55 protein-coding genes and 1 other RNA gene (2 of these 56 cut by a window edge) are annotated in these 55,585 nt (G+C 54.9%); 27 read left to right on the forward strand and 29 right to left on the reverse strand.

Annotated features, from left to right (window positions below; all coding sequences use genetic code 11):
* The 5 genes from acrB to ACOTZD_RS17145 form a co-directional block, all read left to right on the forward strand.
* Positions 1-634, forward strand: partial view of a multidrug efflux RND transporter permease subunit AcrB gene (acrB, locus tag ACOTZD_RS17125; protein WP_022650497.1) — the 3' portion only. It extends 2,513 nt beyond the left edge of the window; the window shows 634 of its 3,147 coding nt (coding positions 2,514-3,147); its start codon lies beyond the left edge, outside the window; it ends in the stop codon at positions 632-634.
* Between the two features lie 510 nt (positions 635-1,144).
* Positions 1,145-1,519: an Hha toxicity modulator TomB gene (gene tomB, locus ACOTZD_RS17130; RefSeq protein WP_006809850.1), complete on the forward strand. Its 375-nt coding sequence runs from the start codon at positions 1,145-1,147 to the stop codon at positions 1,517-1,519.
* 27 nt (positions 1,520-1,546) lie between these two features.
* A complete protein-coding gene (locus ACOTZD_RS17135; RefSeq protein ID WP_015571250.1) occupies positions 1,547-1,765 on the forward strand; it encodes an HHA domain-containing protein in 219 nt (72 codons plus the stop codon).
* A 208-nt stretch (positions 1,766-1,973) separates the two neighbouring features.
* Positions 1,974-2,525, forward strand: a complete 552-nt coding sequence (gene maa / locus ACOTZD_RS17140; RefSeq protein ID WP_022650496.1) for a maltose O-acetyltransferase — start codon at positions 1,974-1,976, stop codon at positions 2,523-2,525.
* Positions 2,526-2,641: 116 nt separating this feature from the next.
* On the forward strand, positions 2,642-3,109 hold the full coding sequence (locus ACOTZD_RS17145) for a YlaC family protein (RefSeq protein WP_022650495.1): 468 nt from the start codon (positions 2,642-2,644) through the stop codon (positions 3,107-3,109).
* On the opposite strand, the gene ACOTZD_RS17150 is transcribed toward ACOTZD_RS17145, so the two are convergent.
* Entirely contained in the window at positions 3,081-4,541 is a 1,461-nt protein-coding gene (locus ACOTZD_RS17150; RefSeq protein ID WP_116290499.1) for a PLP-dependent aminotransferase family protein, read from the reverse strand. The genes ACOTZD_RS17145 and ACOTZD_RS17150 overlap by 29 nt on opposite strands.
* 101 nt (positions 4,542-4,642) lie before the next feature.
* On the opposite strand from ACOTZD_RS17150, the gene ACOTZD_RS17155 reads away from it, so the two are divergent.
* Positions 4,643-5,353, forward strand: coding sequence for a GNAT family N-acetyltransferase (locus ACOTZD_RS17155; protein WP_022650493.1), 711 nt, complete (start codon positions 4,643-4,645; stop codon positions 5,351-5,353).
* Here ACOTZD_RS17155 and ykgO read toward each other — a convergent pair.
* Positions 5,350-5,490, reverse strand: coding sequence for a type B 50S ribosomal protein L36 (ykgO, locus tag ACOTZD_RS17160; protein WP_032608666.1), 141 nt, complete (start codon positions 5,488-5,490; stop codon positions 5,350-5,352). The two genes, ACOTZD_RS17155 and ykgO, sit on opposite strands and share 4 nt — an antisense overlap.
* Before the next feature lie 2 nt (positions 5,491-5,492).
* On the reverse strand, positions 5,493-5,753 hold the full coding sequence (locus ACOTZD_RS17165; protein ID WP_015571255.1) for a type B 50S ribosomal protein L31: 261 nt from the start codon (positions 5,751-5,753) through the stop codon (positions 5,493-5,495).
* A gap of 216 nt (positions 5,754-5,969) precedes the next feature.
* On the opposite strand from ACOTZD_RS17165, the gene ACOTZD_RS17170 reads away from it, so the two are divergent.
* Positions 5,970-7,529, forward strand: coding sequence for an EAL domain-containing protein (locus ACOTZD_RS17170; protein ID WP_174402108.1), 1,560 nt, complete (start codon positions 5,970-5,972; stop codon positions 7,527-7,529).
* 51 nt (positions 7,530-7,580) lie between these two features.
* On the opposite strand, the gene ACOTZD_RS17175 is transcribed toward ACOTZD_RS17170, so the two are convergent.
* From ACOTZD_RS17175 to ACOTZD_RS17185, 3 genes are all read right to left on the reverse strand, one after another.
* Positions 7,581-10,670: a beta-galactosidase gene (locus ACOTZD_RS17175; protein ID WP_058652689.1), complete on the reverse strand. Its 3,090-nt coding sequence runs from the start codon at positions 10,668-10,670 to the stop codon at positions 7,581-7,583.
* Between the two features lie 103 nt (positions 10,671-10,773).
* Positions 10,774-11,844 (reverse strand): LacI family DNA-binding transcriptional regulator, encoded by a 1,071-nt coding sequence (locus ACOTZD_RS17180; protein ID WP_032608661.1) that lies wholly within the window; start codon positions 11,842-11,844, stop codon positions 10,774-10,776.
* A 77-nt stretch (positions 11,845-11,921) separates the two neighbouring features.
* A complete protein-coding gene (locus tag ACOTZD_RS17185) occupies positions 11,922-12,533 on the reverse strand; it encodes a YczE/YyaS/YitT family protein (RefSeq protein ID WP_023324239.1) in 612 nt (203 codons plus the stop codon).
* A gap of 84 nt (positions 12,534-12,617) precedes the next feature.
* Here ACOTZD_RS17185 and ACOTZD_RS17190 point away from each other — a divergent pair, with 84 nt between their 5' ends.
* Positions 12,618-14,039: a PLP-dependent aminotransferase family protein gene (locus ACOTZD_RS17190; protein WP_022650488.1), complete on the forward strand. Its 1,422-nt coding sequence runs from the start codon at positions 12,618-12,620 to the stop codon at positions 14,037-14,039.
* A 70-nt stretch (positions 14,040-14,109) separates the two neighbouring features.
* On the opposite strand, the gene ACOTZD_RS17195 is transcribed toward ACOTZD_RS17190, so the two are convergent.
* The 3 genes from ACOTZD_RS17195 to ffs form a co-directional block, all read right to left on the reverse strand.
* Positions 14,110-14,325 carry a hypothetical protein gene (locus tag ACOTZD_RS17195; protein WP_015571263.1) on the reverse strand — a complete coding sequence of 72 codons (216 nt, stop codon included), beginning with the start codon at positions 14,323-14,325 and terminating at the stop codon, positions 14,110-14,112.
* Positions 14,322-14,573, reverse strand: a complete 252-nt coding sequence (locus ACOTZD_RS17200; RefSeq protein WP_006809862.1) for a hypothetical protein — start codon at positions 14,571-14,573, stop codon at positions 14,322-14,324. The genes ACOTZD_RS17195 and ACOTZD_RS17200 overlap by 4 nt, the downstream gene beginning before the upstream one ends.
* Before the next feature lie 246 nt (positions 14,574-14,819).
* Positions 14,820-14,916: signal recognition particle sRNA small type (gene ffs / locus ACOTZD_RS17205), an RNA gene on the reverse strand.
* Positions 14,917-15,086: 170 nt separating this feature from the next.
* Here ffs and ACOTZD_RS17210 point away from each other — a divergent pair.
* Positions 15,087-15,398 carry an MGMT family protein gene (locus ACOTZD_RS17210; RefSeq protein ID WP_003859016.1) on the forward strand — a complete coding sequence of 104 codons (312 nt, stop codon included), beginning with the start codon at positions 15,087-15,089 and terminating at the stop codon, positions 15,396-15,398.
* 37 nt (positions 15,399-15,435) lie between these two features.
* Here ACOTZD_RS17210 and ACOTZD_RS17215 read toward each other — a convergent pair whose 3' ends face one another.
* Positions 15,436-15,963: a YbaY family lipoprotein gene (locus ACOTZD_RS17215; RefSeq protein ID WP_003859018.1), complete on the reverse strand. Its 528-nt coding sequence runs from the start codon at positions 15,961-15,963 to the stop codon at positions 15,436-15,438.
* Positions 15,964-16,166: 203 nt separating this feature from the next.
* Between ACOTZD_RS17215 and tesB the strand changes: the two genes are divergently transcribed.
* Positions 16,167-17,027 carry an acyl-CoA thioesterase II gene (tesB, locus tag ACOTZD_RS17220; RefSeq protein ID WP_022650486.1) on the forward strand — a complete coding sequence of 287 codons (861 nt, stop codon included), beginning with the start codon at positions 16,167-16,169 and terminating at the stop codon, positions 17,025-17,027.
* Positions 17,028-17,120: 93 nt separating this feature from the next.
* On the opposite strand, the gene amtB is transcribed toward tesB, so the two are convergent.
* The 5 genes from amtB to ACOTZD_RS17245 all read right to left on the reverse strand — a co-directional run bounded on the left by amtB (position 17,121) and on the right by ACOTZD_RS17245 (position 23,011).
* Complete coding sequence (amtB, locus tag ACOTZD_RS17225; RefSeq protein WP_022650485.1) at positions 17,121-18,407, reverse strand: ammonium transporter AmtB; 1,287 nt, start codon at positions 18,405-18,407, stop codon at positions 17,121-17,123.
* Positions 18,408-18,442: 35 nt separating this feature from the next.
* Positions 18,443-18,781: a P-II family nitrogen regulator gene (glnK, locus tag ACOTZD_RS17230; protein ID WP_006809867.1), complete on the reverse strand. Its 339-nt coding sequence runs from the start codon at positions 18,779-18,781 to the stop codon at positions 18,443-18,445.
* A gap of 212 nt (positions 18,782-18,993) precedes the next feature.
* Positions 18,994-20,775: a SmdB family multidrug efflux ABC transporter permease/ATP-binding protein gene (locus ACOTZD_RS17235; RefSeq protein WP_150325091.1), complete on the reverse strand. Its 1,782-nt coding sequence runs from the start codon at positions 20,773-20,775 to the stop codon at positions 18,994-18,996.
* Complete coding sequence (locus ACOTZD_RS17240; protein WP_023315528.1) at positions 20,768-22,522, reverse strand: SmdA family multidrug ABC transporter permease/ATP-binding protein; 1,755 nt, start codon at positions 22,520-22,522, stop codon at positions 20,768-20,770. Before ACOTZD_RS17240 ends, ACOTZD_RS17235 begins: the two co-directional genes overlap by 8 nt.
* Positions 22,523-22,552: 30 nt before the next feature.
* The gene (locus ACOTZD_RS17245; RefSeq protein WP_015571267.1) at positions 22,553-23,011 is read right to left on the reverse strand and encodes an Lrp/AsnC family transcriptional regulator; all 459 of its coding nucleotides are present in this window, start codon (positions 23,009-23,011) and stop codon (positions 22,553-22,555) included.
* Positions 23,012-23,126: 115 nt separating this feature from the next.
* Between ACOTZD_RS17245 and ACOTZD_RS17250 the strand changes: the two genes are divergently transcribed.
* Positions 23,127-24,173, forward strand: coding sequence for a PLP-dependent cysteine synthase family protein (locus ACOTZD_RS17250; protein ID WP_003859036.1), 1,047 nt, complete (start codon positions 23,127-23,129; stop codon positions 24,171-24,173).
* Positions 24,174-24,212: 39 nt separating this feature from the next.
* Here the strand turns inward: ACOTZD_RS17250 and cof are convergent, their stop codons facing one another.
* The gene (gene cof / locus ACOTZD_RS17255) at positions 24,213-25,031 is read right to left on the reverse strand and encodes an HMP-PP phosphatase (RefSeq protein WP_003859037.1); all 819 of its coding nucleotides are present in this window, start codon (positions 25,029-25,031) and stop codon (positions 24,213-24,215) included.
* Positions 25,032-25,132: 101 nt separating this feature from the next.
* On the opposite strand from cof, the gene ACOTZD_RS17260 reads away from it, so the two are divergent.
* The gene (locus ACOTZD_RS17260) at positions 25,133-26,833 is read left to right on the forward strand and encodes an SgrR family transcriptional regulator (RefSeq protein ID WP_003859038.1); all 1,701 of its coding nucleotides are present in this window, start codon (positions 25,133-25,135) and stop codon (positions 26,831-26,833) included.
* A gap of 66 nt (positions 26,834-26,899) precedes the next feature.
* A complete protein-coding gene (queC, locus tag ACOTZD_RS17265) occupies positions 26,900-27,595 on the forward strand; it encodes a 7-cyano-7-deazaguanine synthase QueC (protein WP_015571271.1) in 696 nt (231 codons plus the stop codon).
* 3 nt (positions 27,596-27,598) lie between these two features.
* On the opposite strand, the gene ACOTZD_RS17270 is transcribed toward queC, so the two are convergent.
* The 11 genes from ACOTZD_RS17270 to bolA all read right to left on the reverse strand — a co-directional run bounded on the left by ACOTZD_RS17270 (position 27,599) and on the right by bolA (position 38,677).
* The gene (locus ACOTZD_RS17270; RefSeq protein ID WP_022650480.1) at positions 27,599-27,928 is read right to left on the reverse strand and encodes a DNA-binding protein; all 330 of its coding nucleotides are present in this window, start codon (positions 27,926-27,928) and stop codon (positions 27,599-27,601) included.
* Positions 27,915-28,265, reverse strand: a complete 351-nt coding sequence (locus ACOTZD_RS17275) for a type II toxin-antitoxin system RelE/ParE family toxin (protein ID WP_045346366.1) — start codon at positions 28,263-28,265, stop codon at positions 27,915-27,917. The genes ACOTZD_RS17270 and ACOTZD_RS17275 overlap by 14 nt, the downstream gene beginning before the upstream one ends.
* A 47-nt stretch (positions 28,266-28,312) precedes the next feature.
* Complete coding sequence (locus tag ACOTZD_RS17280; RefSeq protein WP_003859042.1) at positions 28,313-28,711, reverse strand: YbgC/FadM family acyl-CoA thioesterase; 399 nt, start codon at positions 28,709-28,711, stop codon at positions 28,313-28,315.
* Positions 28,712-28,808: 97 nt separating this feature from the next.
* Entirely contained in the window at positions 28,809-29,189 is a 381-nt protein-coding gene (locus tag ACOTZD_RS17285) for a helix-hairpin-helix domain-containing protein (protein WP_003859045.1), read from the reverse strand.
* A 148-nt stretch (positions 29,190-29,337) separates the two neighbouring features.
* Positions 29,338-31,209 carry a peptidylprolyl isomerase gene (gene ppiD / locus ACOTZD_RS17290; protein ID WP_045142051.1) on the reverse strand — a complete coding sequence of 624 codons (1,872 nt, stop codon included), beginning with the start codon at positions 31,207-31,209 and terminating at the stop codon, positions 29,338-29,340.
* A gap of 212 nt (positions 31,210-31,421) precedes the next feature.
* On the reverse strand, positions 31,422-31,694 hold the full coding sequence (hupB, locus tag ACOTZD_RS17295) for a nucleoid-associated protein HU-beta (protein ID WP_002444653.1): 273 nt from the start codon (positions 31,692-31,694) through the stop codon (positions 31,422-31,424).
* A gap of 210 nt (positions 31,695-31,904) precedes the next feature.
* Complete coding sequence (gene lon / locus ACOTZD_RS17300) at positions 31,905-34,259, reverse strand: endopeptidase La (RefSeq protein WP_006809878.1); 2,355 nt, start codon at positions 34,257-34,259, stop codon at positions 31,905-31,907.
* A gap of 184 nt (positions 34,260-34,443) precedes the next feature.
* Complete coding sequence (gene clpX / locus ACOTZD_RS17305) at positions 34,444-35,718, reverse strand: ATP-dependent protease ATP-binding subunit ClpX (RefSeq protein ID WP_006809879.1); 1,275 nt, start codon at positions 35,716-35,718, stop codon at positions 34,444-34,446.
* Positions 35,719-35,845: 127 nt separating this feature from the next.
* Positions 35,846-36,469 carry an ATP-dependent Clp endopeptidase proteolytic subunit ClpP gene (clpP, locus tag ACOTZD_RS17310; protein ID WP_006809880.1) on the reverse strand — a complete coding sequence of 208 codons (624 nt, stop codon included), beginning with the start codon at positions 36,467-36,469 and terminating at the stop codon, positions 35,846-35,848.
* 260 nt (positions 36,470-36,729) lie between these two features.
* On the reverse strand, positions 36,730-38,028 hold the full coding sequence (gene tig, locus ACOTZD_RS17315) for a trigger factor (RefSeq protein ID WP_015571277.1): 1,299 nt from the start codon (positions 38,026-38,028) through the stop codon (positions 36,730-36,732).
* 331 nt (positions 38,029-38,359) lie between these two features.
* Complete coding sequence (gene bolA / locus ACOTZD_RS17320) at positions 38,360-38,677, reverse strand: transcriptional regulator BolA (RefSeq protein WP_003859051.1); 318 nt, start codon at positions 38,675-38,677, stop codon at positions 38,360-38,362.
* Between the two features lie 303 nt (positions 38,678-38,980).
* Between bolA and ACOTZD_RS17325 the strand changes: the two genes are divergently transcribed.
* The 8 genes from ACOTZD_RS17325 to ACOTZD_RS17360 all read left to right on the forward strand — a co-directional run bounded on the left by ACOTZD_RS17325 (position 38,981) and on the right by ACOTZD_RS17360 (position 47,855).
* A complete protein-coding gene (locus ACOTZD_RS17325; protein WP_003859052.1) occupies positions 38,981-39,559 on the forward strand; it encodes a lipoprotein in 579 nt (192 codons plus the stop codon).
* Between the two features lie 45 nt (positions 39,560-39,604).
* Complete coding sequence (gene ampG / locus ACOTZD_RS17330; RefSeq protein ID WP_032665560.1) at positions 39,605-41,080, forward strand: muropeptide MFS transporter AmpG; 1,476 nt, start codon at positions 39,605-39,607, stop codon at positions 41,078-41,080.
* A 478-nt stretch (positions 41,081-41,558) separates the two neighbouring features.
* Positions 41,559-42,506, forward strand: a complete 948-nt coding sequence (cyoA, locus tag ACOTZD_RS17335; RefSeq protein WP_174402109.1) for a cytochrome o ubiquinol oxidase subunit II — start codon at positions 41,559-41,561, stop codon at positions 42,504-42,506.
* A gap of 16 nt (positions 42,507-42,522) precedes the next feature.
* Positions 42,523-44,514: a cytochrome o ubiquinol oxidase subunit I gene (gene cyoB / locus ACOTZD_RS17340; RefSeq protein ID WP_022650473.1), complete on the forward strand. Its 1,992-nt coding sequence runs from the start codon at positions 42,523-42,525 to the stop codon at positions 44,512-44,514.
* Complete coding sequence (locus tag ACOTZD_RS17345) at positions 44,504-45,118, forward strand: cytochrome o ubiquinol oxidase subunit III (RefSeq protein WP_003859057.1); 615 nt, start codon at positions 44,504-44,506, stop codon at positions 45,116-45,118. The genes cyoB and ACOTZD_RS17345 overlap by 11 nt, the downstream gene beginning before the upstream one ends.
* Positions 45,118-45,444 carry a cytochrome o ubiquinol oxidase subunit IV gene (locus ACOTZD_RS17350; protein ID WP_006809888.1) on the forward strand — a complete coding sequence of 109 codons (327 nt, stop codon included), beginning with the start codon at positions 45,118-45,120 and terminating at the stop codon, positions 45,442-45,444. The genes ACOTZD_RS17345 and ACOTZD_RS17350 overlap by 1 nt, the downstream gene beginning before the upstream one ends.
* Positions 45,445-45,455: 11 nt before the next feature.
* On the forward strand, positions 45,456-46,343 hold the full coding sequence (gene cyoE, locus ACOTZD_RS17355; RefSeq protein WP_003859062.1) for a heme o synthase: 888 nt from the start codon (positions 45,456-45,458) through the stop codon (positions 46,341-46,343).
* Positions 46,344-46,493: 150 nt separating this feature from the next.
* Positions 46,494-47,855 carry an MFS transporter gene (locus ACOTZD_RS17360; RefSeq protein ID WP_022650465.1) on the forward strand — a complete coding sequence of 454 codons (1,362 nt, stop codon included), beginning with the start codon at positions 46,494-46,496 and terminating at the stop codon, positions 47,853-47,855.
* A 32-nt stretch (positions 47,856-47,887) separates the two neighbouring features.
* Here the strand turns inward: ACOTZD_RS17360 and ACOTZD_RS17365 are convergent, their stop codons facing one another.
* Positions 47,888-48,379: a YajQ family cyclic di-GMP-binding protein gene (locus tag ACOTZD_RS17365; protein ID WP_017383179.1), complete on the reverse strand. Its 492-nt coding sequence runs from the start codon at positions 48,377-48,379 to the stop codon at positions 47,888-47,890.
* A gap of 125 nt (positions 48,380-48,504) precedes the next feature.
* Between ACOTZD_RS17365 and panE the strand changes: the two genes are divergently transcribed.
* Positions 48,505-49,416 carry a 2-dehydropantoate 2-reductase gene (panE, locus tag ACOTZD_RS17370; RefSeq protein WP_174402110.1) on the forward strand — a complete coding sequence of 304 codons (912 nt, stop codon included), beginning with the start codon at positions 48,505-48,507 and terminating at the stop codon, positions 49,414-49,416.
* Complete coding sequence (gene yajL, locus ACOTZD_RS17375) at positions 49,379-49,969, forward strand: protein deglycase YajL (RefSeq protein ID WP_003859085.1); 591 nt, start codon at positions 49,379-49,381, stop codon at positions 49,967-49,969. The genes panE and yajL overlap by 38 nt, the downstream gene beginning before the upstream one ends.
* A 125-nt stretch (positions 49,970-50,094) precedes the next feature.
* Here the strand turns inward: yajL and thiI are convergent, their stop codons facing one another.
* Positions 50,095-51,543 (reverse strand): tRNA uracil 4-sulfurtransferase ThiI, encoded by a 1,449-nt coding sequence (gene thiI / locus ACOTZD_RS17380; RefSeq protein WP_022650463.1) that lies wholly within the window; start codon positions 51,541-51,543, stop codon positions 50,095-50,097.
* Positions 51,544-51,721: 178 nt separating this feature from the next.
* Between thiI and xseB the strand changes: the two genes are divergently transcribed.
* The 4 genes from xseB to ACOTZD_RS17400 form a co-directional block, all read left to right on the forward strand.
* Positions 51,722-51,964, forward strand: coding sequence for an exodeoxyribonuclease VII small subunit (gene xseB, locus ACOTZD_RS17385; RefSeq protein WP_003859094.1), 243 nt, complete (start codon positions 51,722-51,724; stop codon positions 51,962-51,964).
* Positions 51,965-52,864: a (2E,6E)-farnesyl diphosphate synthase gene (gene ispA, locus ACOTZD_RS17390; RefSeq protein ID WP_032608639.1), complete on the forward strand. Its 900-nt coding sequence runs from the start codon at positions 51,965-51,967 to the stop codon at positions 52,862-52,864. It begins immediately after the preceding gene.
* A 24-nt stretch (positions 52,865-52,888) separates the two neighbouring features.
* A complete protein-coding gene (gene dxs, locus ACOTZD_RS17395) occupies positions 52,889-54,751 on the forward strand; it encodes a 1-deoxy-D-xylulose-5-phosphate synthase (RefSeq protein ID WP_045330256.1) in 1,863 nt (620 codons plus the stop codon).
* Between the two features lie 62 nt (positions 54,752-54,813).
* Positions 54,814-55,585 carry the 5' portion of an aldo/keto reductase gene (locus ACOTZD_RS17400; RefSeq protein WP_017383171.1) on the forward strand. 203 nt of this gene lie beyond the right edge of the window, so 772 of the gene's 975 nt are visible here — the first part of the coding sequence; it begins with the start codon at positions 54,814-54,816; its stop codon lies beyond the right edge, outside the window.

Here is a 55,585-nt window from a genome sequence, read left to right on the forward strand (position 1 = left end):
AGCCATGAACCTGATGGAAGAACTGGCCAGCAAACTACCTGCGGGTATCGGCTACGACTGGACCGGCATGTCCTATCAGGAACGTCTGTCCGGTAACCAGGCCCCTGCCCTGTACGCCATTTCACTGATTGTGGTGTTCCTGTGTCTGGCGGCATTGTATGAGAGCTGGTCGATTCCGTTCTCCGTTATGCTGGTGGTTCCGCTGGGGGTTATCGGTGCACTGCTTGCCGCAACCTTCCGTGGGCTGACCAACGACGTTTACTTCCAGGTGGGCCTGCTGACAACCATTGGCTTGTCGGCGAAGAACGCGATACTCATCGTCGAATTCGCCAAAGATCTGATGGAGAAAGAAGGAAAAGGCCTGATTGAAGCCACGCTGGAAGCCGTTCGTATGCGTTTGCGTCCAATCCTTATGACGTCCCTGGCGTTTATCCTCGGCGTTATGCCGCTGGTTATCAGCTCCGGCGCGGGCTCCGGCGCACAGAACGCGGTAGGTACGGGTGTAATGGGTGGTATGGTCACGGCGACCGTTCTCGCCATCTTCTTCGTACCGGTGTTCTTTGTGGTGGTTCGTCGCCGCTTCAGCCGCAAAAATGAAGATGTTGAGCACAATCATTCGGTAGAACATCACTGATACCGGTTTCACATGATAAAAAGGCCGCATTTGCGGCCTTTTTCATTTTCAGAAAAAATCATAAAATAGACCTATTGCTTTTCTATTTATTTTCTTCTTTTTAAATGAGGCCTGGCATAATAGGCCGATAACTTACACCAGGAACTCAGCCTTCTTTTATTATCATTTTGCGGCGTAAATTATTCGGACTATTCCTAAGTAACGGAAATTATCTGAAGATATCTGGTTTCGGGCTTCACATGAAACTTTGCGCTAACTCAATGAATTTTAAGGAACCGATAAAAAACGGTTTTTTATTTGATTAACGTGGTTGCTGCAAAAGGTACATTTGCGTAAAGGCTCGCACAGTAACGATTTAATTGTAATTTTTCGTAATAGCGCGGTGAAATCTTGATCAGAGTGGCTTATAGTTAGAGTTATCAGGAACACAGCTCCCATGTGGCTAAGCAAGTTGTATCCATCCCGACATGATGTTCGGTGAGTAAAAAATCACTCAGAAGGGGATGCGCTATGGACGAGTACTCGCCAAAAAGGCATGATATCGCGCAGTTGAAATTTCTCTGCGAATCCTTGTACCATGACTGCCTTGCCAATCTTGAAGAAAGTAACCATGGCTGGGTGAACGATCCAACGTCTGCTATCAATTTACAGCTTAACGAGCTGATCGAGCATATCGCCACCTTCGCACTTAATTATAAAATTAAGTACAATGAAGATAATAAGTTGATAGAGCAAATTGATGAATACCTGGACGACACCTTTATGTTGTTCAGCAGCTACGGCATTAACGCACAGGATTTGCAGAAATGGCGTAAATCAGGAAACCGTCTATTTCGCTGCTTCACTAATGTCAGCAGAGCTAATCCGGTTAGTCTTTCCTGTTAAAATTATTACAATTACTAAGGTGAATTTATGTCTGATAAACCATTAACAAAAGTCGATTATTTGATGCGCCTGCGACGCTGCCAGTCAATTGACACCCTCGAACGTGTTATTGAAAAAAATAAATACGAGCTCTCTGATAATGAACTGGCGGTATTTTATTCAGCTGCCGACCATCGTCTGGCTGAACTAACCATGAATAAACTGTATGACAAGATCCCCTCTTCGGTATGGAAATTTGTTCGTTAATCGTTGAAGAGAGACTGTAAAGGCATTACGCCCGTTGTTAAGCTGAATTTACCTTTCGAATTACGCTTCAAGTGCAAACGCCAGGTTCCCGTATAAAACGTATTTATGCGCATAAATGTTGTGACTCCCGTCACAGCCGCTTTTAGGGAACGTTCCCTTTCTGGTTAATCCTCTTTACGCTGCGTAAAACGATTCCAGAGAGGTTCCCATGAGTGAAGAAAAACAGAAGATGATTGCAGGTGAATATTACCGCCCTGGCGATGACACGCTGAGGGCTGACCGTTTACGCGCGCGTCATCTTGTTCACCGCTATAACCATACCGCACCCGATGAGAAGGCCGAACGTCGCGCCTTATTAGCTGACCTGCTGGGCCAAAGCGAAGGCGCCTATATAGAACCGAGCTTCCGCTGCGACTACGGGTATAACATCTATCTGGGCAAAAATTTTTATGCCAACTTTGACTGCGTCATGCTGGATGTCTGCCCTGTCCGCATTGGCGATAACTGTATGCTTGCGCCGGGGGTGCACATTTATACGGCCACGCATCCTTTGGATGCGACCGAACGTAACAGCGGGCTGGAGTACGGTAAACCGGTCACCATTGGTGATAACGTCTGGATCGGCGGACGTGCGATCATTAACCCGGGCGTAACCATTGGCGATAATGCGGTTATCGCTTCCGGCGCGGTAGTGACCAAAGACGTGCCGGCCAATGCTGTCGTGGGCGGCAATCCGGCGAAAATCATTAAAATGCTCTAAGCGCATTCTGAGTAACTGTTATGCTTTTTCCTGGCATAACTGTTACTTTCATCGCGTAAACCCCTCTCATAAAATAAGCAGATCACCTGTATTTTCAACAATCATAAAGGCAAAAAATGACAGAGATACAGCGCCTGCTTACCGCCACCATCGACGATCTCAATACTCGCGAAAAGCGCGACAATCGCCCGCGCTTTAGCATCAGCTTTATTCGCAAACACCCCGGGTTGTTCGTCGCCATGTACGCCGCCTGGCTGGCAACGCTTATCGTCATGCTGAAGTCTGAAACGCTGGTCGATTCCGTCTGGCTGCTGGTAGTGCTGTTCGTGGTGTTTAACGCGTTTTTCTTTTTCGACGTCAATCCGCGTTACCGGTATGAAGATATCGACGTACTCGATTTCCGCGTGTGCTACAACGGGGAGTGGTACAACACGCGTTACGTGCCGAAGGAGCTGATCGACAGCATCCTGCACTCGCCGGCTGTCGAAGCCGGGCAAAAAGAGAAGTTGCAGAAAATGGTCACCACCAAGGGCCAGCTCTCTTTTTATGATGTCTTTACCCTTTCCCGCCCCACTGCTGCGTAATTAACGCCTGAAGACGTCGGATACCCGGCGCAAACTGCGAAGCAGAGGTATTGCCGTAACCTAAAACCAGACCGGTTTGCCCCTGCTTCGTCTCAAGGTAATATCCGCTCAGCGCAGCGGGTGCCAGCTGAAACGCTCTTGCCTGCTCCACCAGCCGCTGGTCGTCGATACCGTCAATCGCCAGCGCCAGGTGCATCCCTCCTTCTCCGGCAAGAACACGGTGCGGCGTATGAAGCTCTGCGCTTAGCACCTCTCGCAGTTGGCGGTATCGCTTACGATAAAGTCGGCGCATGGCGGCAAGATGTCGCGCATAGTGGCCTTCCTCAATAAACAGCGCCAGGGTGCGCTGTTCAGCGCGATGCCCGCCGCGCAGCAGCGAGCCGATGGCGGGACGTGCCGCCTTCGCCAGCGCTGGCGGTAACACCATGAACCCCATTCGGAGCGACGGAAACAGCGTTTTGCTGAACGTCCCCAGATACACAACGGGCGCGTTGTTGACCATACCCAGCATCGCCGGGACGGGCTCACCGGTATAACGGAATTCGCTGTCGTAATCGTCCTCAATGATCCACGCGTTGTGCTGCCGGGCCAGTTCCAGCAGCGCCAGACGCCGCCGCGCGCTGAGTACGCTTCCGTAAGGGAACTGATGCGATGGCGAGGTAAAAATCAGCGTGGGTGAAGGCGCACACATCCCTTCCCAGCACATCCCCTCGTCATCCACCGGTATGCCGGTCATCGCCAGGCCGGTTTTGACAAAAGCGCTTTTGGCGCCGCTATAGCCGGGATTTTCCACCCAGGCGACATCCCCCGGCTCGCTTAACAGCATTGTGCACAGATTGACGCCCTCCAGCGCCCCTTCGGTTATCACTATCTGGCTGGCGTCACAGTCAATGCCGCGGGAGAGCGCAAGATGGCGGGCAATGGCGGCCCGTAGCGACGGCTCGCCGGCAGGGTCGCCATACCCTAACAGGGCGCTTCCCTCCTCGCGCAGGACGCGATCGTACAACCGCCGCCACAGCGGCAAGGGGAAATAGTTGATGGCAGGCGTTCCCGGCGTAAACGCCATCACCGGAGTGTCACGCGGCACAGGCGCGGGCAGCCGGGCGACACGTTTTGTCAGCCTGACGTCCGGGTCCGGTAATGTCCGGGCAATCGTACGAGGAGCGAATTGCCCCACCCGCGTGCCCTGGCGGCTACGCAGCAAATAACCTTCGAGCGTGAGCTGGTCCAGCGCCGCGTTGACGGTATTTCGGGACACCGAGATCTGATGCGCCAGCGTTCGTGAGCCGGGCAAATGGCTGCCGGACCGAAGCCTTCCGCACAGTATGGCCTCCCGCAAAGCAAGATAGAGCGCGCGCTGGAGCGTCTCTGTCCCACGTTTTTTCAGCGCAGCATGGAGCAAGGTGTATAGCTCATCACCCGGTATATTCATCATTCCTCCTTGTGGTACCAGAAAAACATAACCTGGTGGTTCTTTTTAAGGAACCAGCAATTCATTAATCTGGAGATCTTCTTAACATCATGGAAATAAAGATGAATACATTCAATGAGTTTGGTCAACCTGTAGGGGAAAGCCTTATCGACTGGCAGCCTCGGCCGCACCCGTCCCGGGTGGTACTTCAGGGTCGCTATTGTCGGCTTGAGCCGCTGCGCATGGAGCATGCCCACGCGTTGTTCTCTGCGTATTCCGTGGCCGGAGATACCCGAAGCTGGACGTGGCTGCTGCGTGAGCCCGATGCCACCGCAGAGGAGTTTGCCGAATGGGTGGCGAGCGTAAGCGAATTAGCCGATCCCATCCACTTTACCGTTATCGATAACCAGACCCAGTCTCCTGTCGGGACGCTGTCCCTGATGCGGATCGATCCTAAAAACGGCGTCGTGGAAGTGGGACATGTTCACTTCTCGTCACTGTTAAGCCGCACGCCCATGTCGACAGAAGCGCAGTATCTGCTGATGCGGTACGTGTTCGATACCCTGGGCTACCGGCGTTATGAATGGAAGTGCAATAGCCTGAACGAACCCTCCCGCAAAGCGGCCCTGCGTCTTGGCTTTCAGTTTGAAGGGCGTTTTCGCCAGGCGCTGGTCATTAAAGGCCGAAACCGGGACACCGACTGGTTTTCAATTCTCGACAAAGAGTGGCCAGCGCTGGCGAGCGCCTTTGAAAGCTGGCTTGCCACCGACAATTTTACTGCCGATGGCAAACAGAAAAGATCCCTGGAAAGCTGGCGAGAAACGCGCGTCTAGCCCCTTTTTTTACGCCCCTGCACCGCCTTAAAGCGCGGGTTAGATTTGCAAATCACGTATAAGCGTCCCTTGCGTTTGACTATCTGGCAATCCGGGTGACGCTGTTTTGCACTGCGCAATGAGTTAAGCACCTGCATGATTAGCCTCGCTTCGCATCAAGAAAGCCGCCAAAACGCTTGCGGAAGCGTGCCGCGCTGCCATCTGTCGAGAAGGTCTTCTGCTTCCCGGTATAAAACGGATGTGATTTAGAGGAGACATCAAGAGTAACGTAAGGATACGTTTTCCCCTCAAGCTCAATTTCACGATCTGTCTTAATCGTTGAGCCAACTTTAAAATATTCATTAGCCGTGGTGTCGTGAAACACAACGGTGCGATAGGTTGGATGGATATTCGGTTTCATCTCTGGCCTTCATGTATTGTTATAACATAACAAAATACTATCTGAGCTTTGCTGCAAAAACAACCCCTGTGACGCGCAGCCTGTTTTTGAAAGGTTTATTCAGATACCTGCCTGAGACGGTTGCATGCTATAACTATATCATTTACCGATAAAAACTTTTTCCTCTGGCGCGCAAACTCCAGGCCCGGGGCGGGCATATGGGAAGGATAAAACAGCATGCGAACCCGACATCTGGTCAGCCTGGTGACAGGCGTACTGATCTTCTCTGTGCTGGTCCCTGTGTGCCTCAGTATCTGGCTGGCGCATCGTCAGGCTGAGGAGAAATTTGTGGACGCGCTGGACAGCTATGCCTCGCGTGTCCTGCTCCGTACCGACAGAGTCGTTGCGCAGGCAAAACAGGCGCTCACGCACCTACAGACATTCCACGCCCCGCCCTGCACTCCCCCGCATTTACGCGAAATGCGCCGGGTCGCGTTCTCATGGCGCTATATCCAGGAAGTGATGTATATCGATAACCTGAAACCGCTCTGCTCATCGCTTGAACAATCCAGTGATACGGCGATCTTACCGCCCCCAATGCGGATCACCGAAGATGGTTATAGCGCGTGGCTCACCTCGCAAAACGACCTCGGCATTCAGCGTTATATGGCCGTTCTGGGGAAAGGACATTATCTGGTAATGGTCGATCCGGCGTCGCTTGTGGATGTTGTTCCGTTTGGTGAAATCTCAATGGATGCCGCCCTGGTGGGCAGCTCAACCCATCATATATTTGCCAGAAGCAATGTTCTCGACCCGTATATTCTCTCTGTCGTTAAGGAGCAGCAGGACGTTACGCGCGTGCAATACAACGGCTCAATGTACGTGATGAAACCTGTACCCGAACTGGGGTTTACGGTGATCGCTTGGGTGTCGTTAAAACCGCTGGCGGCTTCCTGGCACCAGCAACTGATCATCTGGCTACCGGCTGGCATACTGCTAAGCCTGGTTGCTGCCCTTATTGTCATGCGCATTCTCCGCCGTTTGCTGTCCCCGCGTCACCGCCTGATCGACGCGATCAACAACCGGGAGATCGAGGTTCACTACCAGCCCATCGTGGCGCTGTGTAGTGGAAAACTGGTGGGTGCTGAAGCGCTGATGCGCTGGCCGCAGCCAGATGGCAGTAACCTGTCGCCTAATCTCTTTGTTCCGCTGGCTGAGCAGACAGGGCTTATTTCAACGCTGACGCGGCTAGTGGTAAATGAGGTATTTGAGGATCTAGGCGCCTGGCTACACCATCACCCGGAACTGCATATTTCTGTCAACCTTGCGCCATCGGATTTAACGTCCCCCGAGCTGCCTCGCCAGCTGAGTCAGTTGCTCAACAAATGGGGCGTCCACCCGCGCCAGATCGCCCTTGAATTAACCGAGCGCGGGTTTGCCGATCCTGCCGTCAGCGTACCTGCTATCGCTGCATTTCGCCGCGCCGGGCACGCTATCTACATTGATGATTTTGGCACGGGTTACTCCAGCCTGAGCTATTTGCAGGATCTGGATGTCGATACTCTGAAGATTGATAAATCCTTTGTGGATGCGCTGGAGTACAAGCACGTGACTCCCCACATCATCGAAATGGCCAAATCGCTTAAACTGGCGATGGTCGCAGAAGGCATTGAAACTGAAGGGCAGATCGAATGGTTGCATCGCCACGGCGTGCAGTACGGCCAGGGCTGGTATTTCAGCAAGGCGCTGCCTAAAGAGGATTTCATTCTCTGGGCCGCGCACAACCTCAGGAAATAAACCGATTGTGCGGTGTTACGTGCGGCCACGGCAGTGGCCGCACGTTTCGGCTCAGCCGTTCTGCTGCCAGCTAAACGTGTAGCGCAGCCGGCGGTTTTGCAGAATGAAGGCCGGGGCTACGCTCGGGCTCCATGAGTCGTCCCCCCCTACGCCCATGTGAAACGCATCAAGATTCAACCAGCAGCCAGCCTCTTCCCGCAGCAAGTGCTGATGCGTTGTCTCATGCAGCTGCCGCTGGCTATAACGGCTCAGGGAGAAATGGAACTGTCCCTGCAACTGATGGGAGCCAAACGTCAGCTCGCGGGTGTCGCAGCGCAAACCGTTCTCCGTCGGGAAGATATACGGCGTCTGCATCTCTTCCAGCGGTAACGCCCAGCGCCCCTGCTGCGCCGCCAGTTTTCTGTCCGGATAGTTTTCCAGCGGGCCTAGTCCCAGCCAGCGCACCGTTTCCGGGATATCCGCCAGCATAACGCTCAGGCCCACGCGAGCGGGCTCAGGAATGTCAGACGCCACCGTCACCTGCACATCACCGTGCAGCACCCCGTGGTCATCAATCCGCCAGACCTTGCAGCTTATAAACAGCGCTTTACCCTGATGCTCCCAGACGTGCTGCGTGGTCACCACCACCTCACGGTTATGCTGCTCCGCTTCACACTGGAGGAGGCGCGCAGACATCTCATACATCCCTGCCGCTTTCCAGCGTTCCACCCACGCGTTCGGATCGATGCGGGTCGCCTCGCTGACGCCAATGTCATTGTCCAGCGGCGCGCGGGTGAAGTTATCCGTTAGCGGAGAACGGAGCGTTTCAGCGCCCTCGTTCCACCACTGGGTCAAGTTTCCGGTGAGACGGCTAAACTGCCAGCGCTGCTGCTGATGAGTAATGTCCAGCGCCTCGTCCTGCACCGTTAGCTGCGGAGGGGTTCCGCCTGCTTTCGGTGGCGCAAGGTACAGCGGCGCCGGGAGCAGCCACTGATCCCAGGCACAACGGTGGCCGGGCGGCGACCACGGCGTGGCCTGCGGCTGAACGATCTCCACGTTGAGCCAGACCTCGCCCGGCTCAGCGACAAGTTCAGGCAGCGGGATCTCAACGTGCTGCGTCCCCTCGGGCGCAACAGAAAGGGGGGTTTCGCCGGAAGCCAGTACCGCACCGTCACGCGCCACCGACCATCGCAGATACTCGTTGTCAGTATGACGGAACAGATAATCGCTCTGGATCTCGACGACCAGCGGAGCGGTGCTCACCAGCGTAAAGGTAAAGAACTGCTGGGCACGCTGCGCCTCGTAAAGGGCGGGATGCGGAGTGCGATCGGGAAACACCAGTCCGTTGAGGCAGAACTGACGGTCGTTGGGCTTATCGCCAAAATCGCCGCCGTAGGCCCAGAATACCGTGCCGTCTTCCGCTTTTTTCGTCAGCGCCTGATCGACCCAGTCCCAGACAAAGCCGCCCTGCAACCGGGGATGGCTGCGGAATGCCTGCCAGTAGCTGGCAAAGCCGCCAAAGCTGTTGCCCATCGCGTGGGCATACTCGCACAGGATCAGCGGACGGGTTTCGTCCGGCATACCAATCCACTTTTTAATCGACCACTTTGGCACCGCCGGGAACGGCTGATCCTGATCGACGCGAGCGTACATCGGGCAGACAATATCGGTTGCCGCCGTACTGGCGCCGCCGCCTTCATACTGCACCGGCCGCGTGGGATCGGTGGTTTTCAGCCAGCGGTACAGCGCATCGTGATTCGCCCCATGCCCGGACTCATTCCCCAGGGACCAGATGATGATGGACGGATGATTCCGGTCCCGCTGCACCATACGCGTTACGCGTTCGCTCATGGCAGGCAGCCAGCGCGGATCGTCCGCCAGGCGGCTCATTGGCACCATGCCATGGGTTTCAATATTCGCCTCATCAACCACGTACAGGCCGTAGCGATCGCAAAGCGTGTACCACAGAGGATGGTTCGGATAATGCGAGCAGCGCACGGCGTTGAAGTTATGCTGCTTCATCAGTTCGATGTCGCGGCGCATGGTCGCCTCATCCATCACCTGCCCCTTCTCAGGATGATGTTCGTGACGGTTCACGCCGCGGATCAGCAGCGGTTTGCCGTTAAGCTTCAGCTGGCCGTTGCTGATTTCGACGCGTCTGAAACCGACATCGCAGGCTTCAGTCTCCAGCACGTTACCCTGCGCATCCCGAAGCGATATTGTCAGCCGATAGCATTCCGGTGTTTCAGCGCTCCATAGCGCAGGAGCGTTCACGGGTATCGCCACCCTAAGCCGTTCTGCCCAACTGCCGCGTTCGTCCACGATGGCCGATCCGGGCTGCTGCGTGGTTTGCGCGCAGGCTTCGCCGTTACGCCACAGGGTAAACGCCACCTCGCATTCGGCGTAGCGTGTGCCTTCCAGCGCAACGTCAACCCGGAGTATCGCCCGATCGCATTCGGCATTCAGATCGGTCACGATCTGATAATCGGCAATTCGCGTTTCCGGCTTGTGCAGCAGCGAGACGTCACGGAAAATGCCACTCATCCGCCACATGTCCTGATCTTCCAGATAGCTTCCGTCGCACCAGCGTAACACCATCACCGCCAGGCGGTTCTGCCCCGGTCGCAGCACCGCGCTGAGATCGAACTCCGCAGGCAGACGGCTGTCCTGCGAATAGCCCATCCACTGGCCGTTACACCACAGATGAAAAGCTGAATTCACCCCGTCAAAAATAATGCGGGTTTGCCCGCTGCACATCCAGGCGTCATCCATCTCAAATGTGAGCGAGTAACAACCGGTTGGGTTTTCAACCGGAACATAGGGCGGGTTCACATTTATCGGATAGGTGACGTTGGTATAGATGGGAGTATCAAATCCCTGCATCTGCCAGTTCGACGGCACGGGCATCTCAACGGCATCAGCCAGATCGTCCGTTATCCATGCCTCCGGAACCTGCTCTGGCGCCGGGAAAAAGCTGAATCGCCAGATGCCGTTAAGCAGACGCTTGCTCCGCGAAGGCTTATCCTCGCGGGCGAAGGTTTCATCGCGCCAGCTATGAAAAGGCGCGTGTGCGGCCAGACGATTCCACTGCGTCACACCCGGGTTTTCCCAGTCACGACGCGCCAGAAGTGCGCTGAGAGTCAGCGGCAATGTAGAAGACATATCAACCTCTTTGCGAAGCGCTCACAATTTTAGCCAACATGCCCTGGTAAACGGTAGCGGTAAAGACTTTGATCGTCACCAGGCGAGCACGATCACAAAAGTGCTAGCTGCGCGCCAGTTTCTCCGCCAGCAGCGCCAGCGTTCTGAGCTGTTGCGCAAGATCTTCACGATCGGCCTGCTGTGCGGCGCGCGGCGCGGTGGAATGACGCACGATCAACGTAACGGGAAGTTGTTCCTGCCTGCGTTCGTGGTGATGGGCAGGTGCCATCAGCCACTCCACGCTGCGCTCACCGGCCTCGCGGAACGCCTGCCGAACGGTGGTGAGCGGAGGTGAAAACCACGCGCTGTCAGCCGTATCATCAAACCCGACAACCGAGATCTGCCCCGGTACCGCAACGCCTTTTTCCGCACAGGCGCGTAAAACGCCAAGCGCCATCTGATCGTTAGCGACGAGGATCGCCTCCGGCAGCTGCGCGCCCGCCAGGAGCTGATGCCCTTTCTCATAGCCCGAAGCCGCGCTCCAGTCGCCCTGCGCCACCGCAAACGCCTCCACGTCGGCCTGAGCCAGCGTGGTTTTCCATCCCGCCAGACGAGCCCGGGCAGAGACAGAACTTTCCGGCCCGGCGAGCAGCGCAATTCGCTGGTGCCCCAGCGAAAGCAGATGCTCTGCCCCCAGGGCAGCGCCCTGTTCGGCATTGAAAACGAGACTGTTAACCCGAGCTGTGGGGGACACATCGAGAAAAAGAACCGGGGTCGGCGAGGCCATTTCCTGAAGCATTTCTGCCAGGGCATCTTCCAGCGGAACGTTCACCAGCAGCGCCTCTACGCGCTGCGCCAGTAATTCCTGCAAAGCAGCCTGACACTGCGCGGGTTGCTCCACCATGGAGATGAGTACGCTAGCACCCTGCTCCACTGCCCGGGATTTTACAGCTGAGGCGATTTGCGACGGCGCATGTAGCGCCAGATCGCTGGTCATCAGCCCCAGCGTGCGGGTGCGTTTCCCGGCCAGCTGCTGCGCGCCACGGTTGGGCACATAGTGTAGCGCCGCCATGGCCTGCCGGACCTTTTCCCGCGTACGGGCAGAAACGTGTTCCGCGTCGTTAATCACCCGGGAAACGGTCTGATAAGAAACGCCTGCCACGCGGGCAACGTCATAAAGAGTGATCGCTTTCATACATTCTGGCGTCGTGAAAAGAGAAGTCTCTATTCTGACACAGTTACGCCATCATAGCCTGTGAGCGCTTCGCAAAATTAAACAATCCGCTCCGGCTGTGCAGCTTTCTGAATGCGCGGTCTCTGGCGAAACCACGGCAAACAGAGCTGGATCAGCGGGCCGATGGTTAATGCATACAGCACGGTTCCAACGCCAAACGCTCCCCCGAGGAGGTAGCCGACGATCAACACAGTCACCTCGATCGCGGTACGCACGCTGCGGATCGACCAGCCCAGCCGGGCGTGTATGCCGGTCATCAGGCCGTCGCGCGGGCCTGCGCCAAAACCCGCGCCGATATACATCCCGGTGGCAAGGGCGTTAACCACAATGCCGGAAACCAGCAGGGTGATGCGCACGGGCAGCGAGGTGAGCTCAGGGATCAGCGCCATTGACGCATCTGCCGCCAGACCAATACAAATCACATTACTGATAGTGCCCAGCCCCGGCAGCTGACGCAGCGGGATCCACAGCAGCAGCACCGCTGCCCCGGTTAAAATAATCACCGTGCCGATGCTCATCCCTGTCTGGATGGCGACGCCAAGGTGAAAGACATCCCAAGGGTCGACACCCAGATCCGAACGAATAAACATCGCGGTTGAAAGCCCGTACAGGCCTAAACCGACATAAAGTTGTACCAGACGACGTACCATTTTCTCTTCTCCGAAGAACCAGGTTCCATCTTCGGTGAAAATGGCACTATGATTAATGTCCAGTTTTCAAATAGTGGACTGCACATGTCATCACGTCGTTTTGGAAGCCAGTCTCTGGTACGCCTGTTAGGGCACTGGCAGCAAGCCTCTTCCCGTACCCCGCTGTGGCGCCAGCTGGCTGACGCGTTACGCCTGTTGATTCTGGATGGCAGGCTGGCGCTAAACACGCGCCTGCCCGGAGAGCGGGAGCTGGCCACCGCACTGAGCGTAAGCCGCACCACCATCAGCAGCGCGCTGGCGCATCTGCGGGAAGAAGGTTATCTGGAGAGCCGTCACGGCAGCGGTTCACGGGCGATCCTGCCAGACAGCCGCGCCGTGCCCACGCTTTCCACAGCCAGTGCGGCGCTGGATCTCTCAACCGCCGCGCTCAATGCGGGGCCAGAGATCCACCAGGCCTACGCCCACGCGCTGACGGCCATCACGCCGAATCTGGCGCTGACCGGGTACGATCAGCTTGGGCTTCCGGCGCTGCGTGAAGCTATCGCCGCCCGCTACACCGCACGCGGTCTGCCCACCCGGGCAGACGAAGTGATGGTGGTGAACGGCGCCGTCAGCGGCTTTGCCCTGATCTTAAGAATGATGACCGGTCCCGGGGATCGCGTGGTGGTGGATCATCCCACTTACCCGCTGGCAATAGCCGCCATTCAGGGAGCACTATGCCGGCCCGTGGGCGTCTCGCTGCCTGAAACGGGTTGGGATACCGACGGTTTTGCCGCAACGCTCGCCCAGACCGCCCCGCGTCTGGCCTATCTGATGCCGGATTTTCATAATCCGACCGGGCGTTGCATGGATGCCGCGACGCGCCAGACCATAACCGACATCGCCGCGCAAACCCGCACCACGCTGGTGGTGGATGAAACCATGGTCGATCTCTGGTTCGATGCTCCCCCGCCGCCGCCGCTGGCCGCCTTTAACCCGGAGGCCGCGGTGATGACGCTGGGTTCCGCAGGCAAAAGTTTCTGGGGTGGGCTGCGTCTCGGCTGGATCCGCGCCTCGTCCCGCACTATCGCCACGCTCGCGCAGACGCGCGACACGCTGGATCTGGGTTCTCCGGTGCTGGAACAACTGGCCACGCTGTGGCTTATCGAAAACAGTGAAACCTTCCTGCCTGCCCGGCGGGAAATGCTGGCAGAACGTCGCGACCGCTGCGGCCAGATGCTGCGGGAACATTTCCCCGAATGGCGGTTTCAGGAAGCGGAGGGAGGGCTCTCATACTGGATTGAATTACCCGGCATGCTGGCGACGCAGCTGGCGGCACGCGCCGAGACGACAGGCATCATTATGGGCACCGGCACGCGCTTTGGGCTTTCAGGCGCGTTTGACCGCTATCTGCGAATGCCCTTCTCACTCAGTCCGCCGGAACTTGAAGAGGCATTATTGCGGATCAAACCGCTGTGGCGTGCGTTAAATAAAAGTGTAGCGCCAGTAAAACGGAGCCTGGTGTAAATTATTCGCCAGAAACAATAAAAACTGCTGACTGTAACGCATGCAGTCAGCAGTTTTCATGAAGAACAGCTTAATGTTGAGGAGGAATCGGGAAGCCTTTCAGCGAAATAATGAAATTATCCCCTTCTTTCTTTATTTTTGCACCGGTATCACACCAGTCAGACGCAATTCGAAAGAACTCATCACTTCCTACATTCCAGCCAAGACGAACATGTTTCACGTAGCCGGAACGTAACAGATTGCAGGCCTCGTTGTAGTCACTGGCAGTCGATAGTTGTTGTTTCATTTTCTCTTCTTCAGAAGTTTACGTAGTGCTTTGATTTCTTTAGGAGTAAATGGAGTTACGCTCTCTTCTTCCGTATGCTGATTATCAACATCCTCTTCCGATACTCCCGCCTCTTCTACTGCTTCAAATGCCAGCAGCAGCAGTTTCTCTGTGGTCACGCTTAAATTCTCATTATTGTCTTCCGCATAGTGGCGAAGTCTTTCTTTTAGCGCTTCATCAATTTTAACGTTTAAAACCGCAGTAACCATGATTGTCACATCCTTTCGGAACACGTGTTTAATTTAATACACGAAGATAAGTTTGTTATCCAGATATATATTTTTTAGCTTATGACAGAATAAAGGCATCCGAAAATAAAATGACAGTCTATTATTACAGGTTTATGACATTATTATTTCAGTTAAATGAAGGCTGTATTACAGAAAATACAATAGTCACATAATTTAGAAGGTTTATTCAGGGGAACAACTGAGAGGATCACAAATGGGTGGGGGCCCTGCCAGCTACATCCCGGCACCCACGTCGTCTGCCCTGGCTGCTTCCTTCCGGACCTGACCTGGTGAACAGAGTAGCGTTGCGGGAGAACCAACAGAGCCCCCATTGAGAGCGTTGATAACCAACGCGCTGGCGCATTATCCCTGTGGAGCACCTCAATTGCAAGCCGCTGACAACCGGATGCTGGATTATTGCGCAAACTGCCCCGACAATCTTCTTTATCTTCGTATAACATTACCCTTCGCTGATTTCCCGCAGGAGAAACAATGGACGAACATGACACTTTCCCACAGCGAGTGTGGCAAATCGTGGCTTCGATTCCGGAAGGCTGTGTCACGACCTATGGGGAAGTCGCCCGGCTGGCGGGTTCTCCGCGCGCGGCGCGTCAGGTTGGCGGCGTGCTGAGAAGGCTACCGGAGGGAAGCACGTTACCGTGGCACCGGGTCGTCAATCGCCATGGTGCCATTTCCCTCACCGGGCCAGACTTGCAGCGCCAGCGTCAGGCATTACTCTCAGAAGGGGTGCAGGTGTCCGGGGCAGGACAGATTGATATGCAGAAGTATCGCTGGGAGTACTGACGCCCTCTCCCGTCAACATGGAGAGGGCGAAGGAAAATTACATCTGTGTTGGGGGTGTAGGCAGAGTCGGCTGATTGGTTTGCGTTGCAACAGGCACTTCAGTTTGCTGCACCGGTACCAGGGTCAGGTCGATTTTGGTGCCGCCTTTGTTGACCGCTTCCTGTACGGTATCGGTGATAAAGACCAGCTTATCGTTGATCGTTACCGCCGCGCTCAGGAGGATACGCGCGTTAGGCTGGACGTCAGACGGGTTGTACGGCAGCACGAAGCTGAACGGCGCCTGTTTACCCTCTGTACGAACTGCACGCTGTGCAAGGACTTTAGACGGTGCATCCGCCAGAGACGCATCGGATAACGTGACCGTTAAAACCGCGTCCGGCGGCAGAGCGACTTTCTGTTTGATCCAGATGGTACCGGACACGTTGGGCTGTCGAATAGCTTGCTGTGAAAGGGTGTTAATCCCGTTTGGGGTCGCCGTTGGTACCGCTACATCGGCACTCTTATCCGCACAGGCGGACAACGCCACCGCCATTGCAACACCGCTTAACATAGGCACGAGTTTCATTGAAGTCTCCTTATCATCAATGCACCGGCGGGATCGATCCCATCCGATGTCGTTTTATTCACATAACGTAAACAAGTGTGGCACAAATCACGGATTTATGCCTAATTTTGCCCAGGTATTAAGATTATTCTACCCATCGGACCACTATCGTTTCTGCGTTATACTCAGCGTATCTTTCGCCACGGCGTTTATTGAGGACCACTATGAGTCAGGCACTGAACAATCTGCTGACATTGCTGAACCTGGAAAAAATAGAAGAAGGGCTTTTTCGCGGACAGAGCGAAGATTTAGGCTTACGCCAGGTTTTTGGGGGCCAGGTCGTGGGGCAAGCGCTATATGCCGCTAAGGAGACAGTTCCGGCAGACCGTCTGGTGCACTCATTCCACAGCTACTTTTTACGCCCCGGTGACAGCGCTAAACCGATTGTGTACGACGTGGAAGTTCTGCGTGACGGCCAAAGCTTCAGCGCCCGTCGCGTGGCGGCCATCCAGCATGGGAAACCCATCTTCTACATGACCGCCTCCTTCCAGGCGCCAGAGCCGGGCTATGAACATCAAAAAAAGATGCCGCCTGCCCCGTCGCCGGACGATCTGAAATCGGAAACCGAAATAGCCCGCGCACTCGCGCATCTGTTGCCGCCGCAGGTAAAAGAGAAGTTTCTGTGCGATAAACCGCTGGAGATCCGCCCGGTCGAATTTCATAACCCAATGAAGGGGCATACCGCTGAGCCCGCCCGTCAGGTGTGGATCCGCGCCAACGGCAGCGTACCGGCAGACTTGCGCGTGCATCAGTATCTGCTGGGTTATGCGTCGGATTTCAACTTCCTGCCGGTTGCGCTACAGCCGCACGGTGTGGGCTTCCTCGAAAAAGGGATGCAGGTAGCCACAATTGACCATTCCATGTGGTTCCACCGTCCATTCGATATGAATGAATGGCTGCTTTACAGCGTGGAAAGTACCTCTGCGTCCAGCGCGCGCGGTTTTGTTCGCGGGGAATTTTACACCCAGGATGGCGTGCTGGTGGCTTCTACCGTGCAGGAAGGTGTGATGCGTAATCGCGGGTGAGGTAAAAAGCCCGGTGGCTATGCTTACCGGGCCTGCAAATTACGCTTTTTCAGGCCGGGTAAGGCGAAGCCGCCGCCCGGCAAGGCACTCAAATTATGCGTTATAGGCATTCTCGCCGTGGCTGTTGACGTCCAGGCCTTCGCGCTCCTGCTCTTCCGGCACGCGCAGCCCAACGGTCATATCAGCCAGCTTGTAACCGATAAAGGCCACAACACCCGACCAGACAACGGTGATCGCGATACTTTCCAGCTGTACAAGCACCTGATGCCCCATGGTTACGCCTTCTGCGTAACCCACACCGCCCAGAGATTGGGCAGCAAAGATACCGGTCATGATACAGCCGACAATGCCGCACACACCATGCACGCCGAATACATCACACGGATCGTCAACGCGCAGAACACGTTTCAGTGCGGTAACGCCCCACAGCCCCGCCAGTCCTGCGACGATACCGATCAGCAGCGCACCGCCTACGCCCACGTAACCGCACGCTGGCGTAATACCTACCAGACCGGCAATCGCCCCGGAACAGGCACCCAGCAGCGATGGCTTGCCGCGAACGGCCCACTCGCCAAATACCCATGAGAGGATAGCGCCGGCGGTTGCCACAACGGTATTCACGAAGGCCAGTGCAGCGATTTCGTTAGCGGCGCTGGCTGAACCTGCGTTGAAGCCGAACCAGCCAAAGTAGAGGATGGCGGTGCCGGTAAAGACCATCGGCAGATTGTGCGGCTTGAATGCTTCCTTCCCGAAGCCCACGCGTTTGCCAATCAGGTAGGCGCCTACCAGGCCTGCTACCGCGGCGTTGATGTGCACAACGGTACCACCCGCAAAGTCCAGCGCGCCATGGGAAGCCAACAGACCACCGCCCCAGACCATATGCGCAATCGGGATATAGGAGAGCGTCAGCCAGACCACCACGAAAATCAGTACCGCAGAGAAGCGGATACGCTCAGCCAGCGCGCCCACAATCAGCCCCACGGTGATGCAGGCGAATGAGCCCTGAAACGCGACATGAATATACTGATAGAAGCTGCCCATTACCGCGGTCAGTTCGATATTTTTCAGCATCGCCCAGTTAACGTTGCCGAAGAAGGCGTTGCCCTCCCCGAAGGCCAGCGAGTAACCGTAAACCACCCACAGCACGCACACCAGCGCGAACGTGACGGCAACCTGCGTCAGCATGGAGAGTACGTTCTTGCCGCGAATCAGGCCGCCGTAAAACAGCGCGATCCCCGGAATCGTCATGAACAGCACCAGCGCGGTGCAAATCATCATAAAGGCGTTATCGGCTTTGTCTGCCACAGCAGGTGCAGCCATTGCCAGGCCCGGCAGCAGTGCCAGCGACCCCAGACCTGTTTTCATTGTTGCTTTCTTCATTTTCTCGATCCCTATCACTGTGTGCCAGGAGTTACTTACAACGCCGCTTCGTCAGATTCGCCGGTACGGATGCGAATAACGCGCTGTAGTTCGGCAACGAAAATTTTGCCGTCGCCAATTTTTCCGGTGTAGGCCGCTTTGCTGACGACATCAATCACCTCATCAAGCTGATCGTCGGCAATCGCCACATCAATTTTCACTTTTGGCAGGAAGTTAACGCTGTATTCCGCCCCGCGATAAAGCTCGGCATGACCTTTCTGACGCCCAAAGCCTTTCACTTCGGTGACAGTCAGTCCCTGAATACCCATGGAAGACAGCGCTTCACGCACGTCTTCGAGTTTGAATGGTTTGATTACCACCGTAACCAGCTTCATATATCCCCTCCAGTCAGAATTCGGTAATGGCCGCAGCTAACACGAGAGTGATATTGCAAAGGGTGTGCCAGAAGTGAAAGGTGAGGAGGAAAGCGCCGCGGCGCGCATGCGCCGGGAAAAAGTGAAAAAAAAACGCACCATGGCAGTGCAGGGTGCGTTTCAGTTTTGCACCAACGGTTAAGTCTGTTAGCGCATTGCCTTGTTATGGTGCATCAGGCGCTGAGTGACTCTTCCTCGCGCACGCTGGCGGCCAGTTCGTCGCCTGCCAGCTGCAACTGATACATCTGCCAGTAGCGTCCTTTTGCCTCAAGCAGCGCTCTGTGTGTACCCCGTTCAACGGCCTGGCCACGGTGCAGAACCAGAATGGTATCGGCATCGACGATCGTTGACAGGCGGTGGGCGATCACCACCAGCGTAGTGTGATCCCGCACGGCAGCCAGCGCCTGCTGGATCGCCTGCTCGGTACCGGAGTCAATGCTTGCTGTCGCTTCATCCAGAATTAACACCTGCGGCGTCTCAATCAGCACGCGCGCCAGCGCCAGAAGTTGCTTTTGCCCGACGGAGAGGTTGTTGCCCTGCTCACCCAGCCGGGTATTGATCCCCTCGCTTAACCCGCGCGCCAGATCTGCCAGCTGCACCGTTTCCAGCACCTCCCATACCTGCTCAGGGGTGAAAGGACGTCCCAGCGTCACGTTGGCATAAAAGGTATCCGCCAGCACCACCGGATCCTGCTGCACCATCGCGACGCCCTTACGCAACGCGTTGTGGCTAAGCGAGGCAAGCGGCCGTCCGTCCAGACGGATCTCCCCCTGCGTCAACGGATAGTAGCCCATCAGCAAACTGGCGAGCGTGCTTTTGCCGCTGCCGGTATGCCCAACCAGGGCGACAAAACCGCGCGACGGTACCTCGAGGTTGATATCCTGCAAGACAAGATGGTCGTCGCGATAGGCAAACGAGACATGATCAAACGCTATGGATCCACTTTCCAGCGGGCGTTCGTCATCGCCATAGGTCTGACGCGGCCTGTCCATGAGCTCGAATACACGTTCGCCCGCGACCACTGCCTGTTGCAGCATCGACTGCTGCGTGGTGAGTTCAATCAGCGGTTCGTTAAGGCGTCCGAGGTAACTGATAAACGCGTACAGTACCCCCACCTCGATGGTTCCGCGCGTCGTCAGGCCGAACAGCATCAGCAGTCCGCACAGCACCAGCGCCGAGAAGAGGCTCAGCAGCGGACGTAACAGGAAACCGTCCAGGCGTAACGTCTGCATCCGCGCCATATAATGCGAGCGGCTGGCTTCCCCCATTCGCTCACCAAAACGCGCCTGCTGGCGAAACTGCTGAATAACGCTCATGCCGTTGATCACTTCGTTGAAGCCATCATTGATATCTGCAAGGTAAGCGCGCACGCGGCGCACGATCGGCGTGCTGTAGCGCTGGTAAATCACCATCACGATCAGCACCGCCGGGAAAATGGTGATTGCCACCAGCGCCATCCGCCAGTCCAGGCTGAACATCGCCACCAGCATCGCGCCAATTAGCGCGGCACTGCGCAGAACCGTTGCAACAACGGTTACATAGAGGTCGCGGATCACCTCGGTGTCATTGGTGACGCGCGAAATAACCTGCCCGACCGGCTGGGTATCAAACTCGCTCAGCGGCTGGCGCAGCGCGGCATCCATCACGTCCGTGCGCAGCTGCTGCACCACGCCCACGGCGGCCCGGTTAAAGAGCAGTGACTGCGCGTAATGCAGCCCTGCCGCCGTCAGCTGTAGCCCGACGTACGCCACGCCCAGCCCGGCGACCAGGCCGAGAGGCAAATAGCTTTTCGCTACCATGTTATCGATGAAATAGCTGATAAGCAGCGGACCGGTCACCTCCGCAATCGCGGCGATCCACAGCAACAGCACGGCGATGGAAAGCGGTTTGCGCCACGGTGAGCCATAGGCCAGCAGCCGTTTTAACGTCGGCCACATCTGTCCAAACTTACGCATCGGCCACCTCCTCATCCAGCGCGGCTTCAAGCTGTTGATAGCGGTACATATCCCGATACCAGCCGGTCTGCCCGGCGAGCTGCTCATGCTGACCACGCTGGGCAATATGCCCGTGCTGAAGCACCAGAATTTCACTGGCTTCGGTAAGCGCCGACAGACGGTGCGCGCTAATGATGACCGTGCGCCCCTCTCCCCACTGGCGAAGGTTATGCAGAATTTGATGTTCAGTACGCCCGTCAACCGCGGACAGCGCATCATCCAGAATCAGGATCTCAGCGTCCAGCAGTAGCGCGCGGGCAATAGAGATACGCTGTTTTTGTCCGCCGGAGAGCATAACGCCCCGCTCACCCACTTCCGTGTCGTAGCCCTGCGGCAGGCGCAGAATATCCTCGTGGACGCTGGCCAGACGCGCCACGTGCTCGATCTGGTCCTGTGTCGCCGTCGGACACCCGAGCGCAATATTGTTGGCAATGGTGTCTGAAAACAAAAACGGCGTCTGGCTGACGACCGCCAGGCGGCTGCGCCAGTCATCCAGCAGCAGACGTGGCAGAGGGATGTCGTGGAAACGGATATCGCCTTCGCTCACGTCAAAATGGCGCTGAATCAGTGACAGAATGGTGCTTTTACCGGAGCCCGTCGGGCCGCAGATGCCCAGCATCTGACCAGGACGCAGCGTGAAACTGACGTTCTCAAGCACCGGATGTTCCGTTTGCGGGTAGATAAAGGCGCGGATATCAGCCTTGAGAATACCCGGACCTTCCGGTACCGGCTCGCTGCCATCGTTCACGACCGGCACTTCCGCCAGCATGGCGCGGATACGGCTGTAAGCGGCGCTCCCACGTTCAACGATATTAAACATCCAGGCCAGCGCCAGCATTGGCCAGATCATCAGCCCAAGGTACATCGCAAAGCTGGTTAACTGCCCGAGGGTCATGGTGCCTCGCACCACCATCCAGCTGCCGCCGCCCACCGCCAGCAGGTTCGCCATGCCAATCGCAATATAAATTGTCGGATCGAAACGGGCATCAATACGCGCCACGCGCATGTTTTTCGCGCCGGTATCGGCGGCGTCGGCGGCAAACAGTGCGGACTGACGGTCTTCCAGACCAAACGCTTTGATCATGCGGATGCTGGTCATGCTCTCCTGGGTGCGATCGTTCAGCGACGAGAACGCCGCCTGCGCCAGCTTAAAGCGTTCATGGAGCTGCTCGCCGTAGCGGTTAATTGCCAGCGCCATCAGCGGCATTGGCAGCAGCGCCAGCAGCGTGAGCTCCCAGCTAATTTGCGTAGACATCACAATTAATACCGCACAGCCCATCACCAGGGAATCCACCAGCGTTAACACCCCTTCACCGGCGGCAAACACCACGCGGTCTACATCGTTAGTGGCGCGGGCGATGAGATCCCCGGTACGGTGACGCAGATAAAACTCAGGGTGCTGGCGGCTCAGCTGACGGTAAAAGTCCTCGCGCAGCTCAACGGCAAGCTGATAGGACGCACCGAACAGTAGCACGCGCCAGACATAACGCAGCAGGTAAACCACCACGGCCGTCAGCACCAGCGTACCGACCCACATCATCACCCGTGCGGCGGTGTAATGTTGTTCGGTAACGCCATCCACGACGTAGCCCACCACTTTGGGGGGGATCAGTTGCAGAATGGCAATGATAATAAGCAGGGCCACTGCGCCGAGGTAGCGTTGCCACTCCCGACGAAAGTACCAGCTTAATTGGGCAAATAATCGCACGCGGTCTTTTCCTGAAGGTATTTTAAGAAGTTATTCAATGGGTAACGCTGTGGTGTATTTAATCTGTTCCATGGCGAAGCTGGAGGTGACATCGGACAAGCCCGGTACGCTATTGACCAGCCGCTTGTAAAAATCATCGTAGCGCTTCATGTCTGCCACCTGAACGCGCATCAGATAGTCGTATTCCCCCGCCATGCGCCAGAAGCCGAGCACCTCGGGCATGTCGGAAACCTGCGTGACGAAGCGGCAGTACCATTCGCTGCTGTGATGCTGCGTTTTTATCAGGACGAAGGCGGTCAGTCCAAGCCCCAGTTTTTCGGGATCCAGCAGCGCCACACGTCCCAGCAGAATGCCATCATCTTCCAGCTTTTTGAGGCGCTTCCAGCACGGTGTGGTGGTCAGATTAACGGCATCTGCCAGCGCCTGCAAAGAGAGGGTACAGTCGCTTTGCAGCAAAGAAAGCAGCTTACGGTCAATTTTATCTAACATAGCCACCTCGAAGAGAAAATTATTCTCCTTACATTCTATTTTAAAGGTCAGATAGCAACAATTTTTTCTGTGCTTTTCGCTATGCTGGGCACAAAATGACAAATGGATAACTACGATGAATAGCACCTGGGTTAAACATGCCATCAGCGAAATAAATGCCGACTATCAGCGCTCGGCAGACACCCACTTAATCCGCCTGCCTCTGCCGGGATTTCCCGGTATTCAGCTCTATCTGAAAGATGAAAGTACCCATCCTACCGGTAGCCTGAAGCATCGCCTGGCGCGTTCACTCTTTTTATACGGTTTATGTAACGGCTGGATTAAAGAAGGCACCACGATTATTGAATCGTCGTCCGGATCAACTGCCGTCTCCGAAGCCTACTTTGCCCGCCTGTTGGGCCTGCCGTTTATCGCCGTGATGCCCTCATGCACGGCGAAACGTAAAGTTGAACAGATCGAATTTTACGGCGGACGCTGCCACTTTGTGGACAGCGCCTGCGAAATCTATGCGGCCTCCGAAATGCTGGCCCGCGAGCTGAATGGTCACTATATGGACCAGTTCACCTTCGCCGAACGCGCCACCGACTGGCGCGGCAATAATAACATTGCGGACAGCATTTTCCGCCAGATGACCCATGAGCCGCATCCTGTCCCCTCTTACATTGTCATGAGCGCGGGCACGGGCGGAACCTCCGCCACCATCGGACGTTATATCCGCTGTCAGGGTTATGATACGCAGCTGATGGTGGTTGACCCGCAAAACTCGGTGTTCCTCGATTACTGGCAATCCCGCGATGCGAGCCTGCGCAGCCCCGTGGGGAGCAAGATCGAAGGGATTGGTCGCCCGCGCGTCGAACCCTCGTTCATTCCGGACGTTGTGGATGAGATGCTCCGCGTGCCGGATGCCGCCAGCGTCGCGACGGCGCACTGGCTGGAGACACAGCTTGGCCGTAAAGTCGGGGCTTCTACCGGCACCAATATGTGGGGCGCGCTACAGCTGGCCGCGAGGATGCGTGAAGAAGGCCGTACCGGCTCTGTCGTCACGCTGCTGTGCGACAGCGGGGAGCGATACCTGGACACCTATTACAACGCAGAATGGGTGCAGGCCAATATTGGCGATGTTGAGCCCTGGAAAGCGCAGATTTCGCAGCTGGTGAAATAAAAAAAGCCAGGCTTAGCCTGGCTTGCTGGAAGGGTCTCACTATTCGGGGGAATATGGGAGGTTATTTTTGTCCAGCCAATGCGTCAAAAAATGGGACACCGCTTCGTTACGACAGTGTCCGATAACCGGTAAATGCGGGAGCGCGGCGATAAGCTGCGGCATCGCGTTCCCCATAATCAGCCCACGACCTACGTTGCTCAGCATCTCGTGGTCGTTCATGGCGTCACCAAAGGCCATACAGTCCTGCATCGTCAGCCCAAGATGATCGCTCAGCACCGCCAGCGCGGATCCTTTGTTACAGCCCACCGGCAGCACTTCAAGACAGTCCACCGCCGAGAAGGTCAGGTGCGCCCGTTCGCCCAGCGCCTCGTTAAGCTGAATACGCAGACGGCAGAGATCGTCGTGATCGCCACAGAAGCAGATCTTGGTCACCTTGTGTGCCGGAATGCGGCGCAAATCGATAAGCTGATATTTAAAGCCGCTGTAAACGTGTGCGTGCAGCAAGGCCGGGATCTCACGCCCGGTAAACCAGCCTTCATCATTAAAAACATGCACGCTGGCCTGCGTATCCCAGGTGCTGTGCAGGACAATGTCCGCCACCTCCGGATTCAGATCCTGACGGTGCAGCACATCGCCGTCGACGGAGTGAATGCGCGTTCCGTTGCCGGTGATCAAGAACGCATCGAGGGCAAATGTCCCCAGCAGATGGCGCATCTCCAGCACATGACGACCAGTAGCAAACGTCAGGGTAACTTCACGCTCGCGCAGGCGCTTAAGAGTGTTCAGGGTTTTCTCCCCTAAACGGTGATCCGGCATTAACAGCGTGCCGTCCATATCAAATGCAGCGAGCCGAGCCATGATTACTCCCGAAATGTGATGCGGTTAACTTGTGCATCAGTATTACGTGGGATATACGGAAGTAATAGTGAATAGATGATAATTATTGTTCCGGGTTTTTCATGCGCCAGCTTAACCGTCTTAACCAGTATCAGCGTCTGTGGCACCCGTCTGCCGGCGCACCACAGCAGGTGACCATCAGTGAACTTGCCAGCCGCTGCTTTTGCAGCGAGCGACATGTTCGCACCCTGCTGCGCCAGGCGCAGGAGGCGGGCTGGCTAAGCTGGCACGCCCGCTCCGGACGAGGTAAGCGTGGGGAATTACGCTTTCACGTCACCCCGGATTCGTTGCGTAATACGATGATGGAAGAGGCCCTGAAAAGTGGACAGCAGCACAACGCGCTGGAGCTGGCCCAGCTCGCGCCTGAAGATTTGCGATCGCTGCTGCATCCGTTTATGGGCGGGCAGTGGCAGAACGATACGCCGACGCTGCGTATTCCCTACTATCGCTCGCTGGAGCCGCTTCAGCCGGGGTTTCTCCCTGGCCGGGCGGAGCAGCATCTGGCGGGACAGGTATTCTCTGGTTTGACGCGTTTTAATGGTAACAGCAGTGAACCCACGGGCGATCTGGCGCATCACTGGGAAGTCTCTGCTGACGGCCTGCGCTGGCATTTCTACATTCGCTCCACCCTGCACTGGCATAACGGCGATAAAATAGAGACGGCACAGCTCCGGCAAAGCCTGACGGCGCTGTTATCGCAGCCCGGCATGGGCACGCTGTTCCGCAGCGTCTTACGTATCGAAACCACGCACCCGCAGTGCCTGACGTTTATTCTCCATCAACCTGACTACTGGCTGGCGCACAGGCTGGCAACCTACTGTAGCCGTCTGGCGCATCCCGATTACCCTGTGGTAGGCAGCGGTCCCTTTCGGCTGAGCGTTTTTGAGCCTGAACTGGTGCGTCTGGAAAGCCACGAGCAGTATCATCTTGGCCATCCGTTGCTTAAGGCTATCGAGTACTGGATCACGCCCCAGCTTTTTGACTACAGTCTGGGCACCAGCTGTCGCCACCCGGTGCAAATCGCCATTGGCGAGGCCGACGAGCTGGCCAGCCTGCGGCTGGTGAGTAACAGCACCAGTCTGGGCTTCTGCTACCTCACGCTAAAACAGAGTCCACGTCTGAGCGAACTTCAGGCAAAGCGGCTGATTAATATCATTCATCTCTCAACGCTGCTGCACACGCTTCCCCTGAACGAAGGGCTCATCACTCCTACCGAGGAACTGCTTCCCGGCTGGGCGATCCCCCAGTGGCCTGATTTAACCGACGTTGCGCTGCCAGAGGCATTGACGCTGGTCTACCACCTGCCGGTTGAGCTTCACACCATGGCCAGCCAGTTAAAAGCATACCTTGCGCGGCAGGGTTGTGAACTGACCGTCATCTTTCATGACGCCAAAACGTGGGACGGGTGCCAGCAGCTTGCCGATGCAGACATCATGATGGGAGACAGACTGATTGGCGAAGCGCCGGCGTACACGCTTGAGCAGTGGCTCCGCTGCGATGCGCTCTGGCCGCATCTGCTGAGCGCACCGGCATTCGCCCATTTGCAGGCCACGCTGGATGCGGTGCAGTCGCAGGCCGACGAGCGTGACCGACACGCAGGAATTCAGGCTATATTCAGCCGGTTAATGGAGACAGCCGTCCTGACGCCGCTCTTTAACTACCAGTATCAAATCAGCGCGCCTCCGGGCGTCAACGGCATACGCCTTAACACTCGCGGCTGGTTTGACTTCACCGAAGCCTGGCTTCCTCCACCAAACGCGTGAAGAAGCTGGTCGCCGCTTTAGCCAGGCGTTAACATGACGCTTTTACTGTAACTGTCGAGATGATCTATGAAACGTGCCGTCGTCGTGTTCAGCGGAGGACAAGATTCCACCACCTGCCTGATTCAGGCGCTTCACCAGTATGATGAAGTGCACTGCGTCACTTTTGATTATGGTCAGCGTCATCGCGCTGAAATCGATGTCGCTCGTGAACTGGCTCTCAAACTGGGCGCCCGCGCTCATAAAGTGCTGGACGTGACGCTGTTAAATGAACTGGCCGTCAGCAGCCTCACCCGCGACAGCATTCCGGTGCCTGATTACGAACCGGATGCCAGCGGCATTCCGAACACCTTCGTACCGGGCCGCAACATTCTCTTCCTGACCCTGACGGCGATCTATGCCTACCAGGTGAAAGCCGAAGCGGTGATCACGGGCGTGTGTGAGACCGACTTCTCTGGCTACCCGGACTGCCGGGATGAATTCGTGAAAGCACTCAATCACGCCGTCGATCTGGGAATGGCAAAAGAGACCCGCTTCGAAACGCCGCTGATGTGGCTGGATAAGGCTGAAACCTGGGCGCTGGCCGACTACTGGGGCAAGCTGGATGTCGTTCGCAACGAGACCCTGACCTGCTACAACGGCATTAAAGGGGACGGCTGTGGGCAGTGTGCCGCCTGTAACCTGCGCGCGAACGGTCTGAATCATTATTTTGCGGATAAAGCGGGCGTTATGGCCGCAATGCAGAAAAAGACCGGGCTGAAATAAGGGCTACCTGACCGTGCTGTCGAACAGTTTTACACCGGCAGCACGGGTAATTTTCATCAGTGTAGTCAGCGTTGGGTTACCATTTTCGGACAGGGTACGGTATAGCTGCTGACGTGAAAGCCCCGCTTTGGCTGAAATCTCTCCAATACCGCCGCGCGCTTCGATAACGCGTCTGAGGGCAATCAAATAGGCTGGGATCCCCTGGTCCTCGTAAATTTCATCCAGTGCAATTTGCAGATAGAGTTGCGCGTAAGAAGGATTTTCGCGCAGCATTTTGACTACAGCTTCATCATGGCTGACGGTACTTGAGAATTTTCGCTCACTTTTGCTCATGGAGTTTATCCTTTTGATGATCTTTCCAGTAATCTATTGCCAGCATCACATCCGCTTTCTGGCTCTTTTTGTCACCGCCGATCAGCAACAATAAGATTTCCCGGTGCTGGACCGCAAAATAGACTCGATAACCGGGACCACTATCAACCTTCAACTCCCAGACACCCTCTCTGAGATAACGGTAATCGCCAAAATTCCCCTTCTCAGCGCGGTCGATTCGCAGAAGGATCCGAAACGCCAGCTCCGGATCCTTTCGTCTCAACTTTGCTACCCAATCCTCAAACGATATTTTTCCGTCGCGGGTTCGGTAACGTTTAACAACGTAGTCCCTGTTCATGATTTTATCCCTGAAAACCCTTCTTGTCTTTTATAAAAGACAAAAATTTACGCGATCATCAGCTCCAGCTTTTCGCGCAACTCCCCTTCCAGCGGCAACGCTTTCTGGGTTTTGAGATCGATACAGACAAAGGTGATCAGCGCATCGGCCACAATCTGCCCTTCTGGCTCCAGCGTAACGACCTGGCTCAATACACCACTTTTGCCATTCAGTTGTTGAACCTCACTGGTCACGGTGAGCACATCCCCCAGCACAGCCGGGCGGCGGTAGTTAATGTTGATATTGACGACCACAAACGCGATGTTGTGTGCGGTTAGCCACAGGAAGCTTTCGCTGTTCTCCAGGCCGTCCCAGCGCGCCTCTTCAAGAAATTCAAGGTAGCGGGCGTTATTGACGTGCTGGTAAACATCGAGGTGATAACCACGGACTTTGATTTGTGTCTGCATAGCGCAATAGCCTTTCGTTGTTATAGGTTCAGAGGTCATAACTGGTATGACCTCTTTATCCTGGCAAATTTTTGCCGCAGTGCAAGTGATTACGCGATTACAGCGTCAGGTGTGCGAGATTGCGCTCAACCAGCGCGCTGCCCATACCCGGCACCTGCTTGAGATCGTCAAGGGTTTTGAAAGGACCATACTCTTCACGATAGCTGACGATGGCCTGCGCTTTTTTGAGGCCCACGCCATTCATTACGCGGGCAAGATCGTCCGCAGAGGCAGTATTAATACTGACCCGCGTACCCTCGTCCTCAATGGCTTTCGTGCTGGCCGTCGCGTTGGCTTTAACCTGACCTTGTGACGTTGCATCGGCCTGAGTTTGTGCAGCCTGGGCTTTAGACGAGGGTGACGCCGCCAGCGCGCCCGCACTCATCCCGGAAGTGGCAATAGCCAGTGTAATTAACAGTGCTTTGATTCCACATTTCATGCTGTTTTCTCCTTGTTTGTTGACAGCCATGCCACGATAGCCGCACGGGAAAACAGGGACAAACAGCAGATTGCAGAAATGGAAAAGGCCGCGAAAGCGGCCTTTAGTTTTTGCAGAACGTTACGAAAATCTGCGAGCAGACACGTAATTATTGCTCCTGAGTGACCACATCACCCAGCTTGATTTTGGCTTCTTTACGCAGGTTGCTCATCAACGCTTCGAAAGCAATCTGGGCATTGTTCTGGGTAATTCCCTGAACCATGGCCTTCTTCTGCGCGTCTGGCAGCGTGCCGGCTTTCACTTCATCCAGCGCCAGAACCACCACGTTACCCTGCATATCGGTCGTGGTGCCAAAGACAGGTTTGTCTTTCGCCGGCAGGCTCAGACCAAACGCCGCCTGGCTGACAGGATCCTGACCGGTACGGCTCAGCGTTTTTGCTTCGCCAAAGCTCAGGCCAGCCGCTTTCAGCGCATCGTTCTTACCGGCTTTCAGGTCGGCCAGAATTTTCTCTGCATCCAGTTTTGCCTGCTGTGCCGCTTTGTTGTGTTTCACCAGCGCCACCACCTGATCTTTCACTTCCGCCAGGGGCTTCACTGCCTCGGCTTTGTGCTCGCTGACGCGCAGTACGAACGCACGATCACCGTCAACGGTAATGATATCTGAGTTGCTGCCCGGCGTACCATTCTCACCGACCAGACCACCATTGAAAATGGCATCTGAAACCGGTTTGAAGTTCAGTTCTTCCGGCAGGTTTTCGTGGCTGAACCAGCCCGTCTCAACCGCTTTCACGCCAGCAGCCTGCTCAGCGCCCGCCAGTGATTCGTTGTCGTTGCTTGCGGCATCGCTCACTTTCTGTTGCAGAGCATAGAAGGCATCCAGCGCTTTCTCCTGCTTCACTTTCGCAGCGATATCATCACGAACGTCAGCCAGCGGCTTGGTTTTCGCCGCCACAACATCGTCCAGACGCGCCACCAGGAAGCCGACGGAGGATTTGATTACACCAGACAGTTGGCCTTTCTCTTTCAGGCCTGCATTTTTCAGCTCATCCGGGGTAGTTGACTCTTCCAGCCAGCCCATATCACCGCCGTTTTTGGCAGAAATAATGTCGGTGGATTTTGCTTTCGCTAAGGTGGCGAAATCAGCGCCTTTGTTCAGCTCGTCCAGCACGGCTTTCGCTTCTGCTTCCGTTTTGGTCTGGATCACGCTGTAACGGTTACGCTGCGGCTGAGTGAACTGATCCTGATGCTGGTCGTAATAAGACTGGATCTCGGCGTCAGTCGCATTTTCCTGCATCGCCGCTGCATCCAGCTTGATATAGCTTACGCGGAACTGTTCCGGAGAGATGAAGTTGTTCTTGTTTTGCTCGTAGTAAGCATTAACTTCAGCGTCGCTAACCTGCTGTTTCGCTGCCAGTGCGTTGACATCAATCGTCGCTTCACGCACCACGCGTTGCTGCGCCACCAGTGCCGCCAGCTCTTCAGTTTCACCTTTCAGCATGAAATCGGTGCCCACCACCGCGTTGATCAGCTGTTGCGTGGTCAACTGGTTACGCAGTGCCTGAGCGTACTGGTCAGCCGTCATACCCATCTGGTTAACAATGCTGTTGTAACGCGCGTTGTCGAACTTCCCATTAGACTGGAAAGCCTGCGTCGAGAAGATGGCTTTTTTAACCTGCTCATCGCTGATGCCCAGACCCAGGCTTTTCGCGTACTGATCCAGCAGCGCCTCGTCAATAAGGCGGTTTAGCGTCTGCTGACGCAGGTTTTTCATATAGCCTTCGTTGGCTGCAAGTTCAGAGTATTGGTCGCCCAGCTGTTGCTGCATGCGGTTACGTTCACCAGCAAAAGCGTTCTCGAACTGCCCACGGCTAATTTCCTGGCCATTCACTTTTGCGGCGTAGTTCGCGCCACCGCCGATGAGGTAACTACTCACACCGGTCAATATGAACGACACGATAATGATACCGAAAATAATCTTGAGCACGAGACTGTTAGCAGCCGTGCGTAAGCTGTCCATCATGGTGTAACAACACTCCGCTGTAGGTGACTGGTTACCTGACGCTGACGGAAAATCCTGACCGTCGCGCGTAAAGGCGTATTGTGACAAGAAAACAGGGCAATTGTCAGCCCACAACTCGCATAAACTCGCACAAATCAGGTCTGGACAAACAAAAAAGGCACATCAAACGATGCGCCCTTGTACTTTTCAGCTTCCCTGGAGCGGGAAAGCAATCAGTTTACTGCGTCTTTCAGCGCTTTACCTGCACGGAAACCCGGCACTTTAGCGGCAGCAATGGTGATCTCTTTGCCGGTCTGAGGGTTGCGGCCAGTACGGGCTGCACGCTCTTTAACCGCAAAAGTACCGAAGCCTACCAGTGCAACGTCGTCCCCAGCTTGCAGAGATTCAGTAACAGAAGCAATTAAAGCATCTAAAGCACGTCCAGCTGCCGCTTTAGAAATATCAGCACCCGCAGCAATTTTGTCAATCAGTTGAGATTTATTCACTGTTCTCTTCCTCTCTTTATAATTTATATCGCACCTGAATCCTTCACAGCGCGACCGCGCAGCAGTTATATCAGTCCTGCTATGACCTTACAACACCCGTTGTTGATGGCTAACCCAATCAGCAATCTAAATTAGCTATACAAAAAAAGGCTGGCAAGTACGAAATGACTTACCAGCCTTGTTTTTATTGGCGCTCTTTGCGCGAGGTCACTATTTTGCGGTTACAACCTGCATTCCGGACGGTTCATTTTGCAGTGCGAGAGTCAGAACTTCCTCAATGCGTTTCACCGGATGGATCTGCAAATCGGCAATAACGTTGTCCGGAATCTCTTCCAGATCGCGTTTATTCTCGTAAGGGATCAATACGGTTTTGATCCCACCGCGGTGTGCCGCCAGCAGTTTTTCTTTTAACCCGCCGATAGGCAGTACCTGACCACGCAGCGTAATTTCACCGGTCATGGCCACATCAGCACGAACCGGATTACCTGTCAGGCAGGAAACCAGCGCAGTACACATGGCAATACCCGCGCTTGGGCCATCTTTCGGCGTCGCCCCTTCCGGAACGTGAACGTGAATGTCGCGTTTTTCGTAGAAATCCGGGTTGATACCCAGTTTTTCCGCACGCGCGCGCACCACGGTCAGCGCCGCCTGGATGGACTCCTGCATCACTTCACCCAGCGAACCGGTGTAGGTCAGCTTGCCTTTGCCCGGAACACAGGCGGTTTCGATGGTCAGCAGATCGCCGCCCACTTCCGTCCATGCCAGACCGGTCACCTGACCAACACGGTTTTCGTTGTCTGCGCGACCGTAGTCGAAGCGTTGAACGCCCAGGTACGCATGCAGATTGTCGCCGTTAATCACGATGTGCTTCAGGCTCTTATCCAGCAGCAGCTGTTTCACCGCCTTACGGCACAGCTTAGAGATCTCACGTTCGAGGCTACGCACACCCGCTTCACGGGTGTAGTAACGAATAATGCCGACAATGGCGCTGTCCTCAACGGTCAGCTCGTTGGCTTTCAGCGCGTTACGCTCAATCTGCTTCGGCAGCAGGTGCTGTTTGGCAATGTTCAGCTTCTCGTCTTCGGTATAACCTGACAGACGGATCACTTCCATACGGTCCAGCAGCGGCGCCGGAATGTTCATGGAGTTCGACGTCGCCACAAACATCACATCGCTCAGGTCGTAATCCACTTCCAGGTAGTGATCGCTAAACGCCACGTTCTGCTCTGGATCAAGCACTTCCAGTAACGCCGACGCCGGATCGCCACGCATGTCCGAAGACATTTTGTCGATCTCATCGAGCAGGAACAGCGGGTTTTTGACGCCCACTTTCGCCATTTTCTGGATAAGCTTGCCCGGCATGGAACCGATGTAGGTACGGCGGTGACCGCGGATTTCCGCTTCATCACGCACGCCGCCCAGCGCCATACGGATGTACTTACGCCCTGTCGCTTTGGCGATGGACTGGCCCAGAGAGGTTTTACCCACCCCTGGAGGCCCTACCAGGCACAGGATTGGGCCTTTGATTTTGTTCACACGGCTCTGTACCGCGAGGTACTCAAGAATGCGGTCTTTCACACGTTCCAGGCCGTAGTGGTCGGTATCCAGGATCTCCTGGGCCTGACGCAGGTCTTTTTTGACCTTGCTGCGGGCATTCCACGGAACCTGCACCATCCACTCAATGTAGCCGCGTACAACGGTCGCTTCCGCCGACATCGGAGACATCATTTTCAGCTTCTGCAACTCAGCTTCAGCTTTCTCTTTCGCCTCTTTCGGCATCTTCGCCGCGTCGATCTTACGCTTCAGCGCTTCGTTTTCATCCGGCGCATCGTCCATCTCGCCGAGCTCTTTCTGAATGGCTTTCATTTGCTCGTTCAGATAGTACTCACGCTGCGATTTTTCCATCTGCTTTTTGACGCGGTTGCGAATGCGCTTCTCAACCTGGAGCAGATCGATCTCAGACTCCATCATCGCCATCAGGTATTCCAGACGTTCGTTAACGTCGGACATTTCCAGCACGGACTGTTTGTCAGCCAGCTTCAGCGGCATATGCGCAGCGATGGTATCCGCCAGACGTGCAGGATCGTCGATGCTGTTCAGCGACGTCAGCACTTCAGGTGGGATTTTCTTATTCAGCTTGATGTAGCCTTCGAACTGGCTGATCGCGGTGCGTACCAGCACTTCCTGCTCGCGCTCATCAAGTTCCGGTGAATCAAGGTACTCTGCCTTCGCAGAGAAGTGCTCGCCATCGTCTGACAGAGTGGTAATACGCGCACGCTGTAAGCCTTCCACCAGCACCTTCACGGTGCCGTCTGGCAGCTTCAGCATCTGCAAAATAGAGGCCACGGTCCCGACGGTGAAAAGATCGTTTACACCCGGCTCATCCGTTGATGCTTCTTTCTGCGCGACCAACATGATTTTTTTATCATGATCCATGGCGGCTTCGAGGCAACGGATAGATTTTTCCCGCCCTACAAATAAGGGTATGACCATGTGCGGATAAACCACCACATCGCGCAACGGCAATACGGGGATTTCAATGCGTTCAGAACGCTCAGGATTCATAGAGCTCTCTCTTAGTTTAGTGTCCGCCAGGTAAACTGGTCATGTAACTGTGCTTCACACAACCATTAACATGTAATCCAGTATATGGGGATGTTTCCCATACATTCAACGCCATGAATACGGAAAAAGTAAAGGGGAGATAAAATCCCCCCTTTTTGATTAACTGATTGTATGAAATGGTGAATTATTCGCCAGATGCCTGCTGCGCTTCCGGTTTACCGTAAATCAGTAACGGCTTGGTCTGGCCACCAATGACGGACTCGTCGATCACGACTTTTTCGACGTCTTCCATAGAAGGAAGATCGTACATCGTGTCGAGCAATGCTGCTTCCACGATAGAACGCAGGCCACGGGCACCGGTTTTACGCGCCATCGCTTTCTTGGCAATCGCGTCCAACGCTTCGTCACGGAATTCCAGCTCAACGCCTTCAAGATTAAACAGCGCCTGATACTGCTTGGTCAGCGCGTTTTTCGGCTCTTTCAGGATCTGAATCAACGCGTCTTCGCTCAGTTCGTTCAGGGTCGCCACAACCGGCAGACGGCCGATAAATTCCGGAATCAAACCGAATTTGATCAGATCTTCCGGCTCAACCTGCGCCAGCAGCTGGCCTTCGTTTGGTTTTTCAGACGTGGCTTTCACCGTTGCGCCAAAACCAATGCCGGAGCCGGTTTCCACACGGTGAGAGATCACTTTATCCAGGCCTGCAAACGCACCACCACAGATAAACAGGATCTTAGAGGTATCAACCTGCAAGAATTCCTGCTGCGGATGTTTACGCCCACCCTGCGGTGGAACAGCCGCAACCGTACCTTCAATCAGCTTCAGGAGCGCCTGCTGCACGCCCTCGCCCGAGACGTCACGGGTGATGGACGGGTTGTCTGATTTACGAGAGATTTTGTCGATCTCATCGATATAGACGATCCCGCGCTGGGCTTTCTGTACGTCGTAATCGCACTTCTGGAGCAGCTTCTGGATAATATTTTCAACGTCTTCACCCACATAACCGGCTTCGGTCAGGGTGGTGGCATCCGCCATAGTGAACGGAACATCCAGCAGGCGCGCCAGCGTTTCTGCCAGCAGGGTTTTACCGGAACCGGTAGGCCCGATCAGCAAAATGTTACTTTTGCCCAGTTCTACGCCATTGCTGGTATCGCCGTTACGCAGACGTTTGTAGTGGTTGTATACCGCCACCGCCAGCACTTTTTTCGCCTGCTCCTGACCAATAACATAGTCGTCCAGGTGGTGGCGAATCTCGTGTGGCGTTGGTAACGCGCTGCGCTCACGGTGCGGCGCGACTTCTTTAATCTCTTCGCGAATGATGTCGTTACATAAATCGACGCATTCGTCGCAGATATACACGGACGGCCCGGCAATCAGTTTACGCACTTCATGCTGGCTTTTGCCGCAAAAAGAGCAGTACAGCAGTTTGCCCGAACCATCTTTGCGTTTATCTGTCATGAGTCCAAACCTCTTTTTAAGTTCTATGTGCCGCACATGACGACGCAAATGCCATTCTCAGACGCAAGCTGCTTACAGGCAACGTGCCGCCCTACCTTAGTATAGCGGCACACTCGCGTCGCGGGCATCAATTACGATGGGTCAAAATGGAGTCGACTAAGCCGTACTCAACTGCCTCTGGCGCAGAGAGGAAGCGATCGCGCTCGGTATCGCGCTCGATCTGCTCGAGAGGTTGACCCGTATGCTGCGCCATAAGTTCATTCATGCGCGCTTTTACTTTCAGAATTTCTCGGGCGTGGATTTCAATATCCGTCGCCTGGCCCTGGTAACCACCCAGCGGCTGGTGAATCATCACGCGGGAGTTAGGCAGGCAGAAACGCTTACCTTTCGCCCCTGCGGTTAACAGGAAAGCCCCCATGGACGCCGCCTGCCCCATACAGATGGTGCTGACATCCGGCTTGATGAATTGCATGGTGTCATAAATAGACATGCCCGCCGTAATCACACCGCCCGGCGAGTTGATATACAGGTAAATGTCTTTTTCCGGGTTTTCCGCTTCCAGGAACAGCATCTGCGCCACGATCAGGTTAGCCATATGGTCTTCCACCTGGCCGGTCAGAAAGATAACGCGTTCCTTGAGCAGACGGGAATAGATATCGAAAGAACGCTCACCGCGTGAGGTCTGTTCAATAACCATTGGCACCAGCGCCATATGGGGTGCAAAGTTATCTCGTTCGCCACTGTATGACATTTCCGTCTCCTGGTTCAAAATTGAAAACACCTGCTGTACTGATTGTAACCTTATGGACGGATTATCAGCCAGTCTCAATCATCGTGATTACATACTAATGGGGGTCGCCATGCCCTATTTCAAGCATAACAACGTTTTGTTGTAACGCTAACACTGAAAGGGCGTTTTAGCACCCTTCCAGGACTAAAGCTGTGATAAAAAAAACCCGTCGCCGGAGGGCAACGGGTTTTTTGTTCAAACTTTAAACCGTTGGGGCGAAATTACGCCTGCTGGTTCATCAGTTCGGTGAAAGAGGTCTCTTTTTCGGTGACTTTCGCTTTCGCCAGTACCGCTTCTACAGCCTGCTCTTCCAGCGCGACGTTGCGCATGTTGTCCATCAGCTCTTTGTTCTTACCGTAGAACTCGATCACTTCTGATGGATCTTCGTATGCAGAAGCCATCTCTTCGATCAGGCCTTTCACACGCTCTTCGTCAGCTTTCAGCTCGTGGGTACGAATCACTTCGCCCAGCAGCAGGCCAACAACAACGCGACGTTTCGCTTGCTCTTCGAACAGCTCGCGTGGCAGTTCCATCGCTTGCTGCTGGTTGCCACCGAAGCGCTGTGCAGCCTGACGGCGCAGAACGTCGATTTCGCTGTCGATCAGGGCAGCAGGAACGTCGATGTCGTTCGCTTTCACCAGACCTTCAATCGCCTGAGACTTCACGCGGTTACGTACAGCGCCGTTCAGCTCGCGCTCCATGTTTTTACGCACTTCGGTACGCAGGCCCGCAACAGAACCGTCTTCCACGCCGAAACGCTTGATGAATTCTTCAGTCAGTTCTGGCAGTTCGCGCTCTTCCACTTTCTTCAGGTTGATAACGAACTTCGCTGCTTTACCTTTCAGGTTTTCAGCGTGGTATTCTTCAGGGAAGGTCACGTCGATGGTGAACTCTTCGCCCGCTTTGTGGCCTTTGATACCGTCTTCGAAGCCTGGGATCATACGACCCTGGCCCATCGCCAGTACGAAATCAGACGCTTTACCGCCTTCGAACTCTTCGCCGTCTACAGAACCGGTGAAGTCGATGGTTACGCGGTCTTCTGCGTCAACAGCGCCTTCTTTCTCTTTCCAGTTCGCCTGCTGCTTACGCAGGGTATCCAGCATGCCGTCAACGTCTTCGTCGGTCACGGAAACGATCGGTTTTTCAACTTCGATAGATTCCAGACCTTTCAGCTCAACTTCCGGGTACACTTCGAACTCTACGGAGTAGGTGAAGTCTTCGCCCTGCTTGTATTCGCCTGGAACGTAGTTCGGCGCACCGGCTGGATTGATTTTTTCTTTGATGATCGCGTCGATAAAGTTGCGGCTCATCAGTTCACCCAGCACATCCTGACGCACGGAAGCGCCATAACGCTGAGCAACAACATTCATTGGTACTTTGCCCTTGCGGAAGCCGTCAATACGTACTTTTTTTGCTACGTTGACCAGCTCGCTTTTCACAGCAGTTTCGATGCTGTCAGCAGCGATAGTAATCGTTACACGGCGGCCAAGGCCTTGAGTGGTTTCAACTGAAACTTGCATCTTGTTACCTCAAAAAAATCACAGTGCTCGGTCAACTCTGAATCTGTCTGTTATACCGGGATGCTCTCTTATGTGCAGATTCACATTCCCTGTCGCCAGAATCATCCCGAAGACATTCAATAAGACGCGGCATTATAGCGGCATCACTTAGGTGAGTCGAGAACGGTTGGAGCATGTTGCTGCGGCTTTTTTCACACTTTAAGGCTATTTTTAGCCTTAAAAACGCGCCATCCGCTCAAAACTCAGACAAAACAAAACGGCCCGAAGGCCGTCTTGACGAAATCTGTAAGCAACATACTGGAAAAACTCCGGCGGTTGCAAATCCGATTTATCAGGCGATGGTGCCTGCACCCCGACAAGGCGGTGATGCGAATACCGTATCCTGTAGCCCTTCCCATTCCTTAATGGTGTAGGTATGCAGCGCCAGCGCATGTACGGTTGTGGAGAGTTCTTCCGTCAAGGTGCTGTAGATCAAGCGGTGTCGGTTCAGGAAACGTTCTCCCGTGAAGCGATCGCTGACCAGAACCACTTTAAAGTGGCTTTCAGAACCTGCCGGCACGTTATGACGATAGCTTTCGTCGACAACTTCGAGAAACACAGGGTTGAACGCTGCCCTTAATTTTTCTTCTATCTGTTCACGTATCATCATGAAATCACTCCTCCGACAACGCTAAGATGTCACCCATCCCTTTAAATATTAGCCGCTTTTACCGGTTCCATTACACCTTGACAACAAATATTTAGCTTTCGTCTGATTTTCTCACCCAAACGAATGAAGTTCACTATGAGGTTCATACGTTTTGTCACTTACAGGCAGAGAAAAGCGGAAAGGTGGTCAGTTTTCGGACAAGGCGATGAATTTACATGCGTTGACCACTTCCCCTGGCCGTTAGCGATGTTATGATGGCGGCAATTTTTCTCTCTTTGCTTACGATTCGTTGAGAACCCGAAAATGTTAAAAAAACTCTTCTTTCCGTTGGTAGCACTCTTTATGCTCGCCGGCTGCGCGACTCCGCCGACGACCATTGACGTTTCACCAAAAATTACCCTGCCTCAGCAGGATCCAAGCCTGATGGGCGTTACGGTCAGCATTAATGGCGCCGATCAGCGTCAGGACCAGGCGCTGGCGAAAGTGACTCGCGACAACCAACAGGTCACGCTGACCGCCTCCCGCGACCTGCGCTTCCTGTTGCAGGAAGTGCTGGAGAAACAGATGACCTCCCGCGGCTACATGATTGGCCCAAGCGGCGCGGTTGATCTGCAAATCATCGTGAACAACCTGTACGCTGACGTCTCCCAGGGTAACGTTCGCTACAACATTGCGACTAAAGCCGATATCGCCATCATCGCTACCGCGAAGAACGGCAACAAAATGAACAAAAACTACCGTGCGAGCTATTCCGTTGAAGGCGCATTCCAGGCCTCCAACAAAAATATCGCTGACGCGGTTAACAGCGTGCTGACTGACACCATTGCCGACATGGCACAGGACACCAGCATTCACGACTTCATCAAGCAGAACGCCCGTTAATCCTGCTGACTGACCCGGTGCTTCACCGGGTCAGTTCATAAGAACATGTCCAGTCACTACTTACGCATTTTCCAGCAACCGAAATCAGCTATTCTGCTGATCCTTGGTTTCGCCTCCGGTTTGCCCCTTGCGCTCACCTCCGGCACGTTACAGGCGTGGATGACGGTTGAGAACATCGATCTTAAAACCATTGGTTTCTTCTCGCTCGTCGGCCAGGCTTACGTTTTTAAGTTCCTGTGGTCGCCGGTGATGGATCGCTATACCCCACCGTTCCTCGGGCGCCGTCGCGGTTGGTTAGCGATGACGCAGGTGCTGCTGTTGCTGGCCATTGCCGCAATGGGTTTCCTTGAGCCGTCAACACAGCTGCGCTGGATGGCCGCGCTTGCGGTGGTCATCGCCTTCTGCTCCGCTTCGCAGGACATTGTTTTTGACGCCTGGAAGACGGACGTCCTGCCAGCGGAAGAGCGTGGTGCCGGTGCGGCAATCAGCGTGCTTGGCTACCGCCTGGGTATGCTGGTTTCCGGCGGGCTGGCCCTCTGGCTTGCCGACCGCTATCTCGGCTGGCAGGGAATGTACTGGCTGATGGCCGCTCTGCTGATCCCCTGCATTATTGCCACGCTATTCGCGCCTGAACCGAGCGATGTGATTCCGGTTCCCCGCTCGCTGGAGCAGGCCGTCGCCGCACCGCTCCGCGACTTCTTTGGTCGCAATAATGCCTGGCTGATCCTGCTGCTGATTGTCCTTTATAAGCTCGGCGACGCTTTCGCCATGAGTCTGACCACCACCTTCCTGATCCGCGGCGTCGGGTTTGATGCGGGGGAGGTCGGCGTGGTGAACAAAACCCTGGGGCTGTTTGCCACGATCGTCGGCGCGCTGTACGGCGGCGTATTGATGCAGCGTCTGTCGCTGTTCCGTGCTCTGCTGATCTTCGGCATCCTTCAGGGCGCTTCGAATGCCGGTTACTGGCTGCTGTCGATCACCGACAAGCATATGATCAGCATGGCGACGGCGGTATTCTTTGAAAATCTGTGCGGAGGTATGGGCACTGCGGCATTTGTCGCCCTGCTGATGACGCTGTGCAATAAGTCATTTTCCGCCACCCAGTTTGCCCTGCTCTCTGCCCTCTCAGCCGTCGGGCGCGTGTACGTAGGTCCCGTCGCGGGCTGGTTTGTTGAAGCCCACGGCTGGCCGACATTTTATCTCTTCTCGGTGGTGGCGGCTGTGCCGGGGATTTTATTGTTGCTGGTCTGTCGCCAGACGCTGGAATATACCCAGCGGACGGAACACTTCATGCCGCGCACGGAATATCAGGCTGCTTACCGGTTTGCCCTGCGTCTGCTGATGGGAGGTTGTCTTGCGCTGGTAGTGTGGCTCGCGGTTCTCATTATCAATGCGACGACCACCTTGTCGCTTCCTTTTGAAACCCAGCTGCTTGATGCAGGCGTGTTTCTCGCCATCGTGGGTATCCTGACCGGTGGGATGCTGGATTTCATGTCACTGCGGAAAACGCAGATGACATGAAGTAAAAAGCGAAAGGTTATTTCCCGTTGTAATAACGACACGAAATTATAACGGCGAAATAACCGCCATCGGCAAAAAAAATATTTGTTGTTTTGTGCGGGATAGCATTCGGAAATTATTGGAGCTTATTTCGCTACGCTATTTTCCGTTAAACGATTCAGCATTCGAAAGATTGAATTTTCGTTTTTTAGTTGTCTTTTTATTGATAATTAATTGTTAATTATTTGTGTATTTTCCGCAATGGTTATACCAATTGTCCCTTTTGCGGTATGCTGGGGCACCCTTTCGTTATAACGCCCACTCCGTGCGGCTTCCCCCGGAAAACGCGACATAATTTGCAACACTTGTGACATGTGCGGCAGAACCCGGTAACACCTTCCTGACACAGGGCTAATGATGTTTACAGTAATGTAACCTTCCCGTAAAATGCCCCCACACTTTAAACGCCACCAGACTCCCGTGGAATTGAGGTCGTTAAATGAGACTCAGGAAATACAATAAAAGTTTGGGATGGTTGTCATTATTCGCAGGCACTGTATTACTCAGTGGCTGCGATTCTGCACTACTAGACCCCAAAGGACAGATTGGACTGGAACAACGTTCATTGATACTGACGGCTTTTGGCCTGATGTTGATTGTGGTTATTCCTGCCATCTTGATGGCTGTTGGTTTCGCCTGGAAGTATCGTGCGAGCAATAAAGATGCGAAGTATAGCCCTAACTGGTCACACTCCAATAAAGTGGAAGCTGTGGTCTGGACGGTACCTATTCTGATCATCCTGTTCCTTGCTGTACTGACCTGGAAAACCACTCACGCACTTGAGCCGAGCAAACCGCTGGTTCACGATGAAAAACCGATTACCATTGAAGTGGTCTCCATGGACTGGAAATGGTTCTTCATCTATCCAGAACAGGGCATTGCTACCGTGAATGAAATCGCCTTCCCGGCGAACACTCCGGTTCAGTTCAAAGTGACCTCCAACTCCGTAATGAACTCCTTCTTCATCCCACGTCTGGGCAGCCAGATTTACGCGATGGCCGGTATGCAGACTAACCTGCACCTGATCGCGAATGAAGCAGGCACCTACGACGGTATCTCCGCCAGCTATAGTGGCCCGGGCTTCTCGGGTATGAAGTTCAAAGCTATCGCTACGCCAGACCGCGCGACTTTCGACCAGTGGGTTGCAAAAGCGAAGCAGTCTACCAACACCATGTCTGACATGGCGGCGTTCGAAAATGTGGCTGCACCTAGCGAATACAACAAGGTGGAGTACTTCTCTAACGTGAAACCGAATCTGTTCAAAGATGTTATTGGCAAATTTATGGATCACGGCATGAGCATGGACATGACCCAGCCTGAAGGCGAGCACAACACGCACCAGGGTATGGAAGGCATGGACATGAGCCACGCGGAAACCGCTCACTAAGGGGCCGAGGAAGAAAATGTTCGGAAAATTGACACTGGATGCAGTGCCCTACCATGAACCGATTATTATGGTTACGGTGGCTGCAATTATCATTGGTGGCGCGGCCTTAGTTGGCCTGATCACTTACTTCGGTAAGTGGAGCTACCTGTGGAATGAGTGGCTGACTTCGGTTGACCACAAAAAACTCGGTATCATGTACTGCATCGTCGGTATCGTCATGTTAATTCGTGGCTTTGCGGATGCAATCATGATGCGTAGCCAGCAGGCGCTTGCGTCTGCGGGCGAAGCCGGCTTCCTGCCACCGCACCACTATGATCAGATCTTTACCGCCCACGGCGTTATCATGATCTTCTTCGTGGCGATGCCGCTGGTAATCGGTCTGATGAACGTGGTCGTTCCGCTGCAAATCGGCGCGCGCGACGTTGCGTTCCCGTTCCTGAACAACCTGAGCTTCTGGTTTACGGTTGTCGGCGTTATCCTGGTTAACCTGTCACTGGGTGTGGGCGAATTTGCTCAGACCGGCTGGCTGGCCTACCCGCCGCTGTCGGGAATTGAGTACAGTCCGGGCGTGGGCGTTGACTACTGGATTTGGGCGCTTCAGCTCTCCGGTGTCGGTACCACTCTGACCGGTATTAACTTCTTCGTGACCATCCTGAAGATGCGTGCACCAGGTATGACGATGTTCAAGATGCCAGTATTTACCTGGGCATCTCTGTGCGCCAACGTCCTGATTATCGCGTCGTTCCCAATTCTGACCGTCACCATCGCGCTGCTGACCCTGGATCGCTATCTGGGTACCCATTTCTTCACGAATGATATGGGTGGCAACATGATGATGTACATCAACCTGATTTGGGCCTGGGGTCACCCGGAAGTGTACATCCTGGTTCTGCCGGTGTTCGGTGTGTTCTCCGAAATCGCGGCAACCTTCTCGCGTAAACGTCTGTTTGGTTACACCTCTCTGGTGTGGGCAACCGTATGTATTACCGTTCTGTCGTTCATTGTCTGGCTGCACCACTTCTTCACCATGGGTGCGGGCGCCAACGTAAACGCCTTCTTCGGTATTACCACCATGATTATCGCGATCCCGACCGGGGTTAAGATCTTCAACTGGCTGTTCACCATGTACCAGGGTCGTATCGTGTTCCACTCAGCCATGCTGTGGACCATCGGCTTCATCGTAACCTTCTCCGTAGGTGGGATGACCGGGGTACTGCTGGCGGTACCTGGTGCTGACTTCGTTCTGCACAACAGTCTGTTCCTGATTGCGCACTTCCATAACGTTATCATCGGTGGTGTTGTCTTCGGCTGCTTCGCTGGTGTGACCTACTGGTGGCCAAAAGCCTTCGGTTTCACCCTGAACGAAAAATGGGGTAAACGCGCGTTCTGGTTCTGGATCATCGGCTTCTTCGTGGCGTTTATGCCGCTGTACGTGCTGGGCTTCATGGGTATGACCCGTCGTCTGAGCCAGCAGATCGATCCGCAGTTCCACCCAATGCTGATGATTGCAGCGGGCGGCGCAGCGCTGATTGCCTGCGGTATTCTGTGCCAGCTGATTCAGTACTACGTGTCTATCCGTGACCGTAACCTGAACCGCGACCTGACCGGTGACCCGTGGGGTGGCCGTACGCTGGAGTGGTCTACCTCTTCTCCACCTCCGTTCTATAACTTTGCCGTAGTGCCGCACATTCATGAGCGTGACGCATTCTGGGAAATGAAAGAAAAAGGTGAAGCGTACAAGCAACCTGAACATTACGAAGAGATCCATATGCCGAAAAACAGCGGTGCGGGCATCGTCATTGCCGCCTTCGCAACGGTATTTGGTTTCGCAATGATCTGGCACATCTGGTGGATGGCGATTGTTGGCTTCGCTGGCATCGTAATCAGCTGGATTGTGAAGAGCTTTGACGAGGACGTGGACTACTACGTACCAGTCCGTGAAGTTGAAAAGCTGGAAAACCAGCATTTTGACGAGATTTCTAAAGCGGGGCTGAAAAATGGCAACTGATACTCTGGCGCACTCGACTGCCCACGCGCATGAACATGCGCACCATGATACAGGACCGACGAAAGTCTTCGGTTTCTGGATCTACCTGATGAGCGACTGCATCCTGTTCTGCTGTCTGTTCGCAACCTATGCCGTTCTGGTGAACGGCACAGCGGGCGGCCCGACCGGTAAGGACATCTTTGAGCTGCCGTTCGTACTGGTTGAAACCGCACTGCTGTTATTCAGCTCCATCACCTACGGCATGGCGGCTATCGCCATGTACAAAAACAACAAGAGCCAGGTTGTCTCCTGGCTGGCGTTGACCTGGCTGTTTGGTGCTGGCTTTATCGGGATGGAAATCTATGAATTCCATCACCTGATCATGGAAGGTTTCGGCCCGGATCGTAGCGGCTTCCTGTCAGCGTTCTTCGCGCTGGTCGGCACCCACGGTCTGCACGTGACCTCGGGTCTGATCTGGATGGCGGTACTGATGTTCCAGATCTCCCGTCGCGGCCTGACCAGTACTAACCGTACCCGTATTATGTGCCTGAGCCTGTTCTGGCACTTCCTGGACGTGGTATGGATCTGTGTGTTCTCTGTTGTCTATCTGATGGGGGCGATGTAATGAGTCATTCTAACGATCATGGCGCTTCCCACGGCAGCGTAAAAACCTACATGACAGGTTTCATCCTGTCGATCATTCTGACGGTGATCCCGTTCTGGATGGTGATGAACGGTTCTGCATCTAAGCCGGTTATCCTGGGCGCAATCCTGGTGACCGCGGTGATTCAGATTCTGGTGCATCTGGTTTGCTTCCTGCACATGAACACCAAGTCCGATGAAGGCTGGAACATGACGGCCTTTATCTTTACCGTGATTATCATCGCTATCCTGGTAGTCGGTTCCATCTGGATTATGTGGAATCTTAACTACAACATGATGGTTCACTAAGAGCGGCGAGTATGTTTAAGCAATACCTGCAAGTCACGAAACCAGGCATCATCTTTGGCAACCTGATCTCCGTAATCGGAGGGTTCCTGCTGGCCTCTAAAGGCAGCATTGATTACACCCTCTTTATTTACACCCTGGTCGGTGTGTCACTGGTGGTTGCGTCCGGTTGTGTATTTAACAACTACATCGACATGGATATCGACAAGAAGATGGAAAGGACCAAAAATCGGGTGCTGGTTAAAGGCCTGATTGCCCCTTCCGTCTCGCTGGTGTACGCCACCTTGCTGGGTATTGCTGGCTTTATGCTGCTGTGGTTTGGTGCTAACCCACTGGCCTGCTGGCTGGGGGTGATGGGGTTCGTGGTGTATGTAGGCGTCTACAGCCTGTATATGAAACGTCACTCCGTCTACGGCACGCTGATTGGTTCTCTCTCCGGCGCTGCGCCGCCGGTGATTGGCTACTGCGCCGTCACGAACGAGTTCGACAGCGGTGCGCTGATCCTGCTGGCTATCTTTAGCCTGTGGCAGATGCCGCACTCCTACGCCATCGCGATTTTCCGCTTTAAGGATTATCAGGCGGCGAACATTCCGGTTCTGCCGGTCGTGAAAGGCATTTCGGTTGCCAAGAACCACATCACGCTCTACATCATCGCTTTTGCCGTGGCAACGCTGATGCTCTCTCTGGGCGGTTACGCCGGATATAAATATCTGGTGGTAGCAGCTGCGGTGAGCGTCTGGTGGCTCGGCATGGCCCTGCGCGGTTACAAAGTGGAAGATGACAAGGTCTGGGCACGCAAGCTGTTTGTGTTCTCGATTGTCGCCATCACCTCCCTGTCCGTGATGATGTCCGTAGACTTCATGGTGCCTGATTCACAAAACCTGCTGACTTACGTCTGGTAAGCTATAGCAAGGACATAAAGGGGTGCTTCGGCACCCCTTTTTTATTCATGAAATCTATTAGTAACGTATGTAATATTTGTTAAATAACCGATTATTTACCCCGCCCCTTCCCCGCACTACACTATGGCCTGCTTTTGAACTGAGGTGGTAATGAACGATTATAAAATGACGCCAGGCGAACTGCGTGCGACCTGGGGTTTAGGGACTGTTTTCTCGCTGCGGATGCTTGGCATGTTTATGGTCCTGCCCGTTCTGACCACATATGGCATGGCGTTACAGGGTGCCAGCGAAGCGCTGATCGGTCTGGCGATCGGTATCTACGGCCTGGCGCAGGCAATATTCCAGATCCCCTTTGGCTTGCTCTCCGACCGAGTGGGTCGCAAACCGCTGATTGTCGGCGGGCTGCTGGTGTTTGTGCTCGGCAGCATCATCGCCGCCCTCTCCCACTCCATCTGGGGAATTATTCTTGGGCGCGCCCTGCAAGGTTCCGGGGCGATTGCCGCCGCCGTGATGGCGCTGCTGTCAGACTTAACCCGCGAGCAAAACCGCACCAAAGCCATGGCGTTTATCGGCGTCAGCTTTGGCGTCACGTTTGCCATTGCCATGGTGCTGGGGCCCGTTATCACCCATTCACTCGGCCTGCACGCCCTGTTCTGGATGATTGCGGTGCTGGCGACCATCGGGATCGCACTCACGCTGTGGGTTGTACCTGACAGTAAAAACCACGTCCTCAACCGTGAATCCGGGATGGTCAAAGGCTGCTTCAGCAAAGTCATCGCCGAGCCGCGCCTGCTTAAGCTGAACTTCGGCATTATGTGCCTGCACATTCTGCTGATGTCCACCTTCGTCGCCCTGCCCGGTCAACTGGCCTCAGCAGGTTTTCCGGCGGCAGAGCACTGGAAAATTTATCTGGTCACAATGCTGATCTCGTTTGTCTCCGTTGTGCCCTTCATTATTTACGCCGAAGTGAAGCGCAAAATGAAACGCGTCTTCGTGGGCTGCGTGGCGTTACTGCTGATTGCCGAGATTGTGCTGTGGGGCGCCGGCCCGCATTTCTGGGAGCTGATCGCTGGCGTACAACTGTTCTTCCTGGCCTTTAATCTGATGGAAGCCCTGCTGCCGTCGCTTATCAGCAAAGAGTCTCCGGCAGGATACAAAGGCACCGCGATGGGCATTTACTCCACCAGCCAGTTTCTCGGCGTGGCGATCGGCGGGTCACTCGGCGGCTGGGTGGATGGTCTGTTTGACTCCCAGACCGTTTTCCTCGCCGGTGCGCTGCTGGCGATGCTCTGGCTGTTTGTGGCCAGCACCATGAAAGAGCCGCGTTACGTGAGTAGCCTGCGGGTAGAAATTCCCGATGACGTGGCAATCGGTGACGCGTTACAACAGCGTCTGGAAGCGACAGAGGGCGTGAGCGAAGTGCTGATTGTCCCGGAAGAGCGCAGTGCGTATGTCAAAATTGACAGCAAAGTGACTAACCGCTTTGAGGTAGAGCAGGCGCTGAAGGCCTGAAAAAATGCCCGGTTTAGCCGGGCATGATTGTCTTAATCGCGGAAGTTTTTAAACTGGAATGGCTGACCGAGATCGCCGCCACGCACCAGCGCCATCACGGATTGCAGGTCATCACGGGATTTTCCGGTCACGCGGATCTCTTCCCCCTGGATCTGCGCCTGCACTTTGAGCTTACTGTCTTTGATAAGCTTCACGATTTTCTTCTGCACGGCGCTTTCAATACCCTGCTTCAGCTTCGCTTCCACAAACCAGGTTTTGCCGCTGTGAACAAAATCTTCCGGCACATCGAGTGAGGTCCCTTCAATGCCGCGCTTGAGCAGCTTGGCGCGCAGGATATCCAGCAACTGGTTGACCTGGAAATCAGACTCGCTCAGGACTTTGATCGTCTTGTTCGCGTCGTTCAGTTCAATGGTCGCCTCAACGCCACGAAAATCGAAACGTGACTCAACCTCACGGACAGCATTTTCTACGCCGTTACGCGCTTCCTGCAAATCAACTTCAGAAACAATATCGAAAGATGGCATCTTTTCTTCTCCCTTCATTTTTGTTGCGTTGCATAATACCCGCAACGAGGCATAACGAGAAGCTTAGCTGATGGCGCTATACTTAGCGTCATAGCACCTGGCGCCGTTGCAGGTGAGGAGGAACGATGAAAGTAACAGTGCTTGGATGCGGAGCCCTTGGCCAACTCTGGCTTACAGCGCTATGCAAACAGGGACACGACGTTCAGGGCTGGCTGCGAATTCCCCAGCCCTATTGCAGTGTGAACGTGATGGGTACAGACGGTTCAATTTTTAATGAGTCTTTGACGGCAAACGATCCGGAATTTCTTGCCACCAGCGATTTGCTGCTGGTCACGCTGAAGGCCTGGCAGGTCTCCGATGCGGTGAAAAGCCTGGCCGTCCAGTTACCTGAAAGCACGCCAATCCTGCTGATTCACAACGGTATGGGTACCATTGAAGAGCTAAAATCTGTCCGGCAACCGCTGCTGATGGGGACAACCACCCACGCGGCGCGTCGCGACGGTAACGTCATTATCCATGTTGCCAGTGGTATCACTCATATCGGTCCCGCGCGTGAACAGCCCGGCGATTACAGCTATCTTGCGGATACCCTGCAAAGCACGCTGCCTGACGTCGCCTGGCACAATAACATTCGCGCGGAACTGTGGCGCAAACTGGCGGTGAACTGCGCGATTAATCCGCTGACCGCCCTGCTGGATTGCCCTAACGGTGAACTGCGCCAGCATCCTGATCGGGTAGCGCTGATTTGCCGGGAAGTTGCCGCCGTCATTGAACGCGAAGGCTACCACACCTCAGAGTCCGATTTACGTTATTATGTCGACCAGGTCATTGAGAGTACGGCAGAAAATATCTCCTCAATGTTGCAGGATATCCGGGCTATGCGGCATACCGAAATTGATTACATTACCGGTTATCTGTTAAAACGCGCCCGGGCACATGGCATTACCGTTGCGGAAAATAGCCGTCTGTTTGAGTTAGTAAAACGAAAGGAGAGTGAGTATGAGCGCATCGGCACTGGTATGCCTCGCCCCTGGTAGCGAAGAGACAGAAGCGGTCACCACCATTGATTTGCTGGTACGTGGTGGTATTAAGGTTACTACCGCCAGCGTCGCCAGCGACGGAAGCCTGGCGATTACCTGCTCGCGTGGGGTGAAGATTCTGGCGGATGCACCGCTTGTACAGGTGGCGGACGGTGATTACGACATTATCGTTCTGCCGGGTGGTCTGAAGGGGGCTGAGTGTTTCCGCGACAGCCCGCTGCTGGTTGAAACCGTTCGTCAGTTTCATCTTTCCGGGCGTATCGTCGCGGCAATCTGTGCAGCCGCAGGTACGGTGCTGGTTCCGCACGACATTTTCCCCATCGGCAATATGACCGGCTTCCCTGGTCTGAAGGATACAATTCCGGAAGACCAGTGGGTGGATAAACGCGTGGTCTGGGATCCGCGCGTTAACCTGCTCACCAGCCAGGGGCCGGGCACCGCCATTGATTTTGGCCTGAAGATTATTGACCTGCTGGTTGGGCGCGAAAAAGCGTACGAAGTCGCGTCATCACTGGTGATGGCGGCGGGGATTTATAACTACTACGAATAAAAAAGCCGGGTGGCGCCAGGTAAAAGCAAAACGGCAACCCGAGGTTGCCGTTTTTAATGTTTGCGGCCTCTCCCTGCGGGAGAAGGACGGGGTGAGGGCATCAGGCCGCACTCCTCGACAATAAACTACGGGCGATACACCTTCACGTTCGCGAAGCCCTGCTCACGCAGATACAGCGCCTGCAAACGGCTCATGACCCCACGCTCACACCACAGCAGATACGTTTTGCTCTGGTCGAGATCGCCAAACTGGGTGCTCAGCTTGTAGAACGGCAGCGAAACCACCTCCACGCCTTCCACCTGCAACGGCTTGTCATCCTGCTCATCAACAGAACGGATATCCAGAATCGTATCGTTAGCACCAAAGCCGCTGACCGTCTCCACCTCAACCACTTCCTGCTCGGTCTGCTGGGCGATCTCACGGATATCGATGTTGGACGCTTCCGCCACCACTTTTTCCAGGATGCTGAAATCGAAGTTCTCTTCTTCCGCTTCGATCTTCGCCTTCACCGCTTTAATGGTTGGACTTTTTGAGATCACACCGCAATATTCCGGCATGGTACGGGCAAAATCTTCAGTACCGATTTTACGCGCCAGATCGATGATGTGCTCTTTATCGTGAGAGATCAGCGGGCGCAGGATCAGCGTATCAGACACGTTGTCGATAAGACGCAGGTTGGTCAGCGTCTGGCTGGAGACCTGCCCCAGCGCTTCACCGGTGACCAGCGCCTGCACGCCGTAGCGCTCAGCCACTTTGGACGCCGCGCGCACCATCATACGTTTCAGGACCACGCCCATCTGGCCGTCGTCCACTTTTTCGAGGATTTCGCCGACCACCGGCTCAAAGTTGATCGCCACAAAACGCACGCGGTGAGAGCTGCCGAAGCGGTTCCACAGGTAATGCGCCACCTGACGTACGCCGATTTCATGCGCCGCCCCGCCCAGGTTGAAGAAGCAGTAGTGCACGCGGCAGCCGCGACGCATCAGCATGTAGCTGGAGACGCCGGAGTCGAAGCCGCCCGAGATCAGCGACAGCACATCTTCCTGCGTGCCGATCGGGAAACCACCAATACCTTCATAACGACCCTTAACCAGCAGCAGACGATCGTTCTCGATCTCAAGGTTAACGGTGACGTCCGGGTTAGTCAGGCGCACGCGCGCCGTCTCAACGTGCTGGTTCAGACCGCCGCCGACGTAGCGCTCGACTTCAATCGAGCTGAACTCGTGTTTACCACGACGCTTCACGCGCACGCAGAAGGTTTTGCCTTCGATCTGGTCGCGGTACTGTACCAGCGCCTTTTCGAAGATATCGTGCATATCGCTGAACGGAACGTCTTCCACTTCCAGAATATGGTGAATACCCGGGATACGGGTCAGCGCGTCGCGAATATCAAGACGTTTGCTTTCGTCTTTCGCGCGGACTTCAACGTGGTCCCAGTGACGCACCACAGCGAGCGTTTCGTCGTAGTGTTTTAATACGTTACGAATGTTCCCGGTGAGAATTTTAATAAAGCGCAAACGCACAGATTGGCTTTTGATGGTGATTTCGGGGAACAATTTAATGATAAACTTCATGGCGGCAATGTTTCTTAGGCAAGCTTATAAAGGCTTGTAGTGGAAAATGATACAGCAGCCCACACCCGTGGCTGCATCCAGGCGCGCAAGTATACCACCATCGCGCCACTCGCGTTATTTGATAATTGCCCCGAGTCCGTTACCATGTTGGGGCGAAGAATATAAGAGTTAATTCACTATGCCGAAGAAGAACGACGCACCGGCCAGTTTTGAAACTGCGCTGAGTGAGCTTGAGCAGATTGTTACCCGCCTCGAGAGCGGCGATTTACCGCTGGAAGATGCCCTCAACGAATTTGAACGCGGTGTGCAGCTTGCGCGCCAGGGGCAGGTAAAGCTTCAGCAGGCCGAGCAGCGTGTGCAGATCCTGCTTTCCGACAGCGAAGACGCTAAAACCACGCCATTCACACCGGACGCCGAGTAAATGGATTTTTCCAACGCGCTTCAGGCGCGCGTCATCCGCGCCAACGACGCGCTGCGCCGTTTCATTGAGCCGCAGCCTTTTCAGAACACTCCACTGGTTGAAGCCATGCACTATGGCGCACTCTTGGGGGGTAAACGCCTGCGTCCATTCCTGGTGTATGCCACGGGCAACATGTTCGGTATCAGCGATAACACGCTGGACGCCCCGGCAGCCGCCGTGGAGTGTATCCACGCCTATTCCCTGATCCACGATGATTTGCCAGCCATGGACGATGACGATCTGCGTCGCGGTCAGCCAACCTGCCATATCAAATTTGGCGAAGCGAATGCCATTCTGGCGGGTGATGCGCTGCAAACTCTGGCCTTCTCCATTCTGAGCGATGCGCCGATGGTTGAAGTGAGCGATCGCGATCGTCTGGCAATGGTGTCCGAACTGGCAATGGCCAGCGGCGTCGCCGGGATGTGCGGCGGCCAGGCGCTGGATTTAGAGGCTGAAGGTCGTCAGGTTACTCTGGAACAGCTGGAGCGCATCCACCGTCACAAAACGGGCGCACTGATTCGTGCAGCCGTTCGCCTGGGCGCGCTGAGCGCGGGTGAACGCGGGCGTAAAGCCCTGCCGATTCTGGACAGATACGCAGAAAGTATCGGTCTGGCATTCCAGGTTCAGGATGACATTCTGGATGTGGTGGGCGATACTGCAACATTGGGAAAACGTCAGGGTGCGGATCAGCAGCTTGGCAAAAGTACCTATCCCGCCCTGTTGGGCCTTGAGCATGCCCAACGTAAAGCCCGGGATCTGATAGACGATGCCCGCCAGTCGCTGAATGAGCTGGCCGCGCAATCGCTGGATACCTCGGCACTGGAAGCGCTAGCGGACTACATAATCCAGCGTGATAAATAAACTATAAATCTCGATGAGCCTTTGATGAGTTTTGATATTGCCAAATACCCGACACTGGCGTTAGTTGACTCCACTCAGGAGTTACGTCTGTTGCCGAAAGAGAGTCTGCCGAAGCTGTGTGACGAGCTGCGTCGCTACCTGCTCGACAGCGTTAGCCGCTCCAGCGGCCACTTCGCCTCCGGACTTGGCACGGTTGAGCTGACCGTGGCGTTGCATTACGTCTATAACACGCCGTTCGATCAGCTGATCTGGGATGTCGGCCACCAGGCCTATCCGCACAAAATTCTGACCGGACGTCGCGATAAAATTGGCACCATTCGCCAGAAAGGGGGCCTGCACCCGTTCCCGTGGCGCGGCGAGAGTGAATATGACGTGTTAAGCGTCGGCCACTCTTCCACCTCCATTTCTGCGGGCATTGGTATTGCCGTTGCCGCCGAAAAAGAGAATAAACAACGTCGCACTGTCTGCGTGATTGGCGACGGGGCGATCACCGCCGGGATGGCCTTTGAGGCCATGAACCACGCGGGCGATATCAAACCGGACATGCTGGTGATCCTCAACGATAACGAAATGTCGATCTCCGAGAACGTCGGCGCGCTGAATAACCATCTGGCGCAGCTGCTGTCCGGCAAGCTTTACTCCTCACTGCGTGAAGGCGGTAAAAAAGTCTTCTCCGGCGTACCGCCGATCAAAGAGCTGCTTAAGCGTACCGAAGAACACATCAAAGGCATGGTCGTACCGGGTACGCTGTTCGAAGAGCTGGGCTTTAATTATATCGGCCCGGTGGACGGCCACGATGTGCTGGGTCTGGTGACGACGCTTAAAAACATGCGCGACCTGAAAGGCCCTCAGTTCCTGCATATCATGACCAAAAAAGGGCGTGGTTACGAACCGGCGGAGAAAGATCCGATCACCTTCCACGCAGTGCCTAAGTTCGACCATACCAGCGGCTGCCTGCCGAAAAGCAGCGGCGGGATGCCAAGCTACTCAAAAATCTTCGGCGACTGGCTGTGCGAAACGGCGGCGAAAGACAACATGCTGATGGCGGTGACGCCTGCCATGCGTGAAGGCTCCGGCATGGTGGAATTTTCCAAAAAATACCCGGACCAGTATTTCGACGTCGCCATTGCCGAGCAACACGCGGTAACCTTTGCTGCGGGCCTGGCGATTGGCGGCTACAAGCCGGTGGTAGCGATCTACTCTACCTTCCTGCAACGCGCCTACGATCAGGTTATCCATGACGTTGCCATCCAGAAGCTGCCGGTGCTGTTTGCTATCGATCGCGCGGGCATTGTGGGGGCTGACGGCCAGACGCACCAGGGCGCGTTTGATCTCTCCTTCCTGCGCTGTATCCCGGACATGGTGATCATGACGCCAAGCGACGAAAATGAGTGTCGTCAGATGCTGTATACCGGTTACCACTATCAGGACGGTCCCTGCGCGGTACGCTATCCACGCGGTAATGCCCTTGGCGTTGAATTACAGCCGCTGGAAAAACTGGACATCGGTAAAGGTCTGGTGAAACGTCGCGGTGAAAAAGTGGCGATCCTGAACTTTGGTACGCTGATGCCGGAAGCGGCAAAAGTCGCTGAAAACCTGAATGCGACGCTGGTCGATATGCGCTTCGTGAAGCCGCTCGATGAATCTCTGATTCTGAGCATGGCGGAAAGCCATGACGTGCTGGTCACGCTGGAAGAGAACGCCATCATGGGTGGCGCGGGTAGCGGCGTGAACGAAGTGCTGATGGCGAACCATAAAGCCGTTCCGGTGCTTAATCTCGGCCTGCCGGACCACTTCATCCCGCAAGGCACTCAGGATGAGGCGCGCGCCGACATTGGTCTGGACGCCGCCGGTATCGAAGCCAAAATCCGCACCTGGCTGGCCTGATCCCTCCCCTTTTCTGCTCCTGCTATGCTTAAACGTATTGTTTAAACAGCAGGAGCGGAACCATGCAATACACGACATTAGGAAAAACGGACCTTAAGGTGTCCCGGCTTTGCCTGGGATGCATGACGTTTGGCGAGCCTGACCGGGGAAATCATGCCTGGACGCTGCCGGAAGAGAGCAGCCGCCCCATCATCAAGCGCGCCATTGACGGCGGCATCAACTTCTTCGATACCGCCAACAGCTACTCCGACGGCAGCAGCGAAGAGATTGTTGGCCGCGCCCTGCGAGATTTTGCCCGTCGTGATGACGTTGTGGTCGCCACTAAGGTGTACTACCCGTCAGGCGACCTGGCGGAAGGCCTTTCTCGCGCGCAGATCCTGCGTTCTATTGATGACAGCCTCAGACGCCTGAACATGGATTACGTCGACCTGCTGCAAATCCACCGCTGGGATTACAACACCCCGATCGAAGAGACGCTTGAAGCGTTGAACGACGTCGTGAAAGCCGGTAAAGCGCGCTACATCGGCGCATCGTCCATGCATGCCTCACAGTTTGCCCAGGCGCTCGATCTCCAGGCACAGCACGGCTGGGCGCGCTTTGTCACCATGCAGGATCACTACAACCTGATTTACCGGGAAGAAGAGCGCGAGATGCTGCCGCTCTGCTACCAGGAAGGCGTGGCGGTGATCCCGTGGAGCCCGCTGGCGCGCGGAAGGTTAACCCGTCCGTGGGGCGAAACCACCGCCCGGCTGGTATCGGACGAAGTGGGTAAAAACCTGTATGACGATACAGAAGCCAGCGATGCGTTAATTGCCGAACGCTTAGCCGGGATCG

This window comes from Enterobacter cloacae complex sp. SHL022 (assembly GCF_049237785.1).
Classification (GTDB): Bacteria; Pseudomonadota; Gammaproteobacteria; order Enterobacterales; family Enterobacteriaceae; genus Enterobacter; species Enterobacter hormaechei_C.

What these genes read in the sequence shown, in the direction of transcription:
- tomB (WP_006809850.1), top strand. Translation starts at nt 1,145, where the DNA reads ATGGACGAGTACTCGCCAAAAAGGCATGATATCGCGCAGTTGAAATTT.
- ACOTZD_RS17135 (WP_015571250.1), top strand. Translation starts at nt 1,547, where the DNA reads ATGTCTGATAAACCATTAACAAAAGTCGATTATTTGATGCGCCTGCGA.
- maa (WP_022650496.1), top strand. Translation starts at nt 1,974, where the DNA reads ATGAGTGAAGAAAAACAGAAGATGATTGCAGGTGAATATTACCGCCCT.
- ACOTZD_RS17145 (WP_022650495.1), top strand. Translation starts at nt 2,642, where the DNA reads ATGACAGAGATACAGCGCCTGCTTACCGCCACCATCGACGATCTCAAT.
- ACOTZD_RS17150 (WP_116290499.1), bottom strand. Translation starts at nt 4,541, where the DNA reads ATGAATATACCGGGTGATGAGCTATACACCTTGCTCCATGCTGCGCTG.
- ACOTZD_RS17155 (WP_022650493.1), top strand. Translation starts at nt 4,643, where the DNA reads ATGAATACATTCAATGAGTTTGGTCAACCTGTAGGGGAAAGCCTTATC.
- ykgO (WP_032608666.1), bottom strand. Translation starts at nt 5,490, where the DNA reads ATGCAGGTGCTTAACTCATTGCGCAGTGCAAAACAGCGTCACCCGGAT.
- ACOTZD_RS17165 (WP_015571255.1), bottom strand. Translation starts at nt 5,753, where the DNA reads ATGAAACCGAATATCCATCCAACCTATCGCACCGTTGTGTTTCACGAC.
- ACOTZD_RS17170 (WP_174402108.1), top strand. Translation starts at nt 5,970, where the DNA reads ATGCGAACCCGACATCTGGTCAGCCTGGTGACAGGCGTACTGATCTTC.
- ACOTZD_RS17175 (WP_058652689.1), bottom strand. Translation starts at nt 10,670, where the DNA reads ATGTCTTCTACATTGCCGCTGACTCTCAGCGCACTTCTGGCGCGTCGT.
- ACOTZD_RS17180 (WP_032608661.1), bottom strand. Translation starts at nt 11,844, where the DNA reads ATGAAAGCGATCACTCTTTATGACGTTGCCCGCGTGGCAGGCGTTTCT.
- ACOTZD_RS17185 (WP_023324239.1), bottom strand. Translation starts at nt 12,533, where the DNA reads ATGGTACGTCGTCTGGTACAACTTTATGTCGGTTTAGGCCTGTACGGG.
- ACOTZD_RS17190 (WP_022650488.1), top strand. Translation starts at nt 12,618, where the DNA reads ATGTCATCACGTCGTTTTGGAAGCCAGTCTCTGGTACGCCTGTTAGGG.
- ACOTZD_RS17195 (WP_015571263.1), bottom strand. Translation starts at nt 14,325, where the DNA reads ATGAAACAACAACTATCGACTGCCAGTGACTACAACGAGGCCTGCAAT.
- ACOTZD_RS17200 (WP_006809862.1), bottom strand. Translation starts at nt 14,573, where the DNA reads ATGGTTACTGCGGTTTTAAACGTTAAAATTGATGAAGCGCTAAAAGAA.
- ACOTZD_RS17210 (WP_003859016.1), top strand. Translation starts at nt 15,087, where the DNA reads ATGGACGAACATGACACTTTCCCACAGCGAGTGTGGCAAATCGTGGCT.
- ACOTZD_RS17215 (WP_003859018.1), bottom strand. Translation starts at nt 15,963, where the DNA reads ATGAAACTCGTGCCTATGTTAAGCGGTGTTGCAATGGCGGTGGCGTTG.
- tesB (WP_022650486.1), top strand. Translation starts at nt 16,167, where the DNA reads ATGAGTCAGGCACTGAACAATCTGCTGACATTGCTGAACCTGGAAAAA.
- amtB (WP_022650485.1), bottom strand. Translation starts at nt 18,407, where the DNA reads ATGAAGAAAGCAACAATGAAAACAGGTCTGGGGTCGCTGGCACTGCTG.
- glnK (WP_006809867.1), bottom strand. Translation starts at nt 18,781, where the DNA reads ATGAAGCTGGTTACGGTGGTAATCAAACCATTCAAACTCGAAGACGTG.
- ACOTZD_RS17235 (WP_150325091.1), bottom strand. Translation starts at nt 20,775, where the DNA reads ATGCGTAAGTTTGGACAGATGTGGCCGACGTTAAAACGGCTGCTGGCC.
- ACOTZD_RS17245 (WP_015571267.1), bottom strand. Translation starts at nt 23,011, where the DNA reads ATGTTAGATAAAATTGACCGTAAGCTGCTTTCTTTGCTGCAAAGCGAC.
- ACOTZD_RS17250 (WP_003859036.1), top strand. Translation starts at nt 23,127, where the DNA reads ATGAATAGCACCTGGGTTAAACATGCCATCAGCGAAATAAATGCCGAC.
- cof (WP_003859037.1), bottom strand. Translation starts at nt 25,031, where the DNA reads ATGGCTCGGCTCGCTGCATTTGATATGGACGGCACGCTGTTAATGCCG.
- ACOTZD_RS17260 (WP_003859038.1), top strand. Translation starts at nt 25,133, where the DNA reads ATGCGCCAGCTTAACCGTCTTAACCAGTATCAGCGTCTGTGGCACCCG.
- queC (WP_015571271.1), top strand. Translation starts at nt 26,900, where the DNA reads ATGAAACGTGCCGTCGTCGTGTTCAGCGGAGGACAAGATTCCACCACC.
- ACOTZD_RS17270 (WP_022650480.1), bottom strand. Translation starts at nt 27,928, where the DNA reads ATGAGCAAAAGTGAGCGAAAATTCTCAAGTACCGTCAGCCATGATGAA.
- ACOTZD_RS17275 (WP_045346366.1), bottom strand. Translation starts at nt 28,265, where the DNA reads ATGAACAGGGACTACGTTGTTAAACGTTACCGAACCCGCGACGGAAAA.
- ACOTZD_RS17280 (WP_003859042.1), bottom strand. Translation starts at nt 28,711, where the DNA reads ATGCAGACACAAATCAAAGTCCGTGGTTATCACCTCGATGTTTACCAG.
- ACOTZD_RS17285 (WP_003859045.1), bottom strand. Translation starts at nt 29,189, where the DNA reads ATGAAATGTGGAATCAAAGCACTGTTAATTACACTGGCTATTGCCACT.
- ppiD (WP_045142051.1), bottom strand. Translation starts at nt 31,209, where the DNA reads ATGATGGACAGCTTACGCACGGCTGCTAACAGTCTCGTGCTCAAGATT.
- lon (WP_006809878.1), bottom strand. Translation starts at nt 34,259, where the DNA reads ATGAATCCTGAGCGTTCTGAACGCATTGAAATCCCCGTATTGCCGTTG.
- clpX (WP_006809879.1), bottom strand. Translation starts at nt 35,718, where the DNA reads ATGACAGATAAACGCAAAGATGGTTCGGGCAAACTGCTGTACTGCTCT.
- clpP (WP_006809880.1), bottom strand. Translation starts at nt 36,469, where the DNA reads ATGTCATACAGTGGCGAACGAGATAACTTTGCACCCCATATGGCGCTG.
- tig (WP_015571277.1), bottom strand. Translation starts at nt 38,028, where the DNA reads ATGCAAGTTTCAGTTGAAACCACTCAAGGCCTTGGCCGCCGTGTAACG.
- bolA (WP_003859051.1), bottom strand. Translation starts at nt 38,677, where the DNA reads ATGATGATACGTGAACAGATAGAAGAAAAATTAAGGGCAGCGTTCAAC.
- ACOTZD_RS17325 (WP_003859052.1), top strand. Translation starts at nt 38,981, where the DNA reads ATGTTAAAAAAACTCTTCTTTCCGTTGGTAGCACTCTTTATGCTCGCC.
- ampG (WP_032665560.1), top strand. Translation starts at nt 39,605, where the DNA reads ATGTCCAGTCACTACTTACGCATTTTCCAGCAACCGAAATCAGCTATT.
- cyoA (WP_174402109.1), top strand. Translation starts at nt 41,559, where the DNA reads ATGAGACTCAGGAAATACAATAAAAGTTTGGGATGGTTGTCATTATTC.
- cyoB (WP_022650473.1), top strand. Translation starts at nt 42,523, where the DNA reads ATGTTCGGAAAATTGACACTGGATGCAGTGCCCTACCATGAACCGATT.
- ACOTZD_RS17345 (WP_003859057.1), top strand. Translation starts at nt 44,504, where the DNA reads ATGGCAACTGATACTCTGGCGCACTCGACTGCCCACGCGCATGAACAT.
- ACOTZD_RS17350 (WP_006809888.1), top strand. Translation starts at nt 45,118, where the DNA reads ATGAGTCATTCTAACGATCATGGCGCTTCCCACGGCAGCGTAAAAACC.
- cyoE (WP_003859062.1), top strand. Translation starts at nt 45,456, where the DNA reads ATGTTTAAGCAATACCTGCAAGTCACGAAACCAGGCATCATCTTTGGC.
- ACOTZD_RS17360 (WP_022650465.1), top strand. Translation starts at nt 46,494, where the DNA reads ATGAACGATTATAAAATGACGCCAGGCGAACTGCGTGCGACCTGGGGT.
- ACOTZD_RS17365 (WP_017383179.1), bottom strand. Translation starts at nt 48,379, where the DNA reads ATGCCATCTTTCGATATTGTTTCTGAAGTTGATTTGCAGGAAGCGCGT.
- panE (WP_174402110.1), top strand. Translation starts at nt 48,505, where the DNA reads ATGAAAGTAACAGTGCTTGGATGCGGAGCCCTTGGCCAACTCTGGCTT.
- yajL (WP_003859085.1), top strand. Translation starts at nt 49,379, where the DNA reads ATGAGCGCATCGGCACTGGTATGCCTCGCCCCTGGTAGCGAAGAGACA.
- thiI (WP_022650463.1), bottom strand. Translation starts at nt 51,543, where the DNA reads ATGAAGTTTATCATTAAATTGTTCCCCGAAATCACCATCAAAAGCCAA.
- xseB (WP_003859094.1), top strand. Translation starts at nt 51,722, where the DNA reads ATGCCGAAGAAGAACGACGCACCGGCCAGTTTTGAAACTGCGCTGAGT.
- ispA (WP_032608639.1), top strand. Translation starts at nt 51,965, where the DNA reads ATGGATTTTTCCAACGCGCTTCAGGCGCGCGTCATCCGCGCCAACGAC.
- dxs (WP_045330256.1), top strand. Translation starts at nt 52,889, where the DNA reads ATGAGTTTTGATATTGCCAAATACCCGACACTGGCGTTAGTTGACTCC.